At 68.1% G+C, this 56,975-nt stretch carries 47 protein-coding genes (1 of these 47 running past the window's edge); 28 read left to right on the forward strand and 19 right to left on the reverse strand.

The window, feature by feature from the left end; all coding sequences use genetic code 11:
- From ACJ8AT_RS27295 to ACJ8AT_RS27330, 8 genes are all read left to right on the forward strand, one after another.
- Nucleotides 1-442 (forward strand): aminotransferase class I/II-fold pyridoxal phosphate-dependent enzyme (locus tag ACJ8AT_RS27295; RefSeq protein ID WP_407740809.1); only part of this gene is annotated, 442 nt, incomplete at its 5' end.
- Between the two features lie 72 nt (nt 443-514).
- A complete protein-coding gene (locus ACJ8AT_RS27300) occupies nt 515-1,567 on the forward strand; it encodes an AHH domain-containing protein (RefSeq protein ID WP_407740810.1) in 1,053 nt (350 codons plus the stop codon).
- An 18-nt stretch (nt 1,568-1,585) separates the two neighbouring features.
- On the forward strand, nt 1,586-2,149 hold the full coding sequence (locus tag ACJ8AT_RS27305) for an imm11 family protein (RefSeq protein WP_407740811.1): 564 nt from the start codon (nt 1,586-1,588) through the stop codon (nt 2,147-2,149).
- Nucleotides 2,150-2,221: 72 nt separating this feature from the next.
- Nucleotides 2,222-2,371, forward strand: coding sequence for a hypothetical protein (locus ACJ8AT_RS27310; protein ID WP_407740812.1), 150 nt, complete (start codon nt 2,222-2,224; stop codon nt 2,369-2,371).
- Between the two features lie 351 nt (nt 2,372-2,722).
- On the forward strand, nt 2,723-3,595 hold the full coding sequence (locus tag ACJ8AT_RS27315) for a DUF2381 family protein (protein WP_407740813.1): 873 nt from the start codon (nt 2,723-2,725) through the stop codon (nt 3,593-3,595).
- 9 nt (nt 3,596-3,604) lie between these two features.
- On the forward strand, nt 3,605-5,404 hold the full coding sequence (locus ACJ8AT_RS27320) for a serine/threonine protein kinase (protein WP_407740814.1): 1,800 nt from the start codon (nt 3,605-3,607) through the stop codon (nt 5,402-5,404).
- A 300-nt stretch (nt 5,405-5,704) separates the two neighbouring features.
- Nucleotides 5,705-6,382 (forward strand): hypothetical protein, encoded by a 678-nt coding sequence (locus tag ACJ8AT_RS27325; RefSeq protein WP_407740815.1) that lies wholly within the window; start codon nt 5,705-5,707, stop codon nt 6,380-6,382.
- Nucleotides 6,363-7,505, forward strand: coding sequence for an ImmA/IrrE family metallo-endopeptidase (locus ACJ8AT_RS27330; protein ID WP_407740816.1), 1,143 nt, complete (start codon nt 6,363-6,365; stop codon nt 7,503-7,505). Before ACJ8AT_RS27325 ends, ACJ8AT_RS27330 begins: the two co-directional genes overlap by 20 nt.
- Before the next feature lie 21 nt (nt 7,506-7,526).
- On the opposite strand, the gene ACJ8AT_RS27335 is transcribed toward ACJ8AT_RS27330, so the two are convergent.
- Both ACJ8AT_RS27335 and ACJ8AT_RS27340 read right to left on the reverse strand, forming a co-directional pair.
- On the reverse strand, nt 7,527-8,774 hold the full coding sequence (locus ACJ8AT_RS27335; protein WP_407740817.1) for a transposase: 1,248 nt from the start codon (nt 8,772-8,774) through the stop codon (nt 7,527-7,529).
- A gap of 963 nt (nt 8,775-9,737) precedes the next feature.
- A complete protein-coding gene (locus ACJ8AT_RS27340; protein WP_407740818.1) occupies nt 9,738-10,262 on the reverse strand; it encodes an OB-fold protein in 525 nt (174 codons plus the stop codon).
- Nucleotides 10,263-10,347: 85 nt separating this feature from the next.
- Between ACJ8AT_RS27340 and ACJ8AT_RS27345 the strand changes: the two genes are divergently transcribed.
- From ACJ8AT_RS27345 to ACJ8AT_RS27360, 4 genes are all read left to right on the forward strand, one after another.
- Nucleotides 10,348-10,638 carry a helix-turn-helix domain-containing protein gene (locus ACJ8AT_RS27345; protein WP_407740819.1) on the forward strand — a complete coding sequence of 97 codons (291 nt, stop codon included), beginning with the start codon at nt 10,348-10,350 and terminating at the stop codon, nt 10,636-10,638.
- Nucleotides 10,639-10,821: 183 nt separating this feature from the next.
- Nucleotides 10,822-11,121, forward strand: a complete 300-nt coding sequence (locus ACJ8AT_RS27350; RefSeq protein ID WP_407740820.1) for a hypothetical protein — start codon at nt 10,822-10,824, stop codon at nt 11,119-11,121.
- A gap of 447 nt (nt 11,122-11,568) precedes the next feature.
- Nucleotides 11,569-12,453, forward strand: a complete 885-nt coding sequence (locus ACJ8AT_RS27355; protein WP_407740821.1) for a hypothetical protein — start codon at nt 11,569-11,571, stop codon at nt 12,451-12,453.
- 9 nt (nt 12,454-12,462) lie between these two features.
- Nucleotides 12,463-13,752: a choice-of-anchor X domain-containing protein gene (locus ACJ8AT_RS27360; RefSeq protein WP_407740822.1), complete on the forward strand. Its 1,290-nt coding sequence runs from the start codon at nt 12,463-12,465 to the stop codon at nt 13,750-13,752.
- 24 nt (nt 13,753-13,776) lie between these two features.
- On the opposite strand, the gene ACJ8AT_RS27365 is transcribed toward ACJ8AT_RS27360, so the two are convergent.
- Nucleotides 13,777-15,411, reverse strand: a complete 1,635-nt coding sequence (locus ACJ8AT_RS27365) for a hypothetical protein (RefSeq protein ID WP_407740823.1) — start codon at nt 15,409-15,411, stop codon at nt 13,777-13,779.
- Nucleotides 15,411-16,616, reverse strand: a complete 1,206-nt coding sequence (locus tag ACJ8AT_RS27370) for a hypothetical protein (protein ID WP_407740824.1) — start codon at nt 16,614-16,616, stop codon at nt 15,411-15,413. The genes ACJ8AT_RS27365 and ACJ8AT_RS27370 overlap by 1 nt, the downstream gene beginning before the upstream one ends.
- Before the next feature lie 256 nt (nt 16,617-16,872).
- On the opposite strand from ACJ8AT_RS27370, the gene ACJ8AT_RS27375 reads away from it, so the two are divergent.
- Nucleotides 16,873-17,643 (forward strand): PP2C family protein-serine/threonine phosphatase, encoded by a 771-nt coding sequence (locus tag ACJ8AT_RS27375; protein ID WP_407740825.1) that lies wholly within the window; start codon nt 16,873-16,875, stop codon nt 17,641-17,643.
- On the opposite strand, the gene ACJ8AT_RS27380 is transcribed toward ACJ8AT_RS27375, so the two are convergent.
- From ACJ8AT_RS27380 to ACJ8AT_RS27390, 3 genes are all read right to left on the reverse strand, one after another.
- Complete coding sequence (locus ACJ8AT_RS27380) at nt 17,640-18,620, reverse strand: hypothetical protein (RefSeq protein WP_407740826.1); 981 nt, start codon at nt 18,618-18,620, stop codon at nt 17,640-17,642. The genes ACJ8AT_RS27375 and ACJ8AT_RS27380 overlap by 4 nt on opposite strands.
- 83 nt (nt 18,621-18,703) lie before the next feature.
- On the reverse strand, nt 18,704-19,033 hold the full coding sequence (locus ACJ8AT_RS27385; protein ID WP_407740827.1) for a TerB family tellurite resistance protein: 330 nt from the start codon (nt 19,031-19,033) through the stop codon (nt 18,704-18,706).
- Nucleotides 19,034-19,146: 113 nt separating this feature from the next.
- Complete coding sequence (locus ACJ8AT_RS27390; protein WP_407740828.1) at nt 19,147-20,751, reverse strand: penicillin-insensitive murein endopeptidase; 1,605 nt, start codon at nt 20,749-20,751, stop codon at nt 19,147-19,149.
- Between the two features lie 161 nt (nt 20,752-20,912).
- Here ACJ8AT_RS27390 and ACJ8AT_RS27395 point away from each other — a divergent pair, with 161 nt between their 5' ends.
- Nucleotides 20,913-22,310, forward strand: coding sequence for a type II CAAX prenyl endopeptidase Rce1 family protein (locus ACJ8AT_RS27395; protein WP_407740829.1), 1,398 nt, complete (start codon nt 20,913-20,915; stop codon nt 22,308-22,310).
- Nucleotides 22,311-22,320: 10 nt separating this feature from the next.
- Here ACJ8AT_RS27395 and ACJ8AT_RS27400 read toward each other — a convergent pair whose 3' ends face one another.
- Nucleotides 22,321-23,673, reverse strand: a complete 1,353-nt coding sequence (locus tag ACJ8AT_RS27400; protein ID WP_407740830.1) for a sigma 54-interacting transcriptional regulator — start codon at nt 23,671-23,673, stop codon at nt 22,321-22,323.
- Between ACJ8AT_RS27400 and ACJ8AT_RS27405 the strand changes: the two genes are divergently transcribed.
- From ACJ8AT_RS27405 to ACJ8AT_RS27415, 3 genes are all read left to right on the forward strand, one after another.
- Complete coding sequence (locus tag ACJ8AT_RS27405; protein WP_407740831.1) at nt 23,644-24,654, forward strand: serine/threonine-protein kinase; 1,011 nt, start codon at nt 23,644-23,646, stop codon at nt 24,652-24,654. The genes ACJ8AT_RS27400 and ACJ8AT_RS27405 overlap by 30 nt on opposite strands.
- Before the next feature lie 313 nt (nt 24,655-24,967).
- On the forward strand, nt 24,968-25,120 hold the full coding sequence (locus ACJ8AT_RS27410; RefSeq protein ID WP_407740832.1) for a hypothetical protein: 153 nt from the start codon (nt 24,968-24,970) through the stop codon (nt 25,118-25,120).
- A gap of 287 nt (nt 25,121-25,407) precedes the next feature.
- Complete coding sequence (locus ACJ8AT_RS27415; protein ID WP_407740833.1) at nt 25,408-26,190, forward strand: hypothetical protein; 783 nt, start codon at nt 25,408-25,410, stop codon at nt 26,188-26,190.
- A gap of 582 nt (nt 26,191-26,772) precedes the next feature.
- On the opposite strand, the gene ACJ8AT_RS27420 is transcribed toward ACJ8AT_RS27415, so the two are convergent.
- Nucleotides 26,773-30,111, reverse strand: a complete 3,339-nt coding sequence (locus ACJ8AT_RS27420) for a hypothetical protein (protein ID WP_407740834.1) — start codon at nt 30,109-30,111, stop codon at nt 26,773-26,775.
- Nucleotides 30,112-30,330: 219 nt separating this feature from the next.
- Between ACJ8AT_RS27420 and ACJ8AT_RS27425 the strand changes: the two genes are divergently transcribed.
- On the forward strand, nt 30,331-32,163 hold the full coding sequence (locus ACJ8AT_RS27425) for a methyl-accepting chemotaxis protein (RefSeq protein ID WP_407740835.1): 1,833 nt from the start codon (nt 30,331-30,333) through the stop codon (nt 32,161-32,163).
- A 12-nt stretch (nt 32,164-32,175) separates the two neighbouring features.
- Here ACJ8AT_RS27425 and ACJ8AT_RS27430 read toward each other — a convergent pair whose 3' ends face one another.
- Nucleotides 32,176-32,745, reverse strand: a complete 570-nt coding sequence (locus ACJ8AT_RS27430) for a beta-sandwich domain-containing protein (protein WP_407740836.1) — start codon at nt 32,743-32,745, stop codon at nt 32,176-32,178.
- A gap of 165 nt (nt 32,746-32,910) precedes the next feature.
- Between ACJ8AT_RS27430 and ACJ8AT_RS27435 the strand changes: the two genes are divergently transcribed.
- Nucleotides 32,911-34,620, forward strand: a complete 1,710-nt coding sequence (locus ACJ8AT_RS27435) for a lamin tail domain-containing protein (protein ID WP_407740837.1) — start codon at nt 32,911-32,913, stop codon at nt 34,618-34,620.
- Here ACJ8AT_RS27435 and ACJ8AT_RS27440 read toward each other — a convergent pair.
- Together ACJ8AT_RS27440 and ACJ8AT_RS27445 are read right to left on the reverse strand one after the other, a co-directional pair.
- Complete coding sequence (locus ACJ8AT_RS27440; protein WP_407740838.1) at nt 34,617-35,003, reverse strand: hypothetical protein; 387 nt, start codon at nt 35,001-35,003, stop codon at nt 34,617-34,619. The genes ACJ8AT_RS27435 and ACJ8AT_RS27440 overlap by 4 nt on opposite strands.
- A gap of 169 nt (nt 35,004-35,172) precedes the next feature.
- On the reverse strand, nt 35,173-35,934 hold the full coding sequence (locus tag ACJ8AT_RS27445; RefSeq protein ID WP_407740839.1) for an SDR family NAD(P)-dependent oxidoreductase: 762 nt from the start codon (nt 35,932-35,934) through the stop codon (nt 35,173-35,175).
- A 118-nt stretch (nt 35,935-36,052) separates the two neighbouring features.
- On the opposite strand from ACJ8AT_RS27445, the gene ACJ8AT_RS27450 reads away from it, so the two are divergent.
- From ACJ8AT_RS27450 to ACJ8AT_RS27460, 3 genes are all read left to right on the forward strand, one after another.
- On the forward strand, nt 36,053-37,234 hold the full coding sequence (locus tag ACJ8AT_RS27450) for an acyl-CoA dehydrogenase family protein (protein ID WP_407740840.1): 1,182 nt from the start codon (nt 36,053-36,055) through the stop codon (nt 37,232-37,234).
- A 1,312-nt stretch (nt 37,235-38,546) separates the two neighbouring features.
- Nucleotides 38,547-38,954: a hypothetical protein gene (locus ACJ8AT_RS27455; protein ID WP_407740841.1), complete on the forward strand. Its 408-nt coding sequence runs from the start codon at nt 38,547-38,549 to the stop codon at nt 38,952-38,954.
- Nucleotides 38,955-39,375: 421 nt separating this feature from the next.
- Complete coding sequence (locus ACJ8AT_RS27460) at nt 39,376-39,720, forward strand: hypothetical protein (RefSeq protein ID WP_407740842.1); 345 nt, start codon at nt 39,376-39,378, stop codon at nt 39,718-39,720.
- Between the two features lie 94 nt (nt 39,721-39,814).
- Here ACJ8AT_RS27460 and ACJ8AT_RS27465 read toward each other — a convergent pair whose 3' ends face one another.
- From ACJ8AT_RS27465 to ACJ8AT_RS27480, 4 genes are all read right to left on the reverse strand, one after another.
- The gene (locus ACJ8AT_RS27465) at nt 39,815-40,870 is read right to left on the reverse strand and encodes an IS630 family transposase (RefSeq protein WP_407740843.1); all 1,056 of its coding nucleotides are present in this window, start codon (nt 40,868-40,870) and stop codon (nt 39,815-39,817) included.
- Between the two features lie 194 nt (nt 40,871-41,064).
- On the reverse strand, nt 41,065-42,873 hold the full coding sequence (locus ACJ8AT_RS27470; RefSeq protein ID WP_407740844.1) for a serine/threonine protein kinase: 1,809 nt from the start codon (nt 42,871-42,873) through the stop codon (nt 41,065-41,067).
- 13 nt (nt 42,874-42,886) lie between these two features.
- Nucleotides 42,887-43,750: a DUF2381 family protein gene (locus ACJ8AT_RS27475; protein ID WP_407740845.1), complete on the reverse strand. Its 864-nt coding sequence runs from the start codon at nt 43,748-43,750 to the stop codon at nt 42,887-42,889.
- Nucleotides 43,751-44,012: 262 nt separating this feature from the next.
- A complete protein-coding gene (locus tag ACJ8AT_RS27480; RefSeq protein WP_407740846.1) occupies nt 44,013-44,822 on the reverse strand; it encodes a DUF2058 family protein in 810 nt (269 codons plus the stop codon).
- A gap of 101 nt (nt 44,823-44,923) precedes the next feature.
- Between ACJ8AT_RS27480 and ACJ8AT_RS27485 the strand changes: the two genes are divergently transcribed.
- Both ACJ8AT_RS27485 and ACJ8AT_RS27490 read left to right on the forward strand, forming a co-directional pair.
- Nucleotides 44,924-45,979 carry a hypothetical protein gene (locus tag ACJ8AT_RS27485; RefSeq protein ID WP_407740847.1) on the forward strand — a complete coding sequence of 352 codons (1,056 nt, stop codon included), beginning with the start codon at nt 44,924-44,926 and terminating at the stop codon, nt 45,977-45,979.
- Between the two features lie 282 nt (nt 45,980-46,261).
- Nucleotides 46,262-46,600 (forward strand): hypothetical protein, encoded by a 339-nt coding sequence (locus tag ACJ8AT_RS27490; protein WP_407740862.1) that lies wholly within the window; start codon nt 46,262-46,264, stop codon nt 46,598-46,600.
- Between the two features lie 14 nt (nt 46,601-46,614).
- Here ACJ8AT_RS27490 and ACJ8AT_RS27495 read toward each other — a convergent pair whose 3' ends face one another.
- Nucleotides 46,615-48,135 (reverse strand): peptidase M3, encoded by a 1,521-nt coding sequence (locus ACJ8AT_RS27495; RefSeq protein WP_407740848.1) that lies wholly within the window; start codon nt 48,133-48,135, stop codon nt 46,615-46,617.
- A gap of 125 nt (nt 48,136-48,260) precedes the next feature.
- On the opposite strand from ACJ8AT_RS27495, the gene ACJ8AT_RS27500 reads away from it, so the two are divergent.
- Nucleotides 48,261-49,235, forward strand: a complete 975-nt coding sequence (locus ACJ8AT_RS27500) for an RluA family pseudouridine synthase (RefSeq protein WP_407740849.1) — start codon at nt 48,261-48,263, stop codon at nt 49,233-49,235.
- Here ACJ8AT_RS27500 and ACJ8AT_RS27505 read toward each other — a convergent pair.
- Nucleotides 49,186-50,199, reverse strand: coding sequence for a glycosyltransferase (locus ACJ8AT_RS27505; RefSeq protein WP_407740850.1), 1,014 nt, complete (start codon nt 50,197-50,199; stop codon nt 49,186-49,188). The two genes, ACJ8AT_RS27500 and ACJ8AT_RS27505, sit on opposite strands and share 50 nt — an antisense overlap.
- A 21-nt stretch (nt 50,200-50,220) precedes the next feature.
- On the opposite strand from ACJ8AT_RS27505, the gene ACJ8AT_RS27510 reads away from it, so the two are divergent.
- Nucleotides 50,221-54,726 carry a tetratricopeptide repeat protein gene (locus ACJ8AT_RS27510; RefSeq protein ID WP_407740851.1) on the forward strand — a complete coding sequence of 1,502 codons (4,506 nt, stop codon included), beginning with the start codon at nt 50,221-50,223 and terminating at the stop codon, nt 54,724-54,726.
- 6 nt (nt 54,727-54,732) lie between these two features.
- On the opposite strand, the gene ACJ8AT_RS27515 is transcribed toward ACJ8AT_RS27510, so the two are convergent.
- A complete protein-coding gene (locus ACJ8AT_RS27515; RefSeq protein ID WP_407740852.1) occupies nt 54,733-55,584 on the reverse strand; it encodes a hypothetical protein in 852 nt (283 codons plus the stop codon).
- Between the two features lie 94 nt (nt 55,585-55,678).
- Here ACJ8AT_RS27515 and ACJ8AT_RS27520 point away from each other — a divergent pair, with 94 nt between their 5' ends.
- Together ACJ8AT_RS27520 and ACJ8AT_RS27525 are read left to right on the forward strand one after the other, a co-directional pair.
- Entirely contained in the window at nt 55,679-56,449 is a 771-nt protein-coding gene (locus ACJ8AT_RS27520; RefSeq protein WP_407740853.1) for a hypothetical protein, read from the forward strand.
- Between the two features lie 281 nt (nt 56,450-56,730).
- A protein-coding gene (locus tag ACJ8AT_RS27525; RefSeq protein WP_407740854.1) for a hypothetical protein crosses the window boundary here: on the forward strand, nt 56,731-56,975 show its 5' portion. 442 nt of this gene lie beyond the right edge of the window; the window shows 245 of its 687 coding nt (coding positions 1-245); the start codon lies at nt 56,731-56,733; its stop codon lies beyond the right edge, outside the window.

Raw genomic sequence — 56,975 nt, forward strand, 5'->3', positions numbered from 1 at the left:
CCTGCGAGTGGGCTGGCTGGCGAGCCGGGACGCGGAGCTGCTGCGCCGGTGCGCGGCGTACAAGGACTACACCACCATCTGCAACAGCGCCCCGAGCGAGGTGCTCGCGCTCATCGCCCTGCGTGCCCGGGAGCAGGTGCTGGCGCGCAGCCGGGCCATCCTGGAGGACAACCTGAAGCGGCTGGATGCGTTCTTCGCGCGCCACGCGGACACGTTCCGCTGGGTGCGGCCACGCGCGGGGAGCGTGGCCTTTCCGCGCCTGCTGCGAGACCTGCCGGTGGCCGACTTCTGCCAGGCCCTCGTCGAGCGCGAAGGCGTGTTGCTGCTGCCGGGCGATGTGTATGACTTTCCGGGCAATTACTTCCGAATGGGGCTGGGGCGCACCCAGCTTCCGGAGGCCCTCGCGCGGCTGGAGCGCTTCTGCGAGGCGACGTTCCGCTGAGGGACCCAGCGAGTACTTCTCCTCTCGGTACTCTCGGCTAACGTGAGCGCTTCCGGCAAGAAGGAGTGCTGCATGATGCTCTGGCGGCTGCTGTGGCGGCTCAATCCCTTGCTCCTGGCGGTGATGGTCGGCTGCGCGGGAGTCCCTCGTGTCCGCGTGGAGACCGAGCGAGGCAGGGCCGTCATCTACATCCCGCGTACCACGGAGGTGCAGCCTGTTGAGGTGGAGGAGGAGGAGTTCCAGCAAGCCATGAGGCAGCTGGCGCGCCAAGTGCGGCGGACGGGCACGCCGCGCCAGACGGCCGAGCGGATGTTCCAGATAGACCCGCTCAGCGGCAACTACCTCTACCTGTTGAGGGACAAGAAGCTGGTGCCCACGGGGCCGGGCGACTGGGACGGCACGTTGACGAGGGCGGATGTGGAGACGGCGGAGCGTTACCTGCTCTGGTGCCAGCGAACGCACGGCGTCCACGGAGACTGTCTGGGAGGGGCGCTGGTGGCAGGGCGTTACCTGGACATGCAGGGCCGCTACATGTGGGCCATGGCCCTGAGCAAGAGCCCGGTGCTGGACGAGATGAAGAGGGCGTTGGGAGACATGGTGAATGTCCAGGCGCTGATCAGCACGGCCTTGTGGACGTTGGGCTCCATACTCCTGATTCTGGCGCTCAATCCGGTGGCACCAGCGCTGGTGGCGGTCCTGGGGACGGTGGAGGAGATCGCGCTGACGGACGAGAGCGTCACCGTCACGATGCCCGCCAGTGCAATGGCCATGGCGGCGCGGGGCATGGGTGGCCAAGGCCCCTGCATTGAGACGCACCACCTCGCCACTGTCTGCAACGACAAGGGCTCCAAGCGCGGGGGCCCGTGGACCCCCAGGTTTCGGAAGATCTTCGCCAAAGCGGGAATGACACTGGAGGACCCTGCGAACAAGATGCCTCTGGAAGGACATTACGGGCCGCATCCCGAGGAATACCATCGAAGGGTCTTCCAAGAATTGAGCGACGCGACGAAGGGGTGTCGCACTGTCGCCCAGTGTCGCAGCGCACTGCTCAGCACGCTCGAGGACCTGGCCCAAGAGATCGCCACGCCAGGCACGGAACTCAACCAACTCGTTACCCGGAGCTAGCTCTAGTAGAGGACACGCATGGCCTCACGCTTCTTCGCGCTCTACGACACGGTGGATCTCCCAGGCCGCTGGCATCTGGATGATCCCATCGACAGCCAAGGCCGTGAGATGGACGATTGGTTATTCAAGAGTGGGACCCCTGTTAGCATCAAGGGGGGACTGAGGATTCCCATCGAGCACGCGGGGCGATCGCTGGACTTCTCCGAGACAAACCTGGGGATCCCCGTTGTTCATGTCAGGGTGGCATCGCTCTTCACGGAACTGGCGCCCCATGACGTGCAACTCATTCCATCTCGCATCGAGGGATATCCGGATCAGTACCTTATTCTCGTGGCCACGCGCCTCATCCCCTGTATCGACGAGAGCACCTCTCGGATCCGGCTTTGGACCCGCGAGGACGGGGTGCCTCACAAGGTGGGCCAATACAAGTCCGTGCGCAACATGCGTATCGACCCCACGAGGGTCGGTGATGCCAGGGTGTTCCGCCCAGCAGGCTGGGAGGGAACACTCATTGTCTCCCAGGAGATCAAGGACGCCTTGGAGCGCTTGGGCACCACGGGCACAAAGTTCGAGGAGGTCTAGCGCCTGTCCGCGCTGGTACCCAAGCGTATTGCCACGGAGGAGATCGGTGATGCCCTCGAGCTCATCGACAAGATGGTTAAGGCGAGGCGTCCGAAGTGGTTCGTGTGCCTGAAGGTCACCACCACTTTCTGGTGGGTAGCAGTCCACACGCTTCTGCACTACGCGGCGAGAGTCGTGGGCATTGTGAAGGTCGTCACCGGCAAGAGCGACAAGGACAAGTAGGCGGCTAGGTACAACCCTCGTCTGGTCACTTTCCCAGCGTTAGGTCCTCCATTACATGGTTGCCATGGCTGGCTGTTTCAGCTCGTCGCCGTCCCGCCAGAACGGGCCCCAAATTCTGGGTAAGGTCGAAGTCGGCCCTTCGACCTTACCCATTTTTTCGCAGGCCCGAGCGCGGCTGAAGGGCTCTGGGAGGGAAGTTGAGCGGGTGGCCATCGGCGAACCCGGGCTACTGGGACACCGTCTCCTTGCCCGGCTGCTTCGCCTAGGATAGCACGTCGCTAGCGACGCGCGACAACGCCGCACATCTGCTAGCGTAGATACCTCGGAGGTCATTCTTCCTTGGTACTACCCATGAAGTGGCTGCTCCTCGCCCCTCTGCTGGTGGCGAGCGCCGCCGAGGCCCAGCCCCAACTCCCCGCCCGGCAGCGCCAGGATCGGCGCGCCGCGCTGCCCACCACGCCCGCCGAGCCCATCCCCGAGGTGTACGTGGCCGCGGGCAACCTCACCACGGTGGCCTTCAACGGCCCGCTGGACAGGGAGAGCCTCGTGGTGGACCGCACGCGCTTCAAGTGGGTGGACGTCGGCGACCGCATCCTGGCCCTGGAGCCCTTCACGGACCTGGGGCCCGGCGAGCGGCTCATCATGCAGGTGGGCTTCAAGGACAGAGCCCTCCCGGCGAAGGCCGTCCTCGCCGTCGTCTCCAAGGCGGACGTGGTGGACGGGAAGGTGGAGATGGACCGTCGAGCGGACACTCCCGAGGCCCTCCGCGCAGCCCTCCACCAGAAGGAGGCGGAGCTGGAGGAGCTCAAGAGCCGGTATGCGGGCAACGGCCCCGCGGGGCTCACGCTCGCTGGGTGGCTCAACGAGGACAGTGGCCCCATCACCTTGGTGGTGGAGCCTGCGGCTGTCGGTGGGCAGGGGCTGGAGGCCCAACGGGCCTTCGGCTACCTGGGCAAGCTCTCAGCGCTGGTCGCCATCCGGCTGCGCAACCCCCCGGGAGAGAAACCATGGGTGCTTGAGCAGGCGCGCGTGGTCGGCCCAGGCGGCGGAGCGGTGAAGGTGCTCTCGGCGCAGATGAGGCCGGTGCAGCTCGAGCCTGGTGATGACGGGCTCGTCGTGGTGGAGGTGAAGACGCCACCGTGGCTGGTCGGCAAGGACTTCAGCGTGCTGCTCGTGGATGCCGACGGCGAGCGCCGTCTCTCCATCAACTTGTTGAAGAAGTAGGAGCCCCCCATGACGACGGAGGCGTTTCACCCCGACCATCTCAAGCCGGGGGACACGGTAGGCCATTGGCACATCGTCGAATCCCTGGGCAGTGGCGGCTTCGGACACACCTTTAAAGCGGAGCATGAAGGGGAGTTCTTCACGTTGAAGATGGCGGTGCGTCCGGCCCCGCAACTCTCCGAGGCCACGTCCGAGAAAGCCCTCGAGGAGGGGCAGGTGGACGGGCGCATGCGCCACGAGGGGGCAGTGCTGCTGGCCAACGGCCACACCGATGGTGTACCCCACCTCCGCGCCGTTGGCCGGTGGCCGCACCCCAAGAATGGCTACCTCTACATCGTCACCGACTTCGTGCCCGGTGAGTCCTTCCATGACTGGCGGGAGCATGCTCGACCCACCGCCGCGCAGCTCGTGGACATCTTCATCGCCGTGGTGCGCGTGGTGGCCCAATTGCACCGCCGCGGCATCCTCATTCGCGACTTCAAGAGCGAGCACGTCATTGTCCCGGAGGACGGAAGGCCCACGCTCGTGGATTTCGGCAGCGCGTGGCTGCCGGGCGGCTCCACCCTCACCGTGGGGCTGGCGCCGGGGACGCCCTACGCGTTGCCCCCCGAGTGCGTTGCCTTCCTGCGAGAGGGCAGCTGGAAGCAAGGCGCGCGTTTCGACGCGACGGAAGCCGGCGACCTCTACCAACTGGGTGTCTTCATGTACGAGGCGCTCACAGACGGCTGGCCCTTCGATCCACGACTGACGGACAAGGAGCTGCTCACGGCCATTCAGACTGTAGTCCCCCGAGATCCCCACCGCCTCAACCCGGCGGTGCCCGAGTCGCTCAGCCGCATCGCCCTGCGGCTGCTCGAGAAGCGACCCGAGGACCGTTACAAGAATGCCGAGGATCTGCTTCAAGCGCTGTGGGAGGCTAACAAGGAGCGTTCCACGCAGGCATGGAAGGTGCCGCTGGAACTCCCCTCTGAGGGACCAGCTCCTGTTACCCAGGATGAGGTGGAGGAGCGCCGACTCCAGAAGCAAGAGGCAGAGCGCAAAGCCAAGGAGGCCCGTGAGCAGGAGGCAGAAGAGCTGTCTCGTGAAGAAGCTCTGGAGCAACTCTCCGTGCTGACCCAGGGGATCCAAGAGCAGTTGACGCTCGCCGATGAGAAGCACGCCCTCCGCAAGAAGAGATGGCGGAGAATTGCCCTCGGGGCGGGTTCGCTCCTGCTGCTCCTGATCCTCTGGGTCGCCTGGCAGGTGTGGCGTACTCCCGTCCCGCCTTCCCCCGTTGCATCCGAGAAAGGAAGTTCGCTCGTGTCCACCCTCCGTAACTCCCGGCCCGTGAGGGCCACCGCCGCCTGGTTGTGCGCCACCTTCAGCGTCGGATGCACTGCGGCTCAGGTGCGGCCACTGCCGGAGGACTGCCCCCAGGATGCTGTCCGGAACATGGAGGAGATGAACCTCCTCAACCAGGGCGCCTACAGCGTGGTCATCGACATCAACCAACCCGGCAAGCAGCAGCAGGAGGGCACCTACTGCCCAGGGCCCATCGTCAGCAAGGTGGTGAAGTACTCGTGGACTGGCCCCTTGCCCGACGGCACCCTCCTGTACGGGCAGCTCTGGACGGAGGGCCTCACCAAGGAGGGGCAGGAGGCAGTCCTGGGCCGCTACACCGAGGCCCTCCTGCCGGATGGACGCCGCGTTCCCGTCTGCTTCGTGTTGGGGGACTTGACGGGACTCACCATCAAGAATCCGGGTTCGATGCCCGGGGCGGCCCGACTGCCACGAGAGTGGAGTGCTCTGGCTGTGCGCCGCTGGCCATAGGCGCACATATGACCACGCGCGGTGGTTGCTGGAAGATGTAGAATTGCTTGATTTCGATCTCGGCGATCCCTGCGGCATGCGCAACAAAATGCCTCGTTCTTTCAGAGGCATACGCCATCGGTACAAGGTCTGAAGATCGGTACAATCTGCTAGACGTAGTAGGATTTTGGTGGATCTTTTCTAGCATGCGGCTAAGCATGCGATCCCATGAGTAAGCGCCCATGGGAGGTCCATCCTCCGTTACTTCCGGAACGCCTCCGACTCATCGCCCGCACCATCAAAGACGTCCGGAGTGAGATCGTGGGGGACCTCAAGCCGATTGCCGCAAAGTTCAAGTGGGAATCGTGGGTGCGCGGGACTGCCGTCCATTCTGCTCTCGCAATGAAGTTCGAAAGCATGCAGAAGAGTGGGCGCCATCCCTGGCTTACGATCATCGACCCCAGCTTGCAGTTCACCCTGGGCGTAGGCGGAATTTCCGTCCGCATCTACACTGGAGATGCGGAGGAGCCCTCACGGTCTGCCCAGAAGATTTCCCCTGCGGAAAAAGCGAGTATCGACTGCGTCAACAAGGAGCTTGAGGAGCACAACCTCGAACTCGTTCGCAAGGGGAAGGGCAACCTCGAGCTCTTCAGCAACGCAGAAGTCGAGTCTCGAAGGCCTCCTAGGGACAACATCCCTGAAGAGCTCTGGGCTTGGCGAATTGCGGTGCTAACGGAACTGGATGGGACGGCTTACAGCACCACCATGGTGCAGGTGGCTCCTAATGGGGACAATCGGTACCACTATCCCATCGACCTCCGCGACGCTCCCACGCTGATTTCTACGGTGGAACCCAACCTCCCCGAGGGCGTACCATTGTCGTCCCCTCTGGTTGGAGCAGTGCCTCCTCCTCGAGAGGAGACTGGCTCCGAAGGAGCTCAAGGCGATCTTGAGGACGGGCTAGGTAGCCCGCACGACAATGACGACGACGACAGATGAGCCTACCTTCGTCGGAAACAAACTTCGTCTCGCGCGCAACTTCAACGACCTTACGCAGGTGGATCTGGCCCAGCGCGCCTCGGTTACTCACTCCACGATCCACCACCTAGAAGCCGAGATTCGACAGCCCAGCAAGGAGCTCGTTGCCGCGCTGTCGCACATACTCGGCTTTGCGCCCTCGTTTTTCTTCAAGCCGGTCAAGGAGGAGTTCCGCGAGGACGAGTGCCAATTCCGCGGCAAGGGGATGTCCGCAACGCTGAAGACGCGCGTCCTCGCCTACGGCACGCTTTTTGGGATGTTCGTCCGCTTCGCCGATAGATGGGCTCGTCTCCCCCGCATCTATCTCCCGGATATGGCGGACAAGCCGCAGCAGGGCCGGGAAGGCATAGAGCGAGCTGCAGAGGACTTGCGGCGCTCTCGCGGCCTCGGGCTCGACCGTCCCATCACCAGCATGTGTCGCGTGCTGGAGAACATGGGCGCGGTCGTCACACGCTTTGCAGCATCAACGGAGTCGAGCAGCGCAATGACCGTTGATGCTTTCTCGCGTGTGGGCTCACGTCCGGTCGTCGTGCTCAACACTGACAAGGACAGCACGTCGCGCACCCGCTGGGACATGGCCCATGAACTCGGCCATCTGCTCCTGCATCGAGGGCTACGGCCCGACAATCCGACGCTGGAAGAGGAGGCCGACTTCTTCGCAAGTTCTCTTCTGCTGCCTCGTGTTGGGTTCCTGCGCGAATTCCCCCAGCAAGCACGCCTGAGTTGGGACACGGTATTCGCCATGAAGCGGCGGTGGAAGGCGAGTGCTGCGTCCATCGTGCGCCGAGCCTTTGAGCTAGGCCGTATTGACGCCGCCGAGTACCGGCGTGCCTGGAAGCACTACTCGTACCGTGGTTGGAGGCTTGGCGAGCCGGATGAGCCCGCCGACGAGCCTCCCGAGATCGTCCCCTTAGCTCTAGATGTGATTGAGCAGAGCACTGGAGCGACTCCTCTCGATGTAGCAAGAGCGCTCGGGTGGTCCGCTGAAACGTTCGAACGGGTGTTGGGCGTATCTCCTAAGCCGCTATCTCCGCAGCCCGAGCAGGAGGCGAAAGTGATTCCGCTCCTGAGACAGACCGCATAGCTGCTGGCCCTCTGGCGTCGCCTACGGCCCTCCATCCATTGGTACCCGTAGTAGGCGCCCGATGCCCTCTAAGAGGCGGTAGTAGAGGTACGTGGGGACTGGCCCAAAGGCCTTGAAGGAGGCCGCCAAGTACTCCACCTGCTTCCTCGGCCCATGAACGAGCGTGGCGAGGAACCCGTAGGCGAGGTGGACGAGCTGCACCATCCGCTTCAGGCCCGTCCACTTGAGGGCGCGGACGTTCTCCAAGTCGAATCCTTGCTTCGTGAAGCGGTTGGCCTCCTCCACGCCCCATCGGTTGAGGTACGTGTCCACCACCTGGCCGGCGTCCTCGCTGGTCATCACCCTGCGCGTGGTGAGGATGACGAGGGGCTCCTTAGAGGCGCCCTGGGCGACGACCAGGGAGTACCAAGCGTCGCCGATCTCACTGGCGCTGCGGCGACCTCTGGCCGTGTAGACAGGCAGCCGTACATTCCGCAGGAACCCGACCTGGACCACCTCTCGGTTCCCTGTGAACGGGCCGCTCTTACGCTTCGGACGGTGCTTGTAGGGCAGTGGCAGCGCTTCCACCACCTTGCTGACCTTCATGTCGCCTTCGGGCGTGTAGAGGAACCTGCTCTTGTCGCCGAGCTTGAGCCGCACCGCGTAGTTCATGCCCATCGCTTCGAAGCGCTTGAAGAAGTTGTAGCCGTCGAAGCCCGAGTCGAAGACCCAGAAGGCGTCCTTGGGAACGTGGCGGTAGGCGGCAGCGACGGCGTCGAAGATGGAGGCGTTCTGGCTCGTGAAGTCCGGGTCCTCTGGCGAGAAGAGCCGGGAGAGCAGCGGCAAACGCCGCCCGCGCACGCCGACGGCCTCCACAGAGACGATGCTGTATCCGGTGCCAATGTCGCCCTCGGAGCCGTCCCACACCGTGGCCAGGTAGGGCATCTTCCGGGCTCGGGGCTTGGTGATGTCCGTTAGGTCCACGGCGATGGTGGGCCGCGGGTAGCGCTCATCCCGGAGGATGTGGGCCACCATCTGCAGGTAGTCCTGCTCCACCGCAGCGTCGTCGTACCGGGGGCTGGACAGGCCCCGGGAGAGCCGCTTCTCCGTGTGGATGAGGCGGCGCGGCTCCTCCAGCGCGCGGCCGATCTCGGAGAGCAGCACGCTGCGCCGCTCGAGCAGTCCGAAGACGGCCTCACGCAGGAAGCGCCGGTTCGGCTTGTGTAGCCGCGCGCCCACCCGCTCCACGAAGTCGTGGAAACGCTCAGGTATGGACTTCTCCCGAGGCACACCTCTCCCGGCGCTGGACACGCCGCCTGGAGGTGCCTACCTTGCCCCTCGTCCCACCATGGACAGGAGCTGGCCCCCAAGGCCCGTTCCAGCAGTGAAGGGGGGCTCGCTGTTAGCGCAGCTCGCCTCCCGGAATGAGGGCCCAGCCGTTAGCGCGGCGGGCCCTTTTTCTTGCCCTGCGTCCTCGTGGCTCGTTTCTCCTGGTTGACCTCCTTGTTCGTGCCCTGCAACTCAGCGGGACTGGTTCCCACCGAGACGGCCACCACCCAACTTCATGGGTTGAATCCAGCACGTGGCCGCGCACGCCCAACCTGCCAACTCCACGGGTTGGGCTCGGCGGAACATGGATACGGAAGTCCCTGCGTCAATGCCGGGAACTGATCAACGCGTAGTGCGTGAGCCGTGTTGATGACACTGCGCGTCCGTTCACCTTGGGCAACTGCACTCCAGAGGGCAATGCGGAGACTCTGGACGCTCCGGTGCGGGGCCGAAGCACGAGCGATGACGGGTGCCACGACGGCGCGGGTGATCATCAAAGCAGGAGCGAACTTCTCGGATCAGTTCGCGATCCACCAAGAAATCGCTACATGCAGCTACAGAACGCGAGGCTGGGCCTCAAGCACTCCGCTGCCGAACCCCGCTGCTACATGTGAGCTACATACGCAACAGGGGGCGGATGCGGCACCATGCTTGGCCATGATCATCAACTCTCTGGGCATTCTGCAGAACCAGCCCGCGTCTCACCGGCCCGTTACTCCCTCGCGTGACGGCGACGCTCCTCCACCGACCCGCAACTACATCTTTCGGGAGCCCACTCGGATCGCCCCTCCACCTTCATCCCCTTTTGCACCGCCCCGTCCCGGGGAGCCTCCTGTCCTGCTCTCATTCACGCGGCCACGTGGAGGCAGATTCGGCTGATCCGCCGCTTCAACCGATCCGGCCCAGCGAGCTTCGATGAGGGGGCTAGTGGAGCTCGCAGTCCCTAACGAGAACGTTCCCCATCAGCCCATCCACGCGGCCACGGACAGTGGCCAGCATGCCCTTGGAGAGGCCGGTGGCCTTCTGCGCGTGCTCGCTGGTGAGGAAGCACTGCACCTTGGGAATCTCGAGCGCTGGGCCTGAGCCGATGGTGACGTAGGGCAGGTTGAGGAGATCCTTCTTCACGTCCTGGACGTAGCCCGTCACCTCGACGATGTGGCCCTTGAACTTCGAGTCCGCGCGCAGCTCGTTGTCCCGGTACTCGGACAAGAGCGAGTTGAGCATCATGTACTCGACGGGGCCGGAGTTGGCCTGGCTGCGCCCGCCCTTCAGGGCCATCCCCACAACCCCGAGGAGGCACGTGCCGACCACGCACAGGCCCAGGCCTCCGAGGACGAGGAGCACCTTCTTCGAGGACATGCCGCGGGTTGCTGGCGCTCCGCACCCGGGGCAGGTGGCCGCGCCCTTCAGCATGTTGGTTCCGCACCGCCTGCACTTCACCAGCGCCATGCGCGCCCTCCTCCTGCACGTCTTATAGGACACGTCTCTAGCGACGTGGGCACCGGTTGTAGGCGTTTCTACGGTCAGCCGCAAGATGCCGCGGCCCAAGGCCGAGAGAAGACGCCGGCCCGAGCGGGCTGAGCAGTACACGAGCGCTGCCTACCGAGAGCTCCAGGCCCGGTTGGCGGAGGCCGTGCGGCGCCTGCGCAGCGAGAAGGGGTGGACTCAGGAAGAGGCCGCCCACCGCTGCGGCATGACGACGCGCCTGCTCCAGCGCGTGGAGGGCTCCGAGGTGAACCTCACCCTCACCACCCTGGTCCGGCTCTGCGAGGGCCTCGAGGTGGATGCGGCCCAGCTCCTCAAGCCCCTCAACAAGGGGCGGTAGGGCGAAGGGCCCTTCCTTCCGGAGTGGGACCCCTCCCAAGCAAGGGCACGAAAGCGGGTAACAGCCCGAATTTGCTTTGGAATCTCACTATTGAGAATGATTCTTATGAGTCGAATAAGAAGCAATGGACATGAGTGGACGTGGCCTGCGGAGCACCGCCCCTTCTCCGTCCTCGGAGGCGCAATGGAGCGCCCCAAGGAGCACTTCATGTCTTCAAAACGAGGAGAGCGGTTCAACAGGGCGATGGAGCGGTTCAAGAGCGGCATCGCCAAGGTCGATACCACCATGGCTGCGTTGGCCTTCGCCACAGCGGGTCGTCTCCGCGGCGGGCTGGCTCGTGACTGGTACGCCAATTTCGAGGGCTACCTCATGCACGGCCACGCCAAGCCTGACCACTGGACGGGTGCATCCCTGTGGGAGCTACAGTTCTACGCCGAGTTCGATAAACGCAGGCAGATGAAGGAAGGTAAGGCGCCGCAGTAGCGGACTGGAGTCAGCCCAGCAGAAGCCGTGAGCTCGCGGTCGCAGGTCAGGGCTGCGAGCTCGCCAGCAGGGGGCGGTGAGCCGCTCCCGCGCAACACCCTGCACAGGGAAAATCCTCTGGGCAGCGGAGGCTGAGGACTGGAGGAGGCGGCCAAGTACAGCCCTCGTCTGGTTACCTCCCAAGCGCCAAAACCGCAGTTCCTTGGCTGCCATGGCTGGCCCGTTTCAGCTCGTCGTCGGTCCGCCAGAACGCTCCCAAAAAATGGGTAAGGTCGAAGTCGGCCCGAGTTCATGATGCGCTGCGTCGGTTTCTCGACAAGCCCGGTCTTCTTGAGTCTCGCCTTTTCAGGAGTTGGGGCCGTAGAGTGCGCCCGCTCCGTCGCCTGGGTCGCGTCCAGGCAGGAGTCTGTCTCTCGCAAACCCCCGAGCCGGAGGCGCTCAATCAATATGAAGACGCTGCTCAGCGCAGTCCTTGTCGCTGTCACGGTCCTGGTGGCACCGGAAGCATCCGCCACCAACTACACGCTGTGGATTCACGGTCGCAATGGAGGCTCCACCCAGGCTGGCAACTACGCCGACTTCAGCTACTGGGGCCCCAGCTCCACCGCCGCGGGCGTGAACAAGAAGGCCGTCAACTGGAACGGCACGCAGAAGATCGGCACCGAGAACGGCCGCATCCGCGACGCCCTGGACTGCTTCTGCACTGGAACCAACTGGTGCTACATCGCCGCGCACAGCGCCGGTGACTTGCAGATCGGCTACGCGCTGTCGCTCTATGGCGGCACCGCTCGCTACAAGAAGAACGCCACCCCCAACTCCAGCGGCGTGTGCGGCAACACGGACGGCACCACGCAGACGGGCTGGAACATCAAGTGGATCGACGTGGCCTCCGGCGCGGGCGGCGGCAGCGAGCTCGCGGACGATGGTGACTGGGCCACCAGCGAGCCCCTGGTGAGCGATCTGGTCACCACCACGGCGCGCGCCATGTACAACCACAACACCACGCGCTCGCTGTGGTTCTACCACTTCGCTGGCGCCAAGGGCACGGCGTACTCCGGCATCCTCCCGGGCCAGGACGACGAGGCGGTGGCCTACCACTCCTCCGGCGGCGTCTCGGGCAGCTCCGGCGGCTCGTATTGCAACCCGAATGACTGGTTCTGCGGCGGCACGCTCAACACCGGCACTGCCGCGTGCAGCGATGGCCGCGCCAAGTGGAGCTTCCACACGACTCAGCTGCGCGATGACGGCGAGGCCTACAACCACTACGCCAACGGTAGCTGGGCCGGTATTGTCGGCCCCGTGCGCGTGGACGTCACGACGTACGCCCTCTGATTCACTCCCATGGCTGTGAACCCCCCCGCTCCTCGTTCCTCCTCCCGGTCTCGCCGAGCGCTCTGGCTGCTGGTGCTGGTGCCACTCGTGCTCGGAGGGGTGTGGTGGAGCTGGGGGGCGGGTGAGCCCCAGGTGGACGAGGCGGCAGGAGCCTCGTCCGCTCCGGCCCCCTCGCAATCCCCGGGTGCGGCAGGAGCGCGAGGGACGGTGGCCTCCGCCTCGTCCGCGCCCGGCAAGGGGCCTGCGCCAGTGGCCCCGCCGCCCCGCCCTCGCGAGGAAGAGGAGCGCGAGGCGCGGCGTGCGGTCCTGGAGAAGCGGCTCGAGCGGGCGAAGTTCTCGCTCGACACGTACATCGCGGGCACGCGCTATCCGCCCGAGTCCCGTCCCATCCGCGAGCACCCGGATCAGGAGCAGCTCGCCACGCCCGAGCGCACGCGGCCGCTGAAGAAGGACAGCTCGGATGTGCAGCTGCGGCTGAAGCAGGACAAGGTGTTCGTCGCCGGGGACGAGGTGGTGCACTTCTTCGTGGGCTGCGAGAACATCTCCCACGAGCCGTTGCCGTGCCAGGTGACGAGCGCCACGGCGCACGAGGCTGAGCACATGCTCGGAGGCCAGGCGCCTCTGGCGCCGGTGGCGCTGGCCTTCGTGGATGACGGCACGCAGGGCGATGCGGTGGCGCGGGATGGCACGATGACGGCGAGCTTCCAGCCCTCCAAGCAGGGCTTCCCGCTGTTCGCCGGCACGTTGCGAGTCTCGGTGCAGGTGCGCTCGGGCAGCTCCGAGGGCAGCTCCTTCTTCGACATCCTCTACACACCGTCGCCACCGGCCCGCTTCACCGGCAAGGTGCGCGAGGCGGTGGTGCATGGCTCGTTGCATCTGTACCTGGGGCTCCAGGTGCGCAAGGCGGGGCGCTACGTGGTGGCGGGGCGTGTGGACGATGAGGCGGGAGTTCCCTTCGCCTACGTCTCGTTCAACGAGGAGCTCCCCGAGGGCGTGCAGGAGGTGGAGTTCATCGTGTTCGGCAAGCTCATCCTCGACGAGGCGCCCACCTTCCCGCTGAAGCTGCGGGACGTGGAGGGCTTCCTGCTCAAGGAGGGTGGGGATCCGGATCGCGAGTTGCTGGTCACGCTCCAGGGTTACGTGCACACCACGCGCGAGTACCCTACCAACGTCTTCTCCTCGGAGGAGTGGCAGAGCGAGGAGCGCTCCCGCTACATCAACCGCTTCACCGAGGATGTGAAGGAGATCCAGCAGCAGCTGGACGGCCTCGCGGGCAATGGGAAGCCGGTCGCTCCCTGAGGCGCCCTGGCGCTCGCGGGCTGACTACGCCCCGTCTCCGTCGAGCTCCGTCGCCTCGTAGATGCCCGGGGGCGTGAGTCCGCGCAGCATCGCGGCAGTGAGCGGAGGATCGGCCGGATCCGTTCCCCCCACGAACAAGCCCATGCCGAACTCCCGCGCTTGAGTCAGCGCCTCCTCCGGCGAGATGACCCCTGAGCAGACATCGCCGTAGATGTTCTCATTGGCCAGCACGGCCACGGCCCACGCCGCGCTGGAGGCGTAGAGCGCTGATACCGCCGCCGGAGGCGTCTCCGAGGGCAGGGCGTAACCGAAGATCGTCTGGGCTTGGGCCTGGAGCGCTGGCGCGACCTCCTCCCACGCGAAGGCCCCCACGGCGCCTCCCACGAGCAGCAGGCTGAGCACCTGCGCGCGGGCGAGCGCTTCCATGTTCTGGAGGAGCTCCACGCGCTCCGGGTTGCTCAGCAGCGTGCCCCAGCCCGCACCCAGCCCCTCCACCTCGGCTCGCATGAGGAGCGGCAGGAACTCTCCCAGCAGGGTGGCCGCCTCATCCCCGAGCGCCGCGAGCCGGAGCGCGTAGAGCTGCGTGAGCGCGGCGACCACCTCGCCGATCGCCTGGGGCGCCAGGCCCAGTCCGGGGATGCCGAGCACCTCGCCCGACAGTGCGCCCAGCGGCAGCTTTCCTCCGGCGCAGAGGGCTCCCACCGCCTGCGAGACTTTGTGGAGGATCAGCCTCGCCGCGTTCGTCCCGACGGGGCCTCCCAGGGCCATGCCCAACTGGAGCACGCTCGTGGAGATCAGCTCCCGAGCCACGCCCTCCACCGCGCTGACGGGGCTCGAGGGCTGCGCGTGCCGGGCCAGGGCATCCTCCGTGAAGGGCGCTAGGTTCTGGAAGAAGGCCTGGTGCTGAAGTGCTCCGAGCACCAGGAGCTGCGCCACCAGCTGAGGCTCCGTCTCGGCCTTCACTCGCTCGGCGAGCGCGCGGAGGCCGTTCGCCGCCATGGTGGCCAGGGCTTGCCGCTGGGCCTTCACGGGCGACTCATCCAGCACGCTCCCGAAGGTCTCGTCCGCGAGCGAGCCCAGGATCAGCGCGGCTTGATCCGGCCGCAGCGCGTGAGGCACGAGCGTGGAGAGGGCCTGCGCATCGACAGGTTGTGGGAGCGCGGCCAGCTCCGGGAAGCGGGGCCCCAGCGCCGCGGGGAAGCGCGCGACGGGAGCCACCTGCTCCGGAGCGAACGCCTGGAGTGCCCGAAGAGCCTCGTGGGCCGCCACGCCGATGAGGTTTCCCGAGGCGAGCGAGAGCAGCTCCACGGGCAGATCGGCACGCAGCAGGAAGAAAGAGAGGTGGGCCAGGCGCTGCTCGGGCGTGAGCCGCGGATCCACGAGGAGCTGCTCGCCGAGCGGATCCGCGAGCAGTTGCTCCCACTGCGCCGCGTCCTGCTCCCGAGCCTCTCCCTCGAAGGGAATGCGCAGGGCCGCGAGGCAGGCCGCCAGCCCTGAGCGGAACTCCTGGCTCTGGAGTGCCCGGGTATCGGCCTGGAGGAAGGCCTGGGTGACGAGGATGTCCGTGGAGGGCTCGCGCGGAAGGGCTGCCACCGAGCGCAGCAGCAGGCCCATCACCACGGGCCCGGAGGGAGTCGAGCTGGTCGAAGCGTTGTCCATCAGGCCTGCATGACGGACCGGACGAAGTCCGCGAGGTGCGCCTCTCCGACGCGCTGGAGGAGGGCCGAGGTGGCCTGGGTGCTGGCGGAGGCGGCCAGCGCCGAGCCTTGCGAGTAGGCGGAGGCCTGGGGCAACTCGGGCGTCTGGCTCCGCTCGTAGAGCGCGGTGGCCACCCGCGCCTGCAGCTCGGGCGTGCCGCGCCGAGCCACCAGCCCCGCCACATCCAAGGGGCTGCGTCCCTCGGCCAGCTCGCCCGTGGGGCTGAGCTGCGCATTCAGCTCCTCCGGCGAGAGCGGCACGGAGTCCTCGGTGGCCGCGAGCAGCTGCGCCACCGGCTCGCTGCTGCCGGGGAGATCGTCCAGCGACGGCATGAAGCCGTTGGAGGCCGAGGTGTCCGGCTCGGGCTCCGAGGCCACGGGCAGATCCTCCAGCGAGGGCATGAAGGCATCCGCCGACGCGCCCGCCGTGCTCGAAGGAGTGAAGGCGTCCTCCGGCGAAGGCGCGGAGCCCGCCTGGGCCAGCTCCGTGAGCACCTCGTCCCGCGCGGAGCCCTCGGGCATGGCCATCACCAACTCGAGATCATCGCGAGACAGCGACACCGCGCGAGACAGGTCCGGGTGGGCGCTCTCCCACTCCTGGAGGTTCGAGAAGCGCTTCTCCTGATCCGCCGGATCCGTGACGCTGCCGTCCGGATGCTGGATCACCGAGCGGCCGCCCTCGGAGCCCTGAGCCGTGTAGAGCAGGACCGAGTCGTCCTCCCGGGCCAGCTCGAAGGACTTCTCCAGATCCGTGGTGGCGGTGAGGCTCGGGCGGGTGCGGCTGTCCTGGGACTGCTGGGTTTGCGCCGGGGAGGACTGAGCGCGCGAGCGAGCCGCCTCCCAGTAGCGGTGGGGCGGCGGCGGCACGTTCGTCCCGAGCAGGTGCTGGTAGCGCGGGAAGCGGGCCTGGAAGTCGCTCTTGCCGGTATAGGCGCCCAGCGGATCCTGCCCCCTGCGAGGGCGTCCCGCCAGACTTGGGGCGTGCGCGTCGAGCAGCGAGTGCTCGGCCTCCTCGGCGGACTGGAAGTCGCTGTGATCCGAGAACCCCCGCCGCACGGGCTCCACCGGAGCGGTGGGCTTGTGGCGGATGGGCGCGGTGATCTCCAGGCGAGTCCACGACACCGCGGAGGAGGAGATGCCTGAGAGCAGACGGCGGATGGAGGTCATGGGTTCTCCTCGCGCGGACGGAAAGCGGGCTGCATCTTATTGTCCTGCGGAACCCCCTGAAGTTGCTACCCCCACGCACTGGGGCGGGTGGGGCAGCGGAGGCTGGGGGATCCGAGCAGCATGGGGTATAGAGTCTCCAGGCCCGCCGTGGGCGGCGAGTCTGCTCTGGGGTGCATGGACCCCAGCCGTTGGTGTCGTTTCGCATGCTTGGAGGTGGTCCCCCGCTTGCTGTCCCAGGGGGAAACAGGAGGACGGTATGCGAATCGAGAGCGCGGGACAGACACACGTTGGCAGGAGAGCCCACAACGAGGATGCCTACTGCGTGCGGCCGGAGCTGGGGCTGTTCGTCGTGGCGGACGGGCTCGGAGGCCAGGCGGGCGGCGAGGTGGCCAGCCGCTGCGTGGTGGATGCCTTCGAGGAGTTCGGCGAGCGCCTGGTGATGGATCCGGAGGCCACCTGGCCCGACAAGCTCAACCCTCAGCTCTCTCGCGAGGAGAACCTGCTGGCGGCCTGCACGAGCATGGCGCAGCGCACGGTGCTCTCGCGCCGCATGGGCTACCTGCGGGACATGGGCTCCACGGTGGTCGCGCTCGCGCTGGGCGAGAAGGAGGGCGCGGTAGCCCACGTGGGAGACAGCCGGCTCTACCGGCTGCGCGGCGGAGAGCTCGAGGCGCTCACGAGGGATCACTCGGTGACGGAGGAACTGCGCGCCGCGGGGCTCGCACCGCCACCGCGCGGCCAGAGCGCCTTCGGCCACATCATCACCCGCGCCCTGGGCACGGAGCGGTCGGAGCCCACGGTGACGCGGCTGGAGCTGCGCCCGGGGGATGTGTTCCTGCTCTGCTCGGACGGCCTCTACGAGCCGCTGGGCCCCGAGCTGATCGCCGAGGGGCTGGCCAAGCCCAGCCTCAAGGAGGCCTGTGACTTCCTGGTCACCGGCGCCTTCGACGCGGGTGGCCGCGACAACATCACCGCCGTGGTGGTGCGCGTGGCCGCCGCCTGGTCGCCGGCGCAGGGGCTGATCTAGAACTCCCAGCCGAAGATGAAGGTGGGCTCGAGGATGGCCTTCGCCTCGAAGGATTCGTCGGGCCCACCGCGCTCCCACTCGGGGCCGAACAGGGCCACCAGATCAATGTGCGCCGCCTTCACCGGGCGCCACTGGAGGCTGGGGCCCACCAGCACCTCGTAGCCGTTGAAGTCGAAGCGGCTGCCGGCCACGTCCGCCAGCTCCACGTTCAGCTCCGCGCCCAGGGAGAAGCGCTGATCCTGGAGCGTGTAGCTGAGGCCGCCGGTGAGGGCGTACTCGGCGTCCCGCTCGCCGCCCAGCACGCGCTCGTAGACGAGGTTGGTGCCCCAGTGCACGCGGGGGGCCAGCTCGCCGCCCAGCAGCAGCTTCACCTCGGCCTTGTGCGGACCCTCGTGGGTGCGCGTCCACTCCAGGTAGACGGTGGGGTTGCCGGGCAGCTGGCCCCAGTCCGCGAAGGCGTAGCGCAGCTCGAACTTCTCCGCGCTCAGGCCCCACTCCTGGAAGGACTGCTGCAGCGTCTCCAGGTACAAGTCCAGCTGGAGCCGGTGGCCCAGGCCGAATTCGAACTCGAACAGCGAGCGGAAGCGCGTGTCGTCCGCCGAGTCCAGCGGCGTCTTCGTCTCCAGCCACCACTCGAACTGGGCAGTGCCCTCGGGGACGACATAGAGGCGGGTGGTGGGGAAGCGGCGCGTGGCTGTCCAACGCGGTTGCGCGTAGGTGCCAATCGGATCCTCCTCGCGCAGCGCGCGGGGCGCCGTCACCTTCGTCTCGTGGACGGCGGGAGCAGCGTAGGAGGGCAAGTGCTCGTCCTCGGCGGCGGCGGCCTGGGACTGAGCGTCTTGCTGCTGCTGCTCCTGGCTGCGCTCCTGGGCGGCGGAGGCGGGCTGGGGGAGGGGATCCGAGGCCCACGCGGCGGGGGCCGCCAGCGAAGTCAGGGCCAGGAAGATGGACAGGGCAGGAGGATGGAGCGAGCGCATGAGGACGCATCCTCGACAGGCGCGCCCCAAGGTCAAGAGGTCACTCTGGTGGGCTGAGTTCTCTCAGCGCATGAGGGGCGGCCTTAGGAGACGCCGAGCTTGGACTTGATGCGCTCGATCATGTCCTTCTCGCTGTCGGCAAACTTCCCGTCGGAGACGGCGAGGGCGCGTACGGCCACCATCACGTCATCGGGGCGGGTGCGCAGCACCTCGATGTCGGGCTCGGGCAGGGGGCCGCCGGCCTTGAGCTTCTCCAGGAGCGACTGGAGTTCCTTCTCGGGCACGTTCCAACTGCGGCCCAGGCCGAAGACCACGAGCTGCTCGGAGTGGGCGAGCTGGCGGTCACTCCAGGCGACCTGGAGCAGCAGCTTGATGACCTCAGTGTTGAAGCGGTCTTCGGTGGAGATCGTCATCCGTTGGCCTCAGTGGGCAAGAGCAGCGGGACTGTATATCGAGCGAGGGCGGGAGGGAGTACCCCCGCGCTCCGGAGGTGGGCTGGGGAGCCCGGGGTGTTCACCACTGGTGGCTACAGCTTCTGGGGCTCCGGCGCGGAGGGCGGGGCCTGGGGCTTGTCCTGCACAGCGGGCAGGGGCTCGGTCTTCCCTGGCGCGGTGGGCCCGGCTAGGGGCTGGGTCTTCACCTGCACGGCGGGCTGAACGGCGGCCTTGGCCTGCTCCAGGGACTGCGCGTCGGCCTTCACCTGCACCGTGGATGACGGAGCAGGCGGGGGCTGCACGGCGGATGGAACCTCCGCCTTCGCCTGGACCGTGGCTGAAGCCTCGACCGTCGCCTGGACCGCGGCCGGAGCCTCGGCCTTCGCCTGCGTCTCGGGCTGCACGTCCACCTTCGCCTGGACGGCGGGCTTCGCCTCGGGCTGGGCGTCGACCTTGGCGAGGGCGGGCAGATGCCGCGCCGGCACCACCACGGGCGGAGGAACGGGGCACCGGGTGCAGGGCCCGCGCAGCGGCACCGAGAGCACCTCGCCGATGTGCAGCAGGTTGCCGCGGATCCGGTTCACGTTGCGGATGGTGTTGACCGACGAGTTGTAGCGGAGCGCGATGGCGCCCAGCGTGTCACCCGAGCGGACCCGGTGCATGGCGATGTTGTGCTCGGGCTGCATCGCCAGCAGCGGGGCCAGCCGCCGCCCCAGCTCCTGGGCGCGGGGGTTGAAGAAGCGCACGTGGAAGTGATCGCGGTGGCCGCGCGCGTGCATGATCAGCGAGTTCTGGCCCGCGTGGAACAGCGAGTCGAGCCACGCCTTGTCCTCGCCATTCTTGAGCGCGTAGTCGTAGAGCACCTTCTGGACGCGGCGGTCGACGAGGATGAGCTGCACGTCAGTGAGGGTGACGAGCGCCTTCACGAGCGCCCAGTTCATGGTGAGATCGATGTACTTCTCCCGGGCGCGGGCCGACACCATGTTGCCGCCGGGGTAGTAGAAGCCCAGGTCCACGTCCCGGCCGTTCTGGTGGCTCTTGTGGGGCCGGATGTAGCCGCCGTCCTTGGTGCTGATCTGGTTGACGCGCAGCAGGGGGGCGTTGGGGTAGCGCGTGCGCAGCTCGTGGATGACTTGGGTGAGGTAGTTGACCGTCTCCGTGGTGGTCCAGGCCTTCTCGGGAGAGACGACGGTCCAGTCGTGGCCATCGGGGAAGCGCACGCTGTTCACCATGCGGCCGCTGTGCACGAAGCCCACGGACACCGAGCCCAGCGAGGCCGGGTCCTCCTTCCACCGCCGCTTCAGCTCCTCGTCGGAGAGGTCCGTGGTGTACTGCACCTCGGGAGTGCCGGGGGGGACCACGGCGGACTCGGTCTCGTCGCCCTCGGCCGAGTCGAACCCGTCCACCGCGGAGCCGCTGTCGTCATCGGCCTCGCCGTCGGAGCTCTCGGCCTCTTCGCTCGGGCCGGCCTGCTCCGTGGAGGGCGCCGCGGCGGCCACGGCCGGAGCGGAGGCCGGAGCGGCGGGGCTCCCCGGGGCGGGCGCGGAGACGGCGGCAGGAGCCGTCGCGGGCTGCGCGGGTGCAGGCCCCGTCGCGTCGGCATGCTCGGAGCGCGCCGGCGAAGGAGTGTTGGGAACGACGTGCGCGGCACAGCCGGCGCACACCAGGATCAGGGGGAGAAAGGACAGGAAACGCACGCGGGCCGAAGGATTACCCGAAATCGCCCAAACCTGAAGCACAGGTACTGGAGAGTGGCTCCCTGGGCAGGCGAGCAAGGCGCGCGTCCGGGGGGCTTGGCTCAGCCCCTTGTGTTCCGCGAGGGCTGGCCTCCGGTGCTCGCGTGTGCCCCAATGTGCTCGTGTCCGAGCTCTCACCGCCTCCTGTCGCTCCCGCAGAGTCACCTCCGGCGCCCGAGCCGGCAGGGCCCGAGACCGGGGCCCGCCAGTCCTTCATCTGGGCGCTGGTCGCCGGCTTCGTCCCCGTCTGCGGGCTGCCCGTGGTCTGGGGGTTGGTGGCGATCGGGCGGCGGAAGAACCCGAGCCCCACCTACCGGCGCTGGTTTCAGAGGCTGGTGGCGCTGGCGATCCTGGACACGCTGGTGGCCGGGGTCTGCCTGCACATGGCGGTGGTGGGCCGGCACGATCCCGAGTCGGCGCGGCTGTCCCTGGGGCCGCCGAAGGTGCTGGGCGTGCTCACGGACTCGAAGTACCCGGGGCCGGGGGTGAAGCTCTCCGAGGTGAAAGAGCGGGGCCCAGCGAAGGGCGCGGGGCTGCAGGTGGGCGACGTGGTGCATCAAGTGGACGGGCAGCCCATCGACAGCTCCGAGGCGCTGCGCAAAGCGGTCCAGGCCGCGAAGCCGGGCGTCGCGCTCCAAGTGGAGGTGGAGCACGAAGGGGCGCGGCGGGAGGTGAGGCTGCTGCCGGTGGAGGCCTCGGCGCTGGATCCAGCTCCGCGAGGGTTGTTCGAGCCCGTGAATCCCGAGGAGCCCGTGATGCCTCGGGAGCTGCGGAACTGGATTGGCATGTGGCTGGTGATGGGGGCGCTGCTCGCGCTCTGGGGGGTGGGGCGGCGGCGAGGCGCGGACTGGCGCCCGCTCGGGGTGATGGCGGTGCTGGTGGCGGCGGGGCTTGGATCCCTGGTGACGATGAAGGGGCTCTCAGCGCTGCTGGGAGGGCCGTCGCGAGGCGCGGCGCTGGTCTCGGTGTGGGTGCAGGCGCTGGTGATCGTCCTCGTGTCGTGGCTGATCGTCAGGCGCACGGCTCCCGGGACTGAAGCGCCGGCGGGACAAGGCTGGTTCCGGACGTATCTGGTGAGCCTGGGGCTGTTCATCACCCTGGGGATGCGGGTGCTGATGCTGCTGGTGTGGTTCTCCCAGGTGGCGGGGGTGCTGCCGAACCAGAATCAGCACCCGATGATGGAGATGGCGCGGGAGGGACCGCTGGGAGCGCTGGGCTGGGTGTTGTTCATCATCCCGGCGGCGCTGCTGGCGCCGGTGGGCGAGGAGCTCTTGTTCCGCGGAGTCCTCTTGCCCTGGCTGACGGGGTGGATGGGGCGCGTGGCGGCGCTGGTGCTCAGCGCGGGGCTCTTTGCTTCGCTCCACCTCTTCTACGGGGTGTTCACCGGGTGGATCTTCTTCCTGGGGCTGATGCTGGGCTGGGCGCGGCTGACGAGCGGGCAACTGCGTCCGTCGATGCTCCTGCACGCCACCGTCAACAGCTTCGCGCTGGTGATGTTCGCGCGGAGCCTCGGAGGCTGACCGCGCGGGTTCAGCGCTCCGGGTCTCCCGAGTCGTCCGAGGAGGGCAGCAGCCCGTGGCGCTTCGCGAGCGTCCGGAAGTGCTTGCGGTCCACGCCGGCCTGCCTCGCCGCCTCGGAGAGGTTGCCGTGGGCGCGAGCCAGCACGTCGCGGAGGTAGTGGCGCTCGAAGTGGTCGATGACGGACTGCTTGGCCTCGGCGAAGGGCAGGTCCGTGCGCAGCGGCAGCTCCGGCCCCGAGCCCACCGGCTGGAGGGAAGGGCGCAGCTCCTCGAAGGCGCGGGCGGCGGGGGCCAGCGCGAGCGCTCGCTCCAGCACGTTGCGCAGCTCGCGGACGTTGCCGGGCCACGCGTGTCCCGAGAGCAGCTCCAGCGCGGGCCCACGCACCGGGCCGGGCTCGAGTCCCCGGCGCCGGAGGATCTCCGAGATGAGCAGCGAGAGGTCCTCCCGGCGCTGGCGCAGCGGGGGCAGGACGAGCGGCACCACCGCCAGCCGGTAGTACAGGTCCGAGCGGAACGTGCCCTCGGCCACCGCGAGCGAGAGGTCCTCGCGAGAGGCCGCCACCACGCGCACGTCCACGCGCTGCTCGGCGTCTCCACCCACCGGCCGCACCTTGCGCTCCTCGAGCACGCGCAGCAGCCGCGCCTGCACGGGCGGCGGGATGCCAGCCAGCTCGTCCAGGAAGAGTGTGCCGCCGTGGGCTCGGGCGAAGGCGCCCGAGCGCGCCGCGAGCGCTCCGGTGAAAGCGCCCTTCACGTGGCCGAACAGCTCGCTCTCCACGAGTCCCTCGGGCAGCGCGCCGCAGTCCACGGCGACGAAGGGGCCTTTGCGCCGCGCGCTCGCCTCGTGGATGGAGCGCGCCGCCAGCTCCTTGCCCGTCCCTGTCTCTCCCTGGAGCAGCACCGTCGCGTCCGAGGGCGCCACGCGCTCCAGCACGGCGAACAGCTCGCGCATGGCGAGGCTCTCGCCCACCAGCTCCCCGAAACGCCGGGCCTGGCTGGGAGCCACCTCCCAGGGCTGGCTCTCCGGCTGGATGCGCAGGAAGCTCCGGCCCAGCTTGAACGTCGCGCCTGGAGGGGCACGCACCTCGCGGAGCTTCGAGCCTTCGTAGAGCGTGCCGTTGCGGCTCTCCAAGTCCCTCACCACGAAGCCCGTGCCGTCGGCGCGCACCTCCAGGTGCTCTCCCGAGACGCGCGGGTCCGTCAGGCGCAGGGCACAGCCCTCGCGAGTCCCCACGCGCACCGGCTCCGAGCCGAGCGCCACCGCGCGCCCCGCATCCGGGCCCTCGACGACGAGGAGCTGGCATCGCCGCGGTGGGACTTCACCGGGCGTGTCATGGGAGGTAGTGAGGACGGTCTCGCTCACGGGCAAGGCGCTATCCTAGGGCGGGTGAGGGAGTTACCGCGACAGTTGGGGCCTTATCGACTCGTGCGCCGCCTGGGTGCGGGAGGCATGGCGGAGGTGTTCCTGGCGCTCGCCTTCGGGGCCAGCGGCTTCGAGAAGCGCGTGGTCATCAAGGTGCTGCGCGAGGAGCACGTGGGCGATGCCGTCTACGAGCGCATGTTCATCGAGGAGGGGCGGTTGGGGGCGCGGTTGAGCCACCGCAACCTGGTGGGCGTGCACGATCTGGGCTGCGCCGAGGGCACGTACTACGTCCGGCTGGACTACGTGGACGGAGCGGATCTCGCGACGCTGCTCACCCGGGGGTTGCCGGGCACGGCGCTGGCGCTTCACCTCGCGGATGAGCTGGCGCTCGCGCTGGGCGCGGTGCACGGGCTCACCGATGACGAGGGCCGGCCGCTGGGAGTGGTCCACCGGGATGTCACTCCGGCCAATGTCCTCGTCTCGCGGCTGGGGGAGGTGAAGCTCGCGGACTTCGGCATCGCCAAGGCCACGCTGCTGCGGGAGATCACCCGAGGCGGGGTGCGCAAGGGGACGTACGCGTACATGTCTCCCGAGCAGGTGCGGGGTGGGGCGTTGAGCCCCGCGAGTGACTTCTTCTCCCTGGGAACCACGCTCCACGAGCTGCTCACCGGGCGCAGGCCCTTCGACGGGGAGACGCCGCTGGAGACCATGGACCGGGTGAGGGAGGCGCAGCTTGGATCGCTGGAGGGCATCGAGCCGGACTTGAGGCCCCTGCTGCGAGCGTGCCTGGCGCGCAAGCCCGAGGAGCGGGTGAGCTCGGCGGAGGCGTTCCGAGCCCTGCTGTCACCGCTGCGGCGCGCGAGGCCGGAGGCGGGCCCCGCGGAGTTGGCGCGGTGGGTGAGCGGTGCTCAGACTCCGGCACCGGAGGCTCGGCGGACCGTGGAGACAGTGCTGGAGGATGGAGACACGGGCCAGGACTGACGGCGCCTACCGCTTGAAGCGCGGATCGCTTAGGCTGACCTCTACTGGCATGGACTTGATGAACTACCGCATGAGGTCCCTCTTCTTGGCTGCGTTCATGTTCACTTGGGCGTGCTCAGGTCCCCGGCTTTTCTATGTGACTGCCCCTGTCGCGCCTCAGTCCGCCCCCTTGATGCCAGACGCGGGACCTGCGACTCCCCCTCCAACCATTGATGCGGGAACGGGTGCAGCCCCAACCAGCACCCCAGGGCGGGACGCTGGGGTTGTTGCGCGCAAGCCTGTCATCGTAGATGGCGTTCGCTGGCCGGATGAGGTGCGGACGCTGGCCACGTTGGACGGATCTGCCGTCATCGCTGCCAATGCCGCCATGCAACACCTGCTGGCACGCATCGCGAAGGAAGAAAAGGAATATGCGGGATCCTGCGCATACTCGCCCAAAGCCATGGATGTGATTGTCGGCGAGTGAGGGGGGATGTATATCGTGCGCATCAATCGGCGCGTGGATAGGTGTGGGAGCGTGGATGCCAGTTTCAACGCCGCTATTGATTGGTTGGAGTTGTATGCTGTTTCGCCAGATGGGCGAATCCTCGCACGGTATCCGTACAATCTGTAGGCTCCGGCAATGGTCTTACTGCGCAGAGATCTCCTGCGGCGCCGCTCGGCCAGTTTGCTCCTGATCGAGAGCGCATCGCGTCGCTTCGCCGCTTGTCGCCAAGGCTCCTCCGGGATAGGCTCAGAAGTCCTTTCAGCCAAATGAGCATCTTCGTTCGACGATCCATCTTGCCTTTACTCAGCATGCTCCTGGCATGCGCGAGCCCGCGACGCTATTTCCTCTACAGCGACCTGCCGAAGCTAGAAGGCCGCCGCAAGCTGGCGATAGCCCCTGGTCCATGGGAAAACAAAGATGTGCCTGTGGTTCTGTCGGACCTGCCGAGCGTACCCGATGACTTGGTGCTCTCTCTCCTCAGAGCATTGATGACGCTGCCGGGTGCGGCGGACGCGTGCGACCCGAATACAGGACACCCACGGGCTGATGCAGCTGAGTACTGCGTCGTTGTCTACAGAACACCTGAAGATTGGCGCGTCTCGTGGCCCGTTAGAAGCTTCGCTGGAGAGCGCGGCCTCTGCGATCCGCCTTATGGTGGAGTGGACGATGCTGACTTCGGAAGAGAAGTGTTCATCTTTGGCTTCGCTCACAATCACCCTTGTGGAACCAGCCCCAGCAGCCAGGATCTGACAGTCTTTCCGGCAATGAAAGAGCGCGATGGGAGCTGGACAATGGTCGGGTATGCCGTAACCCCGGCTGGCAAGCCTGCTCGTGACGCCCAAGGACAACCCATCCCTGCGTGGGCTTGGCTCACAACGGGCAACAGTGAAGAACCCGTCTTCTATAAATGGAACATCAAGGGGAGCGTCTTCACCTGGCGCGAGCACGCGAAGCATTGGGAGTTCCTGGCAACCTGTGAACCCCAAGAACCCGGCGCTATCAGCACCGGCATACCACCACCGAAATGCTCTCCTGGACTCCGCCTGTAAGGCAGCAACCTTCTTGGATCAATCCATGCTGAAACCTTACTCCTTTCTCTTACTCATCTCTCTTATGGTGGATGGTGGTACACCTCAGCCAGGCTCTGGGAGTTCAGCACCTGATGCGGGTTCCACTGTTCCGCTGCCAAAGCCCACACCCACTGGGGATGCTGGCCCCGGAATTCCCCCAGTTGGCACTGCGGGCCCCATTCGCTGGCCTAAGGATCTGCGCCCACTGGCGACGTTGGACGGACCCGCCATCCTCGCAGCCCATGCCGCGTTGCAGCGGGTGCTCTCACGCTTTCCCAGAGAGGCAGCAGGGGAGTGCGAATACTCAGCCAAGTCCATGGATGTCGCCGTTGGCCAGGAGGGGGGGGTGTATTTTGTCCGTATAGATAGGCGCGCGGACAGATGCGGGTGGCCTCGTGGTGCTCAGCTCGAGTTCGATTGGTTCGAACTCTATGCTGTATCCGCAGAGGGACAGGTCCTCGCTCGATATCCCTATATGCCGTAGCGGGTGTTGAGCCAAGGCTACGACCACAGCTTCTCTACCTATTTGAACCTGTCTGCCTTTTCAGTGAGGAGGGCCGGTTACTCCGTCGCGGTGGTGATGGCTCTCGCCGCCGCGCGGATGGCCGGGCGTGGGTGCTCACGCAGCGTCCGCAGACGGCTGGCCGCGTCCTCTCGCCAGTGCAGGCGCTCGCCCGCGGTCCGCACCAGCTCCACCGAGAGGAGTGGAGTCCCTTCCGCCACGCGATCCGAGATCTCCAGCAGCGTCTCCGGTTGCCACTCGGCATTCGACTGAGCCACGGCCGAGCCCACCGCCTGGGCCAGGGCCGGAGCGAAGAGGGGCTCCTCGCGCAACTCGTGGGCGAGCTCCTGGAGCGCCTTGGCCACGCTCTCCGCGCTCTTCCACTCCAGGGTGCTCAGCCGGAGCGCCACGCTCTCGGGCCAGAGCGAAGCATCCGTGGCGATGACCCCCGCGACCTCCTGCAGCCGGGCTCGCAGCCTCAGGCGCACCGGCAGCGGCAGGTTCAGCAGCGTCGCGCACAGCCCGCGCAGGCGCTGGCGGGCCGGCAGATCCCGCTCCGCCTTGGCGTTCTGGGCCTCCAGGGTGGGCTGGGTGACGAGCGCCGCCACCGTCGAGACCACGTGCTCCACCGCGATGCCGTCTCGAACGGTCTCCACCAGGGCCTGCGTGGCCTCGCGCCACTCGGCGCCACCGGCCAGATCCAGGATGCGCGCCGCCGCCGCGCGTGCCACCGGCTCCTCCGAGCCAGGAGACCAGGGGGAGATCGCCAGCCACGCCTGGCGGCGCACGCTCAATTCGGGGTGCTGGGCCACCTGGCGCACCAGGGCCGCGTAGCGCGGGCGCACCTCGGGACGCAGCCCCGCGGGGCTCTGGTCCAGGAGGCTCGCGGCCACGTACGCATCCGGGCTCCGAGCCATGGCGTCGAGGATCGCCCATGCCTCTTCCACATCCAGCAGCCGGCGCGCCGCGTGGCCCACCGCGATGCGCACGTCCCGGTGGAGCTGAGGCCGCTCCCACTGCTGGCGCAGCAGCGCCAGGCTGTGCGTCGAGCGGAAGGCCCCGAGCAGCCGCACCGCCTCCTTTTGCACCGTCACCTTGAGCTTCTCGCGCCCGAACAGCTCCGCCAGGGTGGCCGACAGCGTCTCTCCGCTCACGAGGCTCGCCACCCGGGGCACCGCGTACATGGCCACGCGGGCGCGATCGCCGTCGAGGTACTCCAAGAGGAGGGGAAGCGCCGTCTCCGGCCGATCGATCCACGCCAGCGCCCCGAGCGCCGCCTCCACCGTGGGCACATCCTTCGACGCGAGGAACGAGCCGAGCGTGTCCGCCGTCACCACCTGCAGCCGAGGCAGGGCGTGCAGCACGCTCATGCGCTCCCAGGAGCTGCGCTGCCCGTCCTCGGCGATGCGCACCAGCAGCACCGCGAGCTGCTCCTGCTGCCGTGGCAGCCAGCGGTGGAAGCCCTCCTGCGCCGGGGGCACCCAGCCCGTTTTTCCGTTGCTGAAGCGCCCATGCAGCCGCCGCCCCTGGAGGAACGGGCCCAGCCAGTCCTGCCGGCGCCGGTGAAGGTGCTTGAAGACGGGCGCGATCGTCACCGTCGTCTCGTCCCGGTCCAGCAGCTTGCGCACCCGGACGTCCCGCGTGCGCGGCGGCGCGAGCCACAGCAGGATGGCCGAGTGCGCCGTTCCCTCCGGGGAGCCCTCCGTCGCCGGCTCGAGCAGCGCCTGGAGCATGTCCACGTTCCAAGCGCGCCGCCCGAGCGCCTGAGCCAGGGCGATGGTGAGGATGTGGCTGTCACGCTCGGCGGCGGCGCGGATCATCGGCAGCAGCGTGGAGACGATGCGGAACTCGGCGCCCCGCGGCAGATCCCGCTCCAGCGGTGGCAGGGAGAGGGTGCCGCGCTGCCCCGCCAGGCGCTTGAGCGTGTCGAGCGCGAACTGGAACAGGGGACCGTCCGGCTCGGTGGCGTGGCCCTGCATGAGCCGGAAGGCCAGCCGCTGGAGCGCGGCGCGAGTGGTGGGCGAGGAGTCCCGCGCCTCCACCACGCAGATCACCAGCTCCGTGAGCGAGGGGATGTGCTCGGCGGTGAAGGTGGAGAGCGGCACGTTGGCCAGCTCGTTGAGCACCGCCATGCGGACCGGATCCTGCTCGTTGCGCAGCCGCATCAGGTGGGTCAGCGTCTCCGTCATCCCCCGGCGGGACAGGCCCGTGGAGCGCACGAGGTGAACGAGCGCCTGGGCCCGGTCCTCCGCCTTGGCGGCGAAGGCGGCCTTCGTCAGCGGCTCGCGTGCGTGCTCGATGAGGCGCAGGGCGTGGGTGGCCAGCAGCCTGTCCCGGTTCTCTTGAACCTCACGGAACGTGAGCCGCCGCGCCGCCTCCGCGTCCCGCTGGGTGTGGGGCAGCACGGCGAGCAGCGCCTCGGGCAGCTCGCGCGCGGGGATGCCCTCGTAGGCGTGGGTGAAGAGGGCGGCGCGGCGCGAGGGGGCCAGGGCTCCCAGGAAGGCGGCGAGGTGGTGGGGCATCTCCCCCAGCAGCCGGGCCAGCGCGAGCTGCTGCTCCGAGGAGAAGGCATCCGCCTCGATCAGCACTCCCGGCGGGAGGCCCTGGTTGCGCAGCCAGCCGCGGAGGGAGGGGCGCGTGAGCAGGGCGAAGATCTGCTCGGGGTGACGCCGGGTGAGCCGGCGGATTCCATCGAGCAGGGGAGGAGGCATGACCTCCAGCGGAGAGAAGTCTCGCGCCAGGGCGAGCACCGCGGCGCTTCGCAGGCCGGTCAGCTCCGCCAGGGGCTCGCGGTAGGAGAAGAAGAGGCTGGCGCGCTCCCGCTCGGGCGCGGCGGCGAAGCGGGCCTGGAGGTAGTCGAGCACCGCGTCCGGGTAGCGCCAGGTCAGCTTGTGCCAGCTCATGAGCGCGTGCCCCACCTCCGGCAGCAGCCTGCGCACCGACGCTTCATCCAGGGCTGGCAGCAGCAGCACGGCCTCGCCGGCGCCGTGCCGGGCGAGGATCTGCGGCAGGAGCCGGGCCGCCAGCACGTTTCGGTGTGCGAGCGCAATACCCTTCAGCACACGGCGCCGCATGGCCGGGGCCAGCTCCGGCAGCACGCGCTCCAGCGAGGCGTCCTCCTGGATGTACGCTCCCGCCAGCGAAGCGGCCAGCGTGCGGATCAGCACCGAGGGGTGGACGAGTCCCCGCAGCAACGGGGCCTCATCCCGCGCGGCGCGCGCCAGCTGCAGCCCGAGGCTCGCCTCGTAGGCCCCTCCTGAGAGCAGCTCGTCCATGAGCCGCGTGAGCGGGGCCGTCCCCCGGGCTTCCTTCGCGAGGGCCGCCACTCGCGCCATGCGCGTCCCATGGGAGAGGGAGTCCAGTTGCTTGAGCAGCGCCTCGCGTGTGGGGACCTGCATGGCACCTCCGGGGTGGATCCCGGAGGCTAGATCAGACCCTCGCCTGGCGCCCGTATCGAGCACGGCAAGGAGGGAAGCAGGCGCCAGGAAAGTCGTACACCGTTGCCTGCAAGCTCCATGCTTCGTCTGATCAGCCCTGTGACCACATCCCCTCCACCCTCCCTTTCGGTTTAGGCTTGGTGGCGTCTTGCCGCCCTCTCCGTCTTCCTCTCGCCGCGTATGAAGCTCAGCCTCGCAGCCCGGGTGACCGCGGCCTTCCTGCTCGTCGTCCTCGTCCTGACCTTCGGGAGCGTGGCGCTCGTGGCCATATCGCTGCGGAGCAGCCTCGAGGAGCGGCTCGCGCGCAGCCTGGAGCAGGACGTCGCCACCTGGCGTGGCCTCCTGGAGCAGGAGGGGCGGGTGCTCTCCGTGGCGGCCCGCGGCATCGTGAGCGCACCGGCCCTGCGCGCGCTGCTCGCCAGTGAGGGCGTGGACCGGGCGACCCTCGACGGCATCGCCGAGGAGCAGCGCGCGCTGATGGAGGTGGACCTGCTCCTGTTCACGGATCCGAGCGGGAAGGTGCGCGCGGGCAGCCTCCCCGGCGCGCTGCCCCCAAAGGTCTCCGACTTCCTCCAGCGCCAGCAGCCGGGACTGCTCATGATCCAGGACACGCCCTACTGGGGCGTCTTGAACCCCGTGGAGGCGAACGGGAGGACCGTGGGCTACCTCGTCCTGGGGGTGCGCGTGGGAGCGCCCCTGGTGCAGCGCCTGCGGGAGCAGAGCGGCGCGGAGGCCCTCCTGCTGCAGGGGCAGACGGTGCTGGTGAACGGGCTGAGCTCGGTCAGCCCCGAGGAGGTGCTCAAGGCCTTGCCCGCCGCCGCGGCCTCGCAGCGGCTCCTTCAGGGGAATGGCACGCGGCTGCTCGCGCTCGAGATGGACATGGGCGACGGCCTGCGGATGGTGCTGCTGCTCAGCGCGGAGGAGGAGTTCGCCCGCTTTCGCGCGACGCTGCTCTCCCTGCTCTCCCTGGGCGCCGCGGGAGCGCTCATCGCTGGCGCCGTGGCCTTCATCCTGGCCCAGCGGGTGACGGGGCCGCTGCGGCAGCTCACCGCCGCGGCGGCCCGGGTGGTGGCCGAGGGGGACTTCCGCGCCAGGCTGGAGGTGAGCTCGAGCGACGAGATCGGCGAGCTGGCCACCTCGTTCGGGCGGATGATGGAGCAGGTCCGCGAGGTGCTGCTGGTGCTGAACGCCTCCTCGCTCGAGCTCGAGGCCGCCGCGGGGCAGCTCTCCGCGGACGCCACGGCCCAGAACCGCACCGCCACGCGCCAGGCCTCCGCGCTCTACCAGACCCAGATCACGGCGCAGGAGCTCCAGCACAGCTCGCAGATCGCCGCCCAGCGCGCCCAGGCCGTCCTCCAGGGCGTGGAGCGCGCGGACTCGCTGGGCCGCGCCGGCGAGCGCGCCATCGAGAGCAGCGTGGGGGGCCTCACCTTCATCCGCAACCAGGTGGATCAGATCGCCCACACCAGCCAGGAGCTCCAGCAGCGCACGGCGCAGATCGGCGGGATTACGCAGACGGTGAAGGATCTGGCGGATCAGTCCAACATGCTGGCGGTCAACGCGGCCATCGAGGCGGTGCGCAGCGGCGAGCACGGCAAGGGCTTCGCGGTGGTGGCGGGGGAGATCCGCACGCTGGCGGACCAGTCCGTGGCGGCCACGGCGCGGGTGCAGGAGATCCTCGAGGACATCCGCGTGGCCATCACCAACACGGTGGAGACCAGCGAGAACGGCGCGCGCGAGGTGGAGGGTGGGCTGTCCCAGGTGCGCGCCACCGGAGACAGCCTGCGCGCGCTGGCCTCCCTGGTCCACGAGAACGGGCTCGTCGTCCGGGAGATCGCCCAGACGGTGAGCAAGCAGGACGCGGGGATCGCCCAGCTCTTCGAGGCGCTGAAGGACTTGTTCGCGCTCTCGCAGGAGACCGTCACGCGCCTTCAGGCCACCGAGGAGGCCGCCTCGCGCATGTCCGGGGCCTCGCGCGAGATCACCGCCATGGTGCGTCGCTACAAGCTATAGCCGGCGCGGGGCTCAGGGGCTGGCTTCGACGGTGCCCTTGGCCGGCACCTTCACGGAGACAGGCGCCTTGTCCAGCCCCGGCCGGTACACCCGGAGCTTCCACTCGCCCGCGGGCACGTTGGGCAGCGTGAAGCTCCCGTCCGCCGCGGGCTGGGTGAAGTACGGGTTCTGGAGCACCAGGATGACGCCGCTCATCCGCGGGTGGATGGAGCAGAAGATCTCCACCGCGCCGGGCTGATCGAACTTCACCACCTTGGCCTGCTCCTTGGCGTAGAGCCCCAGATCGAACGTCTTCACCTTGGACTTGGAGAAGACGTTGTGCATGACGAAGTCGTCGTTGGTGAAGTCCACCGAGCTGCCCTTGAACACCGGCAGCACCCCCGGAGCGAAGCGGGCCCATCGCTGCGAGAGCTTCACCGGCGCGGCGGGCGGCGCGGGGAGGCTGCTCTCGGGAACTTCCTCGATGTAGACGACGGTCCTCGCCGCCTCCTGGGCATCCTCGACGGAGACCTTGCCCTTCACGGTGCCCGCGGCGGCGGGCCCCCCGAGCAGCGGCACCAGGACAGCGGCTGCGAGCTTCAAAGATGAGAAAGCGCTCACGATCTTCAAGGCACTCGGAGAGTGTCAGAAGCGGCTGGCTCCGGCAAACGCGCCGTGTGGCCGGTCAACCGATGGTGGAGTCTCCTGTCTTCCGAGTAGAGAGGCTCGCCTCTCGCAGTGCTCCCTTCCCCCAAGGAGTCATCCCCCATGAAGAAGTTGCTCCCGTCATTGGTCGCTTTTCTTCTCGTAGGTCTCGCAGGACCCGCCTGGGCGCAGACAGGGCCGAAGGTGCTCTTCGACAGCCTGCACGCGCAGACGGCCGGCAATGCCGACTGGGTGCTGGACGAGGACACCTGCGGCACGGCCCAGCGCTTCCCGACGCCCTCCTCGAGCGGCATCACCGCCTCCACTCCGGAGACGTACTGGGGCGGCGCGTACTCCGCGTTCGGCGTGGATCTGGTGAAGAAGAACTTCCAGGTGGAGAGCCTGCCCAAGACTGGCCGCATCAGCTACGGCGATGGCACCAACGCGCAGGACCTGTCCAACTACAAGGTCTTCATCCTCCCCGAGCCGAACGTGCTGCTCACGGCGGCGGAGAAGTCCGCCATCATCTCGTTCGTGCGCAACGGCGGCGGCCTGTTCCTGATCGTCGATCACGCGGGCTCGGACCGGAACAATGACGGCAATGACTCGACGGTGGTCGGCAATGATCTGATGTCGGGGGCCTCGTGGGGCATCCACCTTCAGACTGGCACCGAGGCGGATGACTGGTTCGATGACGCCCCGGACTCCAAGTTCACCACGGACGCCTCGTCTCCCATCACCCACGGAGCCTATGGCAATGCCACGGCGGGCAAGGGGCTGGGCCTGTTCGGCTCCACCTCGATGACGTTGAACCCGGCGGCGAACGCCACGGTGAAGGGCCACGTCTGGATGACCACGGGCACGGTGGGCAGCAACTCCCGCGTCACCTTCGCCACCTCGACGGATGGCGCGGGGCGCATCGCCGTCATCGGCGACTCCTCGCCCTCCGAGGATGCGACCAACGGCTGTGGCCACACCACCTACAACGGGTGGGGCGACACTACGTATGACGACTCGCTCATCCACCTGAACGCGGTGGCGTGGCTGGCGGGCTCGGGCGGCGGCTCTGGCGACACCACGGCCCCGAGCGCTCCGAGCAGCCTCTCGGCGACGGCGGCCTCCTCCAGCCAGATCAACCTGTCCTGGGGCGCCTCCACCGACAACGTGGGCGTGCTGGACTACGACGTGTTCCGCAGCACCGGCGGGGCCTTCTCGGTGGTGGGCAGCACCTCGGGCACGAGCTACTCGGACACGGGCCTGGCCGCCAGCACCACGTACTCGTACCAGGTGAAGGCCAACGATGCGGCGGGCAACGCGTCCGCGGCGAGCAACACCGCCTCGGCCACCACCTCCGCGGGCGGCACGGCGGCCAAGGTGATCCTCAACGAGATCCTCGCCAACGAGCCCGGCTCCGACACCAACGGTGAGTTCGTGGAGCTGGTGAACGTGGGCGGCACCTCCATCGGCATCGGCGGGTGGACGATCGTCGTCGGCACCACGACGCGCCACACCTTCGCCTCGGGCACCACGCTGGCGGCGGGCAAGGCCATCGTGGTGTACGGCGGGGCCGCGGCCATCCCCACTGGGTTGACCAACGCCGTGGCGGCCTCGACGGGCGGCCTCGTGCTGGGCAACAGCGGCGCCACCGTCGCGGTGAAGAACGGCACGACGACCATCGACTCCTTCACCTACACCAGCTCGCTGTCCGGCACGGACGGCGTGTCGATGAACCGCAGCCCGGATGCCAGCGCCACCGGCACGTTCGTGCTGCACACGTCGATCTCGTCGCTGACGTCCTCGGGCGGCAAGCGCGCCAACGGCACGGCGTTCTAGTTCCGCGCTTCGATAGGTGAGGTGGAGCCGGTGTCAGGTGCCGGCTCCACTTCTCCCTGCACCGGGATTTCGAGCCGCTGATCCTCGCTCTGCACCATGAGGACGGCACCTGCGAGGCCGGGCGCCGTGGGCTCCAGGCGCAGGTCCACCGTCTGTTCCTCGCCCGGCTGGAGGTTCACCACCGTGAGGGCCACGGTGAAGGGCTCCGGGATTCCCAGGAGCACCTGCGCCAGAGACGGCCCGGGGTTGTGGAGGAGCACGGAGCGCGTCGTCGCCTGGCCAACGGTGGTGCTCGGGAACGTCACCGAGCCCGGCTCCACGGTGATGAGGCCCACACTCCGAGCGGGGTGGAGGCCCGCTTCGTTCTCCGAGGCCTCGCTCACCGGAGCGTCCTCAGGTCCACATCCCGCGAGCACACAAAGCCCTGCCACCGCACCCCACGCCCACTTCACGAGGACCTCCCCAGCTCGGGTTGATGGGGGAGGCTGGGCACCGGAACTTCCCGGTGCAACGGGGGCGGCTCGTGGCCGGTGTCTGAGCAGCCAGCCAGGCTCAGCTGAGCTCGCCGCCGTCCATCGCGTAGGCCGCGCCGGTGACGCCGCCGGCCGCGTCCGAGGCGAGGAAGACGCACAGCGCCGCGACTTCGTCGGGCCGGATGATGCGGCCCATGGCGTTCATGGACGCGAGCGCCTCGCGGGCCTGGTCCGGCGAGCGGCCCGTGGTCTGGGCAATGGTCCCGACGGCGTTGGCGAACATGTCCGTCTCCACCCAGCCGGGGTTGACCTGGTTCACGGTGATGCCCTTGCGCGCATACTCCACCGCGAGCGCGCGGGTGATGCCCAGCAGGGCGTGCTTCGAGGCGCAGTAGGCAGAGGTGTACTTGGCCCCATGCACCGAGGCGGTGGAGCCGATGTTGATGATGCGGCCGCCGCCCGCGGAGATCATCGCGGGGATGAGCTCGCGGCAGAAGAGGTAGGGCGCCGTCACGTTGACGGCCATCACCCGGTGCAGATCCTCGGTGGAGGTCTTCGTCAGTGGCGCGGAGTGGGAGATGCCCGCGTTGTTCACGAGCACGTACGGAGCGCCGGCCTGGAGCACCGTGCGGCACGCCTCGAGCACAGCGGCTTCGTTCGCCACGTCCACCGCGAGCGGGCGTAGGGCGTCTCCCGCCTCACGCTGGAGCCACTGGAGGGCGTCGGCCGAGCGGGCCAGCGCCCACACATCATAGCCCGCCTGGATGAAGCTCAACGCCAACGCGCGGCCGATGCCGCGGCTGGCGCCCGTCACCACCGCCGTCTTCCTGGGAGTCGTCATGGGGCGGCAGGATAGCCGGGGCCGCCTCGGGAGAGGGGCTGATGTGAAGCGGCCGTGGTTTGACTGCCCTGGGAGCGGAGATTACAAGCCGCGCACCCCTGTCACCCGAGGAAGAGCCATGCCCCGCGCGGAGATCACCGACCTGCTCCTCATCGACCAGTTGCTGACGGACGAGGAGAAGGCCGCGAGAGACACGGTGGCGCGCTTCGTGGACAAGGAGGTGCTGCCCATCATCGGCCAGCACTTCCGCGAGGGCACGTTCCCCCGGCACCTGGTGCCAGGGCTGGCGGAGCTGGGCGTGCTGGGCGCCAACCTCCAGGGGTACGGGTGCGCGGGGATGAACACCGTCACCTACGGGCTCATCTTGCAGGAGCTGGAGCGAGGGGACTCGGGGCTGCGCTCGTTCGCGTCGGTGCAGGGCTCGCTGAGCATGTTCCCGATTCACGCCTACGGCAGTGAGGAGCAGAAGCAGCGCTTCCTGCCGGGCATGGCGCAGGGGCGGATCATCGGCTGCTTCGGGCTGACGGAGCCGGACTTCGGCTCGAACCCGGGAGGCATGCGCACGCGGGCGCGCAAGGACGGGGACACGTGGGTGCTCAACGGCACCAAGGCGTGGATCACCAATGGCTCCATCGCGGACGTGGCGGTGGTGTGGGCGAAGACGGAGGACGGCGGCGCCGAGTCCGTCCGGGGCTTCCTGGTGGAGAAGGGGATGCCGGGCTTCAGCGCGCGGGAGATTCCGGGGAAGTTCTCGCTGAGGGCCTCGGTGACGAGCGAGCTGTCCTTCCAGGACGTGCGAGTGCCCGAGCGCAACGTGCTGCCGAAGGTGACGGGGCTGAAGGGGCCGCTGTCCTGCCTGAACAACGCGCGGCTGGGGATTGCCTTCGCGGTGACGGGCGCGGCCATTGCTTGCTTCGAGGGGGCGCGCGAGTACGCGCTGTCGCGAGCGCAGTTCGACGGCAAGTCGATCGCGGGCTACCAGCTCACGCAGGAGAAGCTGGCGGACATGCTCCAGGAGATCGTCAAGGCGCAGCTCGTGGGCCTGCGCGTGGCGCGGCTGAAGGACGAGGGCAAGGTGACGCCGGTGATGGTGAGCCTGGCCAAGCGCAACAACGTGAAGGCGGCGCTGGAGATCGCCCGCTCGGCGCGGAGCATCTACGGGGCCAACGGCATCACGGACGCGTATCCGCCGGTGCGGCACATGCTCAACCTGGAGAGCGTGTTCACCTACGAGGGCACCCACGAGGTGCACACGCTGGTGCTGGGCAAGGCGATCACCGGCATCGACGCGTTCAACTGAGTTCGAAGCAGCAAGGAAGAAAACAGTGTCACGTAAGTAAATTACAGCCTAGGATTAGCTAGACAGAGACTAGAATAGGCCTAACAACTGCCGAACTGTTTCGAGCGACAAGATGGAAGTTTCTGGTCCCGAAGTCTCGAAGAGCCCAAGATTGCCCTCCTAGTGAGGCAATGATGGACTCTCCAAGCTCAGTCTCAAACACGCAACGGGTCCATCCAGTTGAGTCCGTACGCTCCTCGACCAGACGGACTACAGGGGGAACAATCGTAACGATACCTGGCACTGTTGGCACAGCAAGAGGACGTAGCACATCCAAGAGGTGTGAGCGAATGCTGATCCAACCTGGGGCGGGTTCCTCCTTGGGGTGTGCGAGTTCATTTCGCATCGCAATCAGGCGATCCATGGGACTACCACAGAAGGCCGCACGTATCTCAGTGGCAACGCGGCCCACCGCAGTCAGGTGTTGGGCGCACTGGGATAGTCTCTCGATGCCTTCAAATATATGATCGAATAGCCGCCGCTTCTGGCCGAGCGTCAGTTCTCGGATGGGCCGCTGATTGCGAGTGATCAATTGCATGTCGATCAGGGGCTTGAGACCTTCGCTAGAAAGCCAATCTTTGTTGGATAGGTCAAATTCCCCCAGCGCTGCTGCAATAAGCGCGCATGCCGCACCTTCCCAATGGCGCTCGAACCGTCGGAGTTCGCGCCAACTCTTTGCATCCGAACTCTCAGCAGACACTGCATGGAGGTCTTGACGCAGAAGGTCCGAGTATTGGCGAAGCAGTCCGTCCGGACGCGGTGCTGGTCGCAGTCCCACGAACTGCAACAACAGTCCACGAAGCATGTGCTGATCGGCGTCCGTTGGAAGATGAAGTCCTTCTGCTTGCAGGAATTCCCATGTGATGGCAGGAGAAAAGAACTCATCGATTGCCGCAGATGGTCCCTTCTGGAGAACATAAACCGCGCAACGCTCTAACTGGGAGGCTCCTACTATTGCTGGCAGCACGGCTTCGAGACGGCTACCACCGCGCCCGCAGAGGATCTGGGCGATTGCGTCCTCTGTGGGATCATGAGGGACCGACAGCAGACCCCACTGAGTCACAAGCCAATTGACAACAAGGTAAGGCTCGCCAGAATCAACTTTGAGGGGCCCAGCAACCGAGATCGAGTCATTAACTGCCTTCGCCAGTTCATCATCAGAACCATGAAGGCATGCCTGTGCGAGCGCCATGCGTCTGGCAGCTGGCTCTGGTCCCGCTGCTTGAGCGGCACGAGTGAAATCAGGAGCCACTTGCGCGGCCACGATGTCTAGGTGCGCATCCGAGAGTGCGTTAAGGAGGAGGCCATCTACCAATTCTGCGGCATCGGCGACTGGACGTGGCTGTCGGGCCTCGGTCATTCCGAGTGGCCCCAAAACGCTTTCATTCCATTGAATGAGAGGCGGGGCGTTGGTGGTGCCATCCCAGGTACCGGCAACTCGCTGGAGAACGACCGCGAGTTGGTGAACCGTAATTTTTGCTGCCTGGAGATCCTCTACATAGTCGCTCTTGGAGCGGCGTGGGCGGAAACGATCTCCAAGCGTTTCTTCGGCACATTTTCTAAGGAGGTCGATCTCAAGCCTTCTCAGAAGTGCACCGAGGCGCCTCGTTGGGTTCGGCATTTATGCCTCCATAAATATCGCTGGCGATGCGTGAAGTTCCGTAGCTTTTCGGCCCTCTGATATCTGGACTTGTAACCGAAGTCCACGACGGCCAGAGTCGGAGCGACCCGCGCAGAGCACGGGCAGTTCAAGCCCTTGGGGGTGCCAGGACAGCGGGTGTTCCTTGATGCCCGCCTACTCGGCTCTCAGGAGCGCGCCAGAGCGGCAGCGAATTAGCTGTCGAGCGAGATCCTGATTGAACAGAAAGCTTGCCCTGAAGCCGATCCTTCGGGAAAGTGGCAGGTGCCTCCACCGTCCTGGTGGGAAACCTCCCGAGTGCAGGAAGAATGCTATGGCAGAGTTTTATATAAGAGGGCCTTTCGAAGTGCCATGTATCCAACGTAGAGTTGGACGAACCATCGACACCAATCGACTTCGAGAATTCTGGGACGAGACGGTTGGTAGTAATCTACTGCAGACTCGTGGCTGCTACGTATTCGGCATGCGAGCTGGCAAAGGCATCGTTCCGGTCTATGTAGGAAAGGCGAGCAAGAGCTTTCGCCAGGAGTGCTTCACTCCTCACAAACTCAACAAGATCAACGCATCGCTACTTGACTGGAAACGAGGTACACCTGTGCTGTTTCTCGTCCCAACCGAATCCCGGCGAGCAGGCCTGATTGACATCGCTGAGCGGTTCTTGATTCAGAATGCCATCGCGAGAAATGCGCATCTCGCCAACATTCATGGTACGAGGCTGGAAACCTGGGGAATCGCTGGGGTCTTGCGTGGAGGCAAAGGCCTGCCATCCGAGGCCGCAAAAACATTCAAGAAGATGCTGGGCTTGTAGGTTTGCCCCTACCCAAGGACTTGACCTTACCCGTCCCCCATCCTCGCCGCACTGGGCTACACTAGTGGACTGTAAGCGAAGTTTTTCAACATAGTCAGGAGGAGTGGCGATCCACCCACTGGTGCATCTTGATCCGAGTCCAGGACCCGGTGAAAGGGTGGGCGTAAAGGCGGTTGTACTCGGGCCAGCTGGCATCAAGGTGGGCGATGAGCGCGGAGCGGCTTGGCCAGCTTCCTCGCTGGAGGTAGCGCGCCCCGAAGGCGCGCAGCAGCAGCTCTGCCTGGTCAAGCCAGGAGCAATGGGCTGGAGTGAAGAGGACACGGACACGCGGGTAGTGGCGGCGTAGGAAGTCCCTCGTCGCCTGGGCGATGTGGCTGGAGCCGTTGTCCCAGATGAGGTGGATGCGGCGGGCACGACAGTGCTCGGCCAGCAGTTGAGGCAGCACGGTCCGCAGGCAGGCAGAGTCGTTGTGCTCCAGACACCCGCCCCGCATTTTTCCGGAGTGCACCACCCGTTTGACCAGGAGGTTCACCGTGCCGTGTCGCACATACTCGAACTCCTGCTGCTCGATGAGGCCCGGCAGCATCGAGCGCGTAGGGCGGCGACGCTCCAGGGCTTGGATGTTGGGCTTCTCATCCACGCACACCACCCCCTCCCCCTGCGCTGCCAGGGCCTCGACGCGCTCGTAGCACCCGAGGACTTGGGCCGCCTGGGTGCGGAAGGCCTCGTTGGGAATCGGCGTCTTCCAATAGCGGGAGCGGTGGGGTTGCAGCTCCGCGTCCCGGAGGATGAGCGCTACGGTAGTGTGGGAGAGGCTCGGGGCGATGCCCCGCAGTCGAGCCGCCTGGGCCAAGCTGCGAGTGGACCAGTGAGTCATGTGCAGGCCAATGCCCGCGGGCTCACAGCAGGCCAGCCGCTCAACCTCAACGCGCTGGAGGGGGGGAAAGCCGCCTGGGGCGGCCTGGGCCAGGTGCATCATCGACCACTTCCATGCCCCATTGCTCGAAGCGGCGGCACAGAGCCCAGATGGGGGCCGATCCAGTTCGAGCTGCTCCGCCAGCTCCGAGACAACGGTGTCCGGCTCGTTCATCGCCAGCAAGATGCGGGCCCGACGAGCGATGCGCTGCTCGATGCGTCCGTCTCGGACCAAAGCTCCAAGGTGGGCGACTTCTGCTGGTGACAGGTGCACAAATCGCGGCGGGCGTCTCCTCATCCACCAGAGCTACGCATCCCCCGCGACTATGTCGAATTACTTCGCGGACAGTCCACTAGGTGAGAGGGTGCTGAGGGGCCACTGTCGCTGGTGCTCGTACGCTCGGTCGGCCTGCTGGCCTCAGAGCGTTCCTATGGCCACTGTCGAACAGCTAGAGCGATCGACTTTCGGCTCAGCACAGCCGCTCCAGGTTTGGACCCGGGGCGTTTGATGATGAGGCTCGTCAGGTCATTCAAGATGAAGCAGATGGGCACGCGTCGGCCGTCCGGCAGCAACGCCTCGGTATAGCGGCCCATGACGGCCTCCTGGCCGTCCTTCGTGAGGCCCTCTGACCAGAGTTGCCCGTAGAGCAGGGTGCCCTCAGGGAGCGGGTGGCGGGTCTCGTTGGAGCGCTCCACCCGACTCACGATAGGCCCGTCGTGATAGACACCCTCCATGTCCCGATCACCGGGCTGGGCGATATCGAGGACGATCTCGTACACGCCGTGGTGGAGTAGCTCCATCTCCTCCATGCTCGCGACAACAGCTTGAGGACAGGACCCTCGCTCGGGTGGCCTCACCTGGGTTGCGGGACAGCCAATGGCGAAGGTAGCGCACAGCCAAGCGGCGACGGCCCTCACGGGCCGGGAGTTGCTGAGGGTGGACATGAGCGGGCTTCCTTTCTCGGATGCAGCGTGGGCAGTCGAGTCACCGGGAGAGCGCCACGCCCACCACGCGGCGAAGAGGGCGAGGCTCAGAAGGAGAGGACCCACGACGAGGGCGATTCTCCGCCAACGCTTCTTGCGCTGAGCGGCCTTCTCGTCAGCGGCGTCCAACTCCGTTGCCATCTGGTGGATGAGCGCGGAGGCCTGCTCGAAGGCCTGCTCACGGGAAAGCTCTTCCTCCTTCTCCTTCTTCGCCTCCTGGGCTCTTCGCTCCGACTCCTGCTGCAGGACACGGCGCTCCTCCACCTCGTCCTGGGTCACGGGAGCGGGGCCCTCCGGGGGCAGTCCCAACCGCACCTTCCAGGCCTTCGTGGAGCGTTCCTTGTTGGCATCCCAGAGCGCCTGGAGAAGGGCCTCGGCGCTCTCGTAGCGGTCCTCTGGACGTTTCTCCAGCAGCTTCATGGTGATGCGGCTGAGCGCTTCGGGAACCTCGGGGTTGATGCGGTGAGGAGGGCGCGGGACGACGGTCTCGATGGCCACCAACAGCTCGTCCTTCGGCAGCTTCGGGTTGAAGGGCCAGCATTCCGCGAGCGCTTCGTACAGGAAGACGCCGAGCTGGTAGAGATCGCCCGCCTGCCCCGGATCAAACCGGGCCCCTTGCTTCCACGAGCCCTCTCGAATGAAGGCGACGCACTCGGGAGGCAAGGCGTAGGGCGTGCCCGGGGCCAGCCCCACGGTGAGGGTCGAGCCTCCTGGCAGCCACGCGCTGCCCAGGTCCACCAGCACCGGCTGGTGGTCCTCCGGGATGATGACGTGCTCGCTCTTGAAGTCCCGGATGAAGATGCCCTTGGCGTGCAGCCTCTTCACCACGCGCACCACCTCGATGAAGACGCCCACGAACTGGGCGACGGTGGGCCGGGTGCGCTCGCGCCACTCATGGAAGGGCTGGCCGAGCACGTGGTCGGTGATGATGTAGAGGTAGCCCTTGATGGGGTGGGGCCACCTGCCCACCTCCCGCACGTGCGGCAGGCCCGGGTGACTGGTGTTGGCCAGGAGGATGGCGCCCTCGTGGCACATGCGTCCATCCACCTGCCGCTCCTCCAGGGTTTCCTCGGGCGTGGCCTTGGGCAGCTCGGGCGCTGGGCGCACCGCCATCTTCATGGTGAAGAAGGAGCCCTCGCGCGAGACCTTGAAGGTATGCCCGGAGTTGCCGGTGCCCAGCGACTCGACAATCTGCCAGGGGCCCACCATGTCCCCCGGCTTGAGGTGATCGGGGTGAAAGGCGTCCGTCGTCATGGGGTGGGGCTTCCTACTCCGTCCTCAGGTTGAAGGAAAGGCGCCGCTGTCCGCTGGCGTCCACCAATTCCACGCTGAACGCCTTGTCGGCTGTCCAAGGTGGCTCCTTCACCTCTACCACCACGAGGCCCTCCTCGCCTGGAGCCAGGTGCGCCGGCCTCATCTGCACCGAGAGCACCTTCACGGGTTTGCCACTCGCGTTGATCAGGCGTGCCTCTCCGGGTGCCCAAGGCTTCTGGCCCGGGAGATTGCGGAGGCTGATGGCCACCAAGGTTGACGTTGTGCCCTCGTAGCCGGCGCCCTCTTGGACCTTCAGGCCGCTGGGTTCTGCTGAAGACGTCGCGACATGGAAGGGGATGGGCCGCATCTCCACGGCCAGCCACTTGGAAAGGACGACTCCCGCGGGACCGCTCGCTTCGCACCGGGCCTTGAGTTCCTCCAACTCCGCCTCCTTCTGGGCGAGTGCCGCGGTCAACGCCTCGGGCGTGTTCGCCCTGCGATCCACTTCGACTGTGCCATCCACCTCGGTGGGGTGAGTGGTGACAACGAAGACAGCTTGAGCGGGCACGGCGCGGTCCTTGAAATTCGCCTTCACCACGAGCCGCTCGCCCGAGCCCAAGTCCGTGACGAGTTGGAGGTTGAGCATGTGATCGCTGACCTCCGCCCACTTGAAGCGAGTCCTGTCCACAACGAGGCTGTCGCGGTCCAACGGCCCGTTGATGATGACGGTTGTGACGTTGTCTGCGGCCACTCGCAGCTCTGTAGGAGCGAGGGCGAGGAAGGTGCGCCGATCCTGGCGCTCGCGGGAAGGGGATTGTGGCTGGGCCACCGCTGTGCCCACCGTGAGCAGGCAGAGCGCGAACGTGGGATGGAGCACGAGGGATGAGCCTCCAGAGGCCCCGCCATCCTATCAGCAGACTACCTGATCCGGTGGGCTGCCGACGCATAACCTCATGAGTTACACGCAACGACCATGAGCCCCGGGCCTCAGGGAACTTGCTTTAACGCTCCCAAAGGCCTGAAATTACGAGCTCTTTGACGTACGGATCCGAAGAAGATCTTGAGTCTTCTTCCTTGTATTTTCTCCCCCTCCCGGATGGATCCCGGGAGAGGGAGATAGAGCCACGCCCTGAGGAGCGCTACTGCGCCTGGGGCTCCGTGCCGCCGCCCTCGGGGGGGCCCGCCTCGGCGGCCGGTGCGGCGGACTCGGGCGTGGCCGCAGGGGAGCCCTCGTGGGCCTCGGGCTCGTCGGCAATCTCCGGCGCCGTGCCCGCGGCCTCGGCCGCCTGCTGCGTCTTCACGTCCTCGTCGCTCATGAAGCCGATGGGGCTCTCCTTGCGATTGAGGAACCGCACCGCCTTCTTCGAGAGCGCGAACATCTGCTCGGCCGTCGCCGCCGGCACCAGCGAGTGTTCAATCTGCGCCGGCTCCGGACGCTCCACCACCCCCAGCGCCCCGTCCTCGAGCTGCTTGGCCTGCTCCTGGGTCAGCTCCAGCCGCCGCAGCTTCCCCTTGCGCGTCATGAAGTAGAAGGCCGTCGCGCCCACGTCGACGGGCACCTGCGCCCCGAGCACCAACTCCCGCAGCGCCTTGTCCAACTCCATCTGCTTCTTCGATTCAATGCGCTGGTACTCCTTGGAGCCCGGCATCGGCGGCAGCTTGGGGATCGGCCGCTCGGCAGCGGCGGCGGCGGGGGGCCGGCCGTGCTGCGGGCGGCCTCCTCCCGCGTGCTGCGGGCGATCGTCTCGCCGAGGACGTTCCTCGCGCCGAGGCGGCGGGCGGTCGTCCCGTCGCGGCGGACGGTCCTCACGCCGGGGCGCGGTGGCCTCCTGGCGCTGCGGCTGGGCAGGGGGCGAGCGGCGGGGGGCCGGAGCGCTCGCCTCTGACTTCTTGGCCTGGTCCTCGGATACGAGGCCTGCTTTCAGGAGTTTGTCGCGCAGGTTCTGCATGATGTGTGTGGCGTTCTATCCCGTGCACAGCGGAGCGCAAGGGGCGCTTGCCGCCACTGTATGCGCCACATAACTTGCGCTGCCCCTATGTCGGAGGACTTGTGAGCCGTCTGAAGAGGTCCGCACTCATTGTCGCCCTGGCGCTCGGCGCCACCACGGCCTGCACCGATCCAGTCGACAAGGCGGCCAAGGCCCGCATCTTCTCGCCCGAGGATCCCCCCAAGGTGGTGGCCTCGGCCGCCGAGAAGCTGCCTCCCGAGGATGTGGCCGAAAATCCGCACGTCGCCCGACGCATCCTCGGCATGGACGCCGCCGAAGTCACCGAGCGCCTGGGGCCCCACACCTACAAGGCCAAGGTCGACTTCGAGTGGAGCACCAAGGACGCCCCGCCGGTGCGCATGTCCGAGACGCGCACCCTGCAGGCCGGCCCGGGCGGCGTCAGCGGGGACTTCCATGGTCAGCTGGACAACAGTCGAGACCAGGGCCTGGAGGTGCTGCGGGTGGGCGGCAAGGTGTTCGCTCGCAACCGCTACACCACCTTCCGCCAGCGCCTGAGAGACAGGGGCATGGCCGAGCGCACCCGCGCGGAGCTCACCGGCGCCCTGCGAGACATGGACGCGCTCTTCCAGGGCCGCATCCACCTGGAGCCCCAGGGCACCGTCACCTACGAGGGGCGCACCGCGTGGCGCTACCAGGTGAAGCTGGCCGAGAAGACGGAGGGCACCGCGCCGAAGAGCCTGCCCAAGCTGCTGGACCCCAAGAACGGCCGGGATGAGACGACTCGGCGCCGCCTGGCCTTCTTCGAGCACCGCGTGCCCAAGAGCCTGGATGGCGAGGTGCTGGTGGATGCGGCGACCTCCGTGGTCCTCAAGGCCCGGCTGGATGGCCACCTGGTGGTGCCCGCCGACAAGACGCCCGAGGCGGCCGAGCTGCGCATGTCGCTCGAGTCCACCCTCATGGACATTGGCCAGGACCCCAAGCTGCAGCCTCCCGAGAAGTACCTGCCCGACGCCGACAAGCCCGAGGGCATCGCCGACGCCCTGAACCGCTTCGGCGACCCCCTGGACCACGTCGGCTTCCAGCGCACCAAGAAGGGGGATGCGGGCACTCCCGAGACCGAACAGGACGAGGACGACAGCGAGGGCAAGTCGCCCTGAGCCTCGACAGTACGGTGTAGGGCGAAGTGCGTGAGGCTGGACCCTACCAGCTGGGCCCTACGTGGGGCTGGGAGCCAGCCTCCTGGCGCCAGGAGCTGGGCTCGGCCTTCTTCGGGTTGGGTTCCACCTGTAGCCCGAACGTTGGCCTGCTACAGATGGGGATCAGCCTGTTGGAAGAAAATTTGACCGACCTCTTGCGTCTTCTAGAATGCCCATCAGTTGCGGCCCAGACGCGTCTGACATGCTCATGTGTTCAGGTTGCGTCACTTCAAGGGAGCGGAGATGGAGCGCAAGGTGGGTAGTAGCACGGTGACGGCGAAGGAGGTCAAGGCGGCGCTGGAGAAGGCGCGCACCCTGACGTCCGAAGAGGAGAAGGTCCTGCGCATGCGCCACGGCGCCGGCGCTCCGAGCAAGGACGCTCCGCTTCCCCGTGCCGCGGGCAACAACGAGGAGCTGGGCGACGAGCTGCTCCTCATCGAGATGCAGCTGATGAAGGCCATGCGCGCTCGCACCGGCCAGACGAAGTCGGGCAGCAAGCCCAAGGCCGCCGCCGCTCGCGCCGAGTCCTCCGGCAGCCAGACGAAGGACAAGATCGTCCGCGCGCTGCGCAAGAAGAAGTAGCCGTCCGCGGGACCCTACCCGTTGAGTATGGCCACGAGGCGGGCTCCCGCCTCGGGCAGGGAGAGTCCTGCGCCAGAGACTTCCGTGGAGAGCGCCTCCGCCTCGTCGGTGCCTCCGCGGGAGAACAATCCCTTCAGCCAGGCGCTGGCGGAGGGGTTGCGCCAGAAGTCCTCGTTGAAGCGCTCCATGAGCCGGGCCGTGAGGCGTGCTTCCAGCGCCCACGCCCGTAAGTAGCGCGCCGAGTACAGCTGGGGATCCACGTCGAAGAGGAAGAAGCCGGGGTGCGGCTCCACGAAGAGCGCGCGCCGCTGGCCCGCCGCGTACTCCTCGGCGCGCTCCTCCGAGGGGCCTCGCGTGAAGAGGGACACCTCGTAGGAGAGCTTCGCGCAGTGCCGCCTCATCACCGTCAGCGCCTGGAAGGCGGACAGGTGCACGGCGTCCCGGGCCGTGGTGCTGGGCAGCCGCAGGTAGCGCTTGAGCCACTCGGGCGAGAGCAGGAGCCGCTCGGTGAGCGCGGCGTAGGCCTCCGTCACCGAGGCGTCTCCCAGCCGGCGCAGCTCATCCGGCGCCGTGTCCGAGACATGGGCCAGGTGCTGGGCGTGGCCGAACTCGTGGAGCAGTCCGCCCAGGGAGTCCAGCCCTCCTTCCATGTGGATGACCAGGCGAAGCTCGTTGGGCACGCGCACCGCGGCGACGAAGGGGCGGCGGGATTTTCCAGGCCGAGGCTCGTCATCGATGCGGATGCGCCCCTGGGCCGAGGGCGGCAGGCTCCACTCGTTCAGCCAGCGCGTCACCGCGGGCATCAGGTCTTCGCGCTTGAAGAAGGTGTCCAGCCACGGCGTCTGGAGCGCGGCCTGGAGATCATGCCGGCGCGCGTCTCCGCCCGGCAGCGAGCGCAGGTTGGGCTCCACCTTGCGCAGGACGTAGCCGAGCACGTCGCGGTACGCGTCCTCGGTGCGCTTGAGCGTCTCCTCCGCGGCCTCGACGAGCTTGTCCAGGGCGATGCCGGACACGTCCTGCCACAGGCGCGGGTAGTCCTGGGCGCCCAGGCGCTCGGCGGTCCGGAGCGCGGCCTCGCGCCGTGCGCCATAGCGGCCCCGCTCGCTCCAGAGGAAGTTGCCCACGGCGCGCTCGAGCAGGGCCCGGCGGCCTCGGTGCGTCTCGCGGGGGAGCTGAGCCAGCGCCTCGCCGAAGGACAGGGCCTGATCGTCCATGGGGAGACGGGCCTGGGCCTCCAGCTTCTCGATGGCTTCCACATCGCCCGCCGCGAGGGCCTCTTCCACCTGCCCGGCGATGAGCTCGCGCAGGAGCTGGAGGCGGCGCACGGCCAGCGTGTCGTTCTTGGAGCGGGCTTTCTCCAGGGCCTCGGTGGCGGCGGCGAAGGTGTCGGGCGAGGACAGCTCGGGGAAGCTGGCGTAGAGGGCTCCGACGGGCAGGTCCGGCGAGAGTCCTGCCGCGTGGCGGTAGTGGAGGGTGGCCAGCTCGGCGAGGAAGTCGTCCAGCCTCGCGCGAACGGAGTGCACGGGACGGTCCATGGCGGCCACGCTAACAGGAAGCGGGCGACAGGGAAGGGGCTGCCGGGCATAGAGTGCCGCCACATGACACCCGCGCCTGGAGCCTGGAGGTTTCCGCCCCGCCTGCCTCGGGAGGGGGGCCACCCGTGAAGCGGCGGACGTTCCAGGTGGAGGGCGCGCTGGTGGGCCGCTCCGTCGTGGAGGCGATGGCGTCCCAGCTCGGCATCAGCGCCGAGCAGGCGCGAGGGCTCGTGGAGGCCGGGGCCGTGTACCTCGCGGGGCGGCGGTGCCGGGATGCGGGAACCGGTCTGACTGTCGGACAGGTTGTGGCGGTAGTGCTGGAGGAGGGAGGCCGCAGCCCGCTCGCGGCGCCTGCTCCGCCTCCGGCGCTGAGTGTCCTGTTCGAGGATGAAGAGCTCCTCGCGGTGGACAAGGCCGCGGGCATCACCGCGCAGCCCACGGAAGGGCGGGTAGGGGAGAGTCTGGTGGACCTGGTGAGCGCGCGGCTGGGCAGGCCCGCGGGGCTCGTGCACCGGCTGGATCGGGAGACTTCGGGCATCACGGTCTTCGGGAAGACGGGGCCGGCGACGAGCGCCCTGGCGGCGGAGTTCCGCGAGGGCCACGCACGCAAGCGCTACGTGGCGGCCACGGGGCCGGGGCTGCCCGAGTCCGGCATGGTGGATCTGCCGCTGTCGAAGGATCCGTCACGTCCGGGACGCTGGCGCGCGAGCCGCACCGCCAACGGTGTGCCCGCGCTCACCGACTTTCGCACCCTGTACTCGGGCGAGGCCTTCTGTCTCGTGGAGCTGCTGCCGCGGACCGGGCGCACGCATCAGCTCCGAGCGCACCTCACGGCGCTCGGGGCGCCCATCCTGGGAGACGCGCGCTACGGGGGCGCCGCTCGGGCCGGTGGGATTCCGGCGCCGCGCTGTCTGCTGCATGCACAGGCGCTGGAGCTGGCACACCCGCGCACGGGCGAGCCCCTGCGCATCGAAGCTCCCGTGCCCGAGGATCTGCGGCGCTTCTTCACCGCGGCCGGTGTGCCCGGGCCCGAAGGCCCCATCTCCGCCGTCACGCCGCGCACAGGAAGTCCACGCCCTCCACCCAGCCGCGGGCGGTGAGCTCCGCGCGGATCTCCTCTCGGGCCCAGCGGATGCCCACGCAGACGACCATCAGCTCCCCGCTAGGCGGCCCGAGCCCCTCGGGGGACACCACGGGGATGCCTTCAATCCGGGTGCCCACCTTGCGCGGATGCACGTCGACGAACTGCTCCACGGTGGCGCCCTCCTCCCGCAGGAACCGCGTCAGCGTCAGCCCGCTGGGACCCGCGCCCCACACCGTGCACGGCCGCCCGTTCGCCAGGGGACCGAGCGCGAGGTAGCGCGCCTTCACCCACGTGAAGCGCTTCACGTCATACCGAGGGTCCGTCCGGGTCAGCCGCCCCGTGCTGTCCCGCCAGCGCAGCAGCACCTCGGGCAGGTTCCTCAGCCCGTGCCCCGCGTGTAGCAGCTTGAGCCACAGCGCGTAGTCCTCGGGAAAGTGCCCGTGCTCCCAGCCGCCGCAGGCCACGAGCGCCTCGCGCCGCAGGCACACCGAGGGGTGACACACCGGACTCTCGATGAAGCGGGCCTGGAAGAGCGCCTCGGCCGTGGTGAGGCTGTTGAGCCAGGCCGCATACGCCTGGAGCGAGGGGCTCACCGGCTGATCCTCCCGGAAGATCTCCACGCTCGTGCCCACCCCGGCGAGGTGGGAGTCCGCCTCCAGCGCCGCCACGCTGGCCTCCAGCCGGCGCGGCAGGGCCTCGTCGTCGGCATCCATGCGGGCCACGTAGGGGGATGTGGCTTGAGAGAGCGCCAACTGGAGCGCGGCCACCAGCCCTCGGCCCCCGCCGTCCAGCACCTCCACCCGAGAATCCCGAGCCGCCAGGGCCTGGAGCATCCCCCGCGTCCCATCCGTGGAGCCGTCGTCCACGGCCAGGATCCGGAGATCCCTCAGCGTGCCTGCCAGCAGGCTCTCCACGGCTCGGGCCACCGTGGACGCGGCATTGCGGGCGGGAAGGAGGACGGTGACGACCGGAGCGGGCATCGTGTGTAGACTGCCTCACCGATGGGTGGCGTGAGAAACGGCAAGAGCGAACCCGAGTCCGGGGCCCCCGAGGCCCGCCAGGAGACGCTCGCCGTGAATGGGCCTCCTCCCGGGGCTGGAGGCGGTGTGCAGGCCCGGGTGGGGCAGCACCTCCAGGTGGCCTTCCGGCTGCTGCGCGAGCGGCAGGCTCCCAAGGCCTTTGGCGAGCTGGTGCGCGCCAGCCGTTCCCTGCCCATGACGCGGAGGCTCGCGTCGGCGCTCGTCACCGTCTCGCTCCGGGCGGGCACCGAGGCCGCGGCGATTACCCTGCTCACCGCCGCGTTCGACAAGACGGAGGGGGCGGTGCGCCGGGACGTGGGCCGGCAGCTGGCGCGGGTGCTGCGCCGGGTGGACCAGCTCCCTCGGGCCATCGAGGCCCTGGAGGCGGTGGTCGCCGCGTTCCCCGAGGACCACGCGGCCCGGCGGGTGCTTCAGTTGCTGCTGGAGCGCACCGGGAGATGGGAGGCGCTGGTCGCCTCGCTGGATCGCGAGGCGCTGGAGGCCTTCCAGCGCGGTGAGTATTCGCGTGCGGCCCGGGCCGCGAGTTGGCGCGCTCGGATCCAGGCGGAGCAGCTGCGCAACCTGGCGCGCGCGGCGGAGAGCTACGGGCAGGCCGCCAACTACCTGGAGCAGATGGAAGACGCGGTGGGCGCCTTCACCATCCGGCTGGATGGGCTCCGGGTGCTGCATGCCTCGGGGGCGTCCGAGCCCGTGCTGACCGCGGCCGCGTCGGTGTGCATGAGCGCGGCGGCTCGGCTGGGACGTGATGCCCAGGCGCGGCAGGTGTTGGAAGACCTGGGGCTCATTCCCAAGCGGACCGCATTGACGCTCGCGGAGGCTCCTCGCGAGCCGTCCACGTCCGCGGAAGCCTCTCCGGCCGGGCCGGCGCCCGAGGCCCGGATTGGCAGGAGCGCCGCGACGGTGGAGATGTCCCTGCCGTTGCTCCAGGCCATGCTCGCCGCGTCCACCGGGCAGCTCGTGAGCGCCAGTCCTGAGGCCTCGAAGCCTGCAACCCTTGAGGCGGAGGCTCCTGCCGCGCCGAGCCCCGAGCCCTCGGGGCCCGCTGCCGCCGCATCCGAGAGCCCCACAACACCGAGTCCTGTGTCCGCCGAGGCGGCGGCTCCCCAAGCCGAGCCCGCTCCCGTCGCCGTCACGTCGTTCGAGAGCCCGAAGCAGGCTGCGCCGGAGCCTCCCCCCGCGGAAGCAGCAGTCAGCGACGAAGCCAGCGAGGAGTTCGCCGCCCCCGGCGATGAGCAGGAAGACGAAGCGCTCAGTGCCGAAGAAGGCGTACCGCTGACCGAGCTGTTCGAGATCCCCGAGGAGGAGGCGCCTCACTCCGAGCCGCCGGTCTTCGCCGCCGAAGAGAACCCCGAGGAAGAGGTCGAGCCCGAGCCCGAGGAGCCGCCCCCTCCCGCCGAGCCGGTGGACGATGCCGCGGCCCAGCAGCGGTTGGAGGCGCAGCTCATCGCGCGCAAGTCCTGGCGCGAGCTGGCCCAGTTCTATCTGGCCCGCGCCGATCGCGCGAAGGATCCGGGGCTCCGCGCCGAGGCCCTGACCCGGCTCGCGGAGTTGATGGAGAACGAGCTGAGCGATCCCTCCGGCGCCGCGCGCATCTACCGGGAGATCGTCACGCTCACGGGCGATCGCGACGCCTTGAAGGAGCAGGTGCGGCTGCTGGCTCAGCGCGGAGATCCCACGCTGGTGCGGCGGGCCCTGGATGAGGCCGTGCAGAGCGCGCGCACCCCCAAGGCCCGCGCCGCCGCCCACCTCACTCGCGCCGAGCGCTCGCTCGAAGCGGGAGAGCCGGCCCAGGCCAAGGCGGACTTCGAGACGGCGGAGGCGCTCACGCCCGGGATGCTCCTGGTGCTCGCGGGCCTCGTGCGCTGCGTGCCCAACGCCGATCGGCCCATGATGGCCAGCCGCCTGCGGTCCGCGCTCGCCGCCGCTCCCAGGCGCGCTCCGGATCGGCTCGATGCCCTGCGCACGCTCGCCTCCGTCGCCGAGGACTCGCTGAAGGACGCGAGGCTGGCGCAGTGGGCCTGGACGGAGGTGCTCTCCGAGGAGCCCGGTGAGGGCCACGCCCGCGAGCGGCTCCTGGTGCTGGCGCGAGAGCTGAGAGACAAGGGCGCGCTCGGGCAGCTCCTGCGAGAACAGCTCGCCCGCGAGCCCCGAGGCCCCGCCGCGCGGCTGGCCCGGATGGAGCTGGTGTCCGCGCTGGAGGACGCGGGAGACATGGACGGCGCGCTCACCGAGCTGCGCCAGGCCGTGCGCTTCGAGCCCGGCCACAAGGAGGCATGGCTGCTGCTGGCGGACCGGCTCACCGAGCGCGGGCAGATCGGCGAGGCCGCCTGGGCGCTGGACAATGCCGCCTCCGCCATGGAGGACGAGGCCGAGCGCCTGCGCACCTGGATCCGCCTGGCCAGCTTCTGCCACAACGTGCTCAAGGATCCGGTCCGCGCGGAGATGTACTCGCGGCGCGCGGAGAACCTCCGCCGCTCCCTGGAGGACAAGAGCGCGCCGCCCGTTCCGGAGCTGCCGCGCAGCGCTCCTCCTCCTCGCCGGGATCCGGGCCCCACGGGCGCTCGCACGCAGATCCTGATTCCACCGCCGGGGAGCGTGGAGCTGACCCCCTCGGGCCAGTCCTTCCCGCCCACCGGCGACGAGTCCAAGACCGACATCCACGAGCCGGCCCAGAGCCTTCCGGATCACTCCCGGCCCACCATCGAGTTCTCCGCGGTGACGTTCCCCGGGGACAAGATGCCCTTCGCCGACGAGGAGCCGACGGCGACCGAGGCCCCCGAGGGCTTCGTTCCCCCCGGCTCCGAGCCCGCCAAGGCCGCTGCTTCGTCCGAGAAGGCGTCTCCGCCCGCCTCGGCCCCCAAGAAGAACCTGGGCAAGAAGCTCAAGATCGAGAAGGTGGATCCGTCTCGTGAGCTGGACTCGCTCCTGGGCCAGGATCAGGAGGAGTCCGACCACACCAGTCCGTACCTGTCGGCCTGGTCCATGAAGAGACCTCCTCAGCTCTCCAAGCCGCCGAAGGACAGCGCGCCCTCGAAGCCGCCCGCGGCGGGGGGACGCAGGGCCTCCTCGGACAAGGTGCCCGCGGCGAAGTCCTCGGAGAAGGCCACCGCCCGGATGAGGAAGGTGCGCCCCGGACAACGGGATGAGAGTCCGCCGCCGCCTCCTCCTCCCGAGCCGGAAGCGCCGCCCGCTCGCGCCAGGCCCCCCGTCATGGAGGACACCGCGCCGGGCCGCCGGGCCGCGATGAAGCCTCCGCCTCGGGAAGCCGCGTCGAACTCCACCGGGAGCCGCCCGGCGCTGGCTGCCTCCGCTCAGGCTTCTGGGGCCTCGAAAGCGGCGAGCACTCCCAAGCGCCAGGAGCCCGCGGAGTCGGCCTTCGCCCAGGTCTCGCCTCAGGAGCCGGAGGGCCCGCCCGCGTACAGCAGCGCTCCCGTCCAGCACACCTCGTTCATCTCCTGGGAGGCGCCTCCCGGAAAGATGGAGCCCGTGCGCCGCGTGGCGCGTGCGCGAGGCGCCCCCACCGCCCCCAAGGCCCCGCCGCCTGAGTCGCCCGGCGCCGAGCCCGCGGTGTTCAAGAAGGTCCGCGAGTACCCGCTCGACGACAAGCTCTACCTCCAGATCGCGGAGTACTTCGAGAACCGGGGCGACACGGAGCGCGCCGAGCTGATGCGAGAGATCGCCGACGCGATCGAGGGCCGGGAGAGTTCCAATCCGCGCCCTCCGCGCCAGCCCCTCTCGACGGAGGATCGTTTCGGGCTGCGCCACCCGACGTTGCGCTCTCCCGCGGGGGAGCTGCTCGCGTGCGTGGGCGTGGCGCTCTGCCGCCTCTTCCCCGTGCATGGCCGGGCCGCTGGCACCAATGAGCCGCTGCGCGCGAACCTGGGGCCCGGAGCGCCCGCGGCCATGGAGGCCCTCGAGGCCACGGAGCGGCTGTTCGGCACCCGGGTGCCCGAGGTGGTGCTCTCCGAGGACAACGGCCCGCCCTTCTCGCTCGTCTTCACGAACTCGCCGCGGTTGCTCGTGGGCAAGCAGGCCGTGCGCCAGGTGCTGCCCGCCGCGGAGCTGCGCTTCTACGCGGGCCGCGCGCTCATCTGCCTCGGGCCGGATCTGCTGGCCCTGCGCAGCCTCAAGAAGGATCAAGTCCTGCGCGGCCTGGCGCTGCTCTCCACGGTGCTCAAGGACGGCAAGGCCACGAGCCTCGAGGCCCGCGTGGTGCGGGAGACCTTGGAGGCCCACCAGCTCGAGCAGGCCGCCGCGCTGTACGGCCCCGCCACGCGCCAGTTCGACGTGTCGGCGATGGCGGACGCGGCCCGGGACTCTGCCAACCGCGCGGGGCTCATCGCCTGCGGAGCGGTGGGGCCGGCGCTCGCGGCGCTGAAGATGAAGCGGGCCCTGGAGCGCGAGGTGGTGGAGCTGGTGCGCTTCGCCGCCTCCGAGCGCTACTTCCAGCTGCGCACCACGCGCTGAGGCGGCTCAGCCCACCTGCAGCTTGATGGAGAGGGCCAGCATCCGGCTCTTCGGCCCACCGAGATCCTGCCGGTAGCCAATGTCGATGCCGCCGCCCTCGCCCGTGAGGAAGCCCAGGCCCAGGCCGAGCTGCGAGGTCTGCTTGAACCCGTCATACGAGTACCCCAGGCGCACGGGGATGGCCTCGCCGAGGATGTACTCGACGCCGCCGTGGTAGGTGTAGATGGGCTTGGGGGCCGATTGGAAGTCTCCCAGGACGTCCGCCGCCAGGGTGAACAGCCCCGTGAGGAAGCCCATGTGGGCCGAGTAGTACCGGGTGAGCTCCGCGTTGTGCGTGTCGATGAGGTTGTGGCCGGAGACGCCCAGGGTGAGGCCCTCGTTGAAGCGCACCAGCAGGCCGGCGTCCGCGGTGGTGGCGTTGGCCAGGATCAGCCCGTTGCCCTTCAGGTAGCGGACCGACGTGCCGATCAGCACTCCCGGGGTGATGGGCAGCGCGAAGGCCAGCGTGCTGAAGTGCCCCGTGTCCCGGGCTCCCGCGTGGCTGAGGCTGACGAGGTGATAGTCCAGGCCGGCCGCCAGATCGCTCGTCTTGCCGTCCATCACGGACACGCCGCCAAAGGCCCCATGGTTGTGGGCGTCCCACGCGCCGTGCAGCTCCATCCGGTACATCTTCCAGAGGGCCAGGGAGGCGGGGTTGCCCAGCACGGCCTCGGTGCCCATCCCGAGTGCCCGGTAGGCTCCTCCCATGGCGAAGCTGCGCGCGCTCTGGAGATCGCGCAGATCCTCCACGTTGCCAGTCTGGGCGAGGCCAGGAGTGGACACACACAACGCCAACAGGAGCATCAATCGGTGAGGCATGGGGCCCGCATCCTATCCGCCTTGATGCCTCGGGGGGCGATCACTAGATTCGAGCGCCCATATGCCTGCTCCCTCACCGAAGCCAGCGCCCCGCTTGCGCAAAGGCCCCCATCGCCTCGTCGTCCTGGTGGGAGCGCTCACCGCGCTGTCCGCGGGAGCGTACGTGCTGCCTGGGGCCTCCATCCTGCGCCGGATGACCGGAGGGCAGGATGAGAGCCAGCCGACCTCGGCTCGTGTGGACGGCTCATTTGTCTTCTCCGGGCCGGCGGTGAGGGAGGCCGCCGCGGCGCTCAACCTCCCCACGGAGCGCTCCGAGCTGGTGGCCGACGGGGCCATCCTCCTGAAGACGCCAGGGCGCTGCCGCTTCGAGCTGGCCGTGCCGGAGGGCAACAAGCTGGCGGTGGTGCAGGCCGGCGGGCGCCGCCGCGTGGAGGGCACGGAGATTCCCTCGCTGTCGGCGGCCATGAGCCAGCTGTGCCCGCTGCTCGCGGTGCGCGCCACCTCGGAGCATGACACCGAGACCCGGGATGCCGTGGAGCAGCACCTCCAGGGCCTGGGCATCGCCACGCGCACCACGTCGCTGGCGCGCTTCGGCGGCGAGGTGGCGTACGTGCTGGGCGATCCCGAAGAGGGGAAGCCCCAGTTCTGGGTCTATAAGGACGCCTTCCGTCCGGCCCGCGTGCGCTGGAAGGACAAGGCCGGCACGGCGTGGGATGTGCGCTTCATCGACTACACCTCGCCGGCCACCGGCGAGTGGATGCCTCGGAGCATCGAGGTGTGGCGCGAGGGCCAGCGCACCGTGCGCTTCACCGCCATCAAGTCGGACCCGCACGCGCCGCTGGCCGACAAGCTGTTCTCTCCCTGAGAACTTGCGATTCCATGGGCGCAAATGCCGCCCAAAATCGCCGCTAATCGCCCGCGGGGCCTCAGCTCTCGCACACCGTCGAAGGAGTGGTAGGCCCGCGGAATCAGGCGGCTCCCCTCTTCATGACGCGGTGCGCAGAAATCTGGAAACTTTTTTGAGGCCTCCTGGACAATTGCAGGCAGAGCCAACGCCCCTCGGGCCGGACTTCTCGGGGCGTTCTCTCAGGGAACACATTTATGCTGAACCGCGCAGCACGCTCGAGTGACACCCGAACCGCCCGGATGAAGCAGGCCGCCGCCGTGGCGCTCCATCCGAACGCGCTCCTGGCGAAGTTCCTGCCCATGGGGGCCTCGGCGGCCACGGCGCGGCAGGCTGGGCTGTCGGCCGGCATCTGCGCCTCGCACAAGATGGCGCTGGCGGATCTGCCTCGGCTGCGCCAGCACCAGGCCGCCTTCGAGGCCGCCGCGCTGAAGCATGGACTGCCGCCCGCGCTGCTGGCCGCCATCGCCAGCCGCGAGTCTCGCGG

This window comes from Hyalangium sp., from assembly GCF_045802625.1.
In the GTDB taxonomy this organism is placed as follows: domain Bacteria; phylum Myxococcota; class Myxococcia; order Myxococcales; family Myxococcaceae; genus Hyalangium.

Coding starts and splice junctions, on each gene's coding strand:
- ACJ8AT_RS27300 (WP_407740810.1), top strand. CDS start 515: ATGATGCTCTGGCGGCTGCTGTGGCGGCTCAATCCCTTGCTCCTGGCG.
- ACJ8AT_RS27305 (WP_407740811.1), top strand. CDS start 1,586: ATGGCCTCACGCTTCTTCGCGCTCTACGACACGGTGGATCTCCCAGGC.
- ACJ8AT_RS27310 (WP_407740812.1), top strand. CDS start 2,222: ATGGTTAAGGCGAGGCGTCCGAAGTGGTTCGTGTGCCTGAAGGTCACC.
- ACJ8AT_RS27315 (WP_407740813.1), top strand. CDS start 2,723: ATGAAGTGGCTGCTCCTCGCCCCTCTGCTGGTGGCGAGCGCCGCCGAG.
- ACJ8AT_RS27320 (WP_407740814.1), top strand. CDS start 3,605: ATGACGACGGAGGCGTTTCACCCCGACCATCTCAAGCCGGGGGACACG.
- ACJ8AT_RS27330 (WP_407740816.1), top strand. CDS start 6,363: ATGACGACGACGACAGATGAGCCTACCTTCGTCGGAAACAAACTTCGT.
- ACJ8AT_RS27340 (WP_407740818.1), bottom strand. CDS start 10,262: ATGGCGCTGGTGAAGTGCAGGCGGTGCGGAACCAACATGCTGAAGGGC.
- ACJ8AT_RS27345 (WP_407740819.1), top strand. CDS start 10,348: ATGCCGCGGCCCAAGGCCGAGAGAAGACGCCGGCCCGAGCGGGCTGAG.
- ACJ8AT_RS27350 (WP_407740820.1), top strand. CDS start 10,822: ATGGAGCGCCCCAAGGAGCACTTCATGTCTTCAAAACGAGGAGAGCGG.
- ACJ8AT_RS27355 (WP_407740821.1), top strand. CDS start 11,569: ATGAAGACGCTGCTCAGCGCAGTCCTTGTCGCTGTCACGGTCCTGGTG.
- ACJ8AT_RS27360 (WP_407740822.1), top strand. CDS start 12,463: ATGGCTGTGAACCCCCCCGCTCCTCGTTCCTCCTCCCGGTCTCGCCGA.
- ACJ8AT_RS27365 (WP_407740823.1), bottom strand. CDS start 15,411: ATGGACAACGCTTCGACCAGCTCGACTCCCTCCGGGCCCGTGGTGATG.
- ACJ8AT_RS27370 (WP_407740824.1), bottom strand. CDS start 16,616: ATGACCTCCATCCGCCGTCTGCTCTCAGGCATCTCCTCCTCCGCGGTG.
- ACJ8AT_RS27375 (WP_407740825.1), top strand. CDS start 16,873: ATGCGAATCGAGAGCGCGGGACAGACACACGTTGGCAGGAGAGCCCAC.
- ACJ8AT_RS27380 (WP_407740826.1), bottom strand. CDS start 18,620: ATGCGCTCGCTCCATCCTCCTGCCCTGTCCATCTTCCTGGCCCTGACT.
- ACJ8AT_RS27385 (WP_407740827.1), bottom strand. CDS start 19,033: ATGACGATCTCCACCGAAGACCGCTTCAACACTGAGGTCATCAAGCTG.
- ACJ8AT_RS27405 (WP_407740831.1), top strand. CDS start 23,644: ATGGGAGGTAGTGAGGACGGTCTCGCTCACGGGCAAGGCGCTATCCTA.
- ACJ8AT_RS27415 (WP_407740833.1), top strand. CDS start 25,408: ATGAGCATCTTCGTTCGACGATCCATCTTGCCTTTACTCAGCATGCTC.
- ACJ8AT_RS27420 (WP_407740834.1), bottom strand. CDS start 30,111: ATGCAGGTCCCCACACGCGAGGCGCTGCTCAAGCAACTGGACTCCCTC.
- ACJ8AT_RS27425 (WP_407740835.1), top strand. CDS start 30,331: ATGAAGCTCAGCCTCGCAGCCCGGGTGACCGCGGCCTTCCTGCTCGTC.
- ACJ8AT_RS27435 (WP_407740837.1), top strand. CDS start 32,911: ATGAAGAAGTTGCTCCCGTCATTGGTCGCTTTTCTTCTCGTAGGTCTC.
- ACJ8AT_RS27445 (WP_407740839.1), bottom strand. CDS start 35,934: ATGACGACTCCCAGGAAGACGGCGGTGGTGACGGGCGCCAGCCGCGGC.
- ACJ8AT_RS27450 (WP_407740840.1), top strand. CDS start 36,053: ATGCCCCGCGCGGAGATCACCGACCTGCTCCTCATCGACCAGTTGCTG.
- ACJ8AT_RS27460 (WP_407740842.1), top strand. CDS start 39,376: ATGCGAGCTGGCAAAGGCATCGTTCCGGTCTATGTAGGAAAGGCGAGC.
- ACJ8AT_RS27470 (WP_407740844.1), bottom strand. CDS start 42,873: ATGACGACGGACGCCTTTCACCCCGATCACCTCAAGCCGGGGGACATG.
- ACJ8AT_RS27480 (WP_407740846.1), bottom strand. CDS start 44,822: ATGCAGAACCTGCGCGACAAACTCCTGAAAGCAGGCCTCGTATCCGAG.
- ACJ8AT_RS27490 (WP_407740862.1), top strand. CDS start 46,262: ATGGAGCGCAAGGTGGGTAGTAGCACGGTGACGGCGAAGGAGGTCAAG.
- ACJ8AT_RS27495 (WP_407740848.1), bottom strand. CDS start 48,135: ATGGACCGTCCCGTGCACTCCGTTCGCGCGAGGCTGGACGACTTCCTC.
- ACJ8AT_RS27505 (WP_407740850.1), bottom strand. CDS start 50,199: ATGCCCGCTCCGGTCGTCACCGTCCTCCTTCCCGCCCGCAATGCCGCG.
- ACJ8AT_RS27510 (WP_407740851.1), top strand. CDS start 50,221: ATGGGTGGCGTGAGAAACGGCAAGAGCGAACCCGAGTCCGGGGCCCCC.
- ACJ8AT_RS27515 (WP_407740852.1), bottom strand. CDS start 55,584: ATGCCTCACCGATTGATGCTCCTGTTGGCGTTGTGTGTGTCCACTCCT.